Annotated in this window: 50 protein-coding genes and 1 pseudogene (1 of these 51 running past the window's edge); 32 read left to right on the top strand and 19 right to left on the bottom strand. The window is 73.4% G+C overall.

What is annotated here, in order from left to right:
- Positions 1-243 precede the first annotated feature (243 nt).
- Positions 244-3306, bottom strand: a complete 3063-nt coding sequence (locus tag OHS33_RS01565; protein WP_330328552.1) for an AAA family ATPase — start codon at positions 3304-3306, stop codon at positions 244-246.
- A 221-nt stretch (positions 3307-3527) separates the two neighbouring features.
- On the opposite strand from OHS33_RS01565, the gene OHS33_RS01560 reads away from it, so the two are divergent.
- The 3 genes from OHS33_RS01560 to OHS33_RS01550 all read left to right on the top strand — a co-directional run bounded on the left by OHS33_RS01560 (position 3528) and on the right by OHS33_RS01550 (position 8315).
- Positions 3528-4265: a hypothetical protein gene (locus OHS33_RS01560; protein ID WP_330328551.1), complete on the top strand. Its 738-nt coding sequence runs from the start codon at positions 3528-3530 to the stop codon at positions 4263-4265.
- A 197-nt stretch (positions 4266-4462) separates the two neighbouring features.
- On the top strand, positions 4463-6031 hold the full coding sequence (locus OHS33_RS01555; RefSeq protein WP_330328550.1) for an oleate hydratase: 1569 nt from the start codon (positions 4463-4465) through the stop codon (positions 6029-6031).
- A gap of 265 nt (positions 6032-6296) precedes the next feature.
- Positions 6297-8315: a peroxidase gene (locus tag OHS33_RS01550; protein ID WP_330328549.1), complete on the top strand. Its 2019-nt coding sequence runs from the start codon at positions 6297-6299 to the stop codon at positions 8313-8315.
- Between the two features lie 51 nt (positions 8316-8366).
- Here the strand turns inward: OHS33_RS01550 and OHS33_RS01545 are convergent, their stop codons facing one another.
- Positions 8367-8936: a helix-turn-helix domain-containing protein gene (locus OHS33_RS01545; RefSeq protein ID WP_330328548.1), complete on the bottom strand. Its 570-nt coding sequence runs from the start codon at positions 8934-8936 to the stop codon at positions 8367-8369.
- Positions 8937-9101: 165 nt separating this feature from the next.
- Between OHS33_RS01545 and OHS33_RS01540 the strand changes: the two genes are divergently transcribed.
- The 8 genes from OHS33_RS01540 to OHS33_RS01505 all read left to right on the top strand — a co-directional run bounded on the left by OHS33_RS01540 (position 9102) and on the right by OHS33_RS01505 (position 18311).
- Entirely contained in the window at positions 9102-10259 is a 1158-nt protein-coding gene (locus tag OHS33_RS01540) for an aryl-sulfate sulfotransferase (protein WP_443065400.1), read from the top strand.
- Complete coding sequence (locus OHS33_RS01535) at positions 10256-11629, top strand: uracil-xanthine permease family protein (RefSeq protein ID WP_330328546.1); 1374 nt, start codon at positions 10256-10258, stop codon at positions 11627-11629. The genes OHS33_RS01540 and OHS33_RS01535 overlap by 4 nt, the downstream gene beginning before the upstream one ends.
- Before the next feature lie 5 nt (positions 11630-11634).
- On the top strand, positions 11635-12051 hold the full coding sequence (locus OHS33_RS01530) for a VOC family protein (protein WP_330328545.1): 417 nt from the start codon (positions 11635-11637) through the stop codon (positions 12049-12051).
- Positions 12052-12180: 129 nt separating this feature from the next.
- Positions 12181-14571: an excinuclease ABC subunit UvrA gene (locus tag OHS33_RS01525; RefSeq protein ID WP_330328544.1), complete on the top strand. Its 2391-nt coding sequence runs from the start codon at positions 12181-12183 to the stop codon at positions 14569-14571.
- A 101-nt stretch (positions 14572-14672) separates the two neighbouring features.
- Complete coding sequence (locus tag OHS33_RS01520; RefSeq protein WP_330328543.1) at positions 14673-15326, top strand: hypothetical protein; 654 nt, start codon at positions 14673-14675, stop codon at positions 15324-15326.
- Between the two features lie 111 nt (positions 15327-15437).
- Positions 15438-15662: a ferredoxin gene (locus OHS33_RS01515; protein ID WP_330334857.1), complete on the top strand. Its 225-nt coding sequence runs from the start codon at positions 15438-15440 to the stop codon at positions 15660-15662.
- Entirely contained in the window at positions 15655-17046 is a 1392-nt protein-coding gene (locus OHS33_RS01510) for an NAD(P)/FAD-dependent oxidoreductase (protein WP_330328542.1), read from the top strand. The genes OHS33_RS01515 and OHS33_RS01510 overlap by 8 nt, the downstream gene beginning before the upstream one ends.
- A gap of 26 nt (positions 17047-17072) precedes the next feature.
- A complete protein-coding gene (locus OHS33_RS01505; RefSeq protein ID WP_330328541.1) occupies positions 17073-18311 on the top strand; it encodes a cytochrome P450 in 1239 nt (412 codons plus the stop codon).
- A gap of 51 nt (positions 18312-18362) precedes the next feature.
- On the opposite strand, the gene OHS33_RS01500 is transcribed toward OHS33_RS01505, so the two are convergent.
- On the bottom strand, positions 18363-19298 hold the full coding sequence (locus OHS33_RS01500) for an NAD-dependent epimerase/dehydratase family protein (protein WP_330328540.1): 936 nt from the start codon (positions 19296-19298) through the stop codon (positions 18363-18365).
- 54 nt (positions 19299-19352) lie between these two features.
- Entirely contained in the window at positions 19353-19946 is a 594-nt protein-coding gene (locus OHS33_RS01495) for a hypothetical protein (protein WP_330328539.1), read from the bottom strand.
- Positions 19947-20188: 242 nt separating this feature from the next.
- Between OHS33_RS01495 and OHS33_RS01490 the strand changes: the two genes are divergently transcribed.
- From OHS33_RS01490 to OHS33_RS01480, 3 genes are read left to right on the top strand one after another with little or no spacing between them, the layout of a single operon-like run.
- A complete protein-coding gene (locus OHS33_RS01490) occupies positions 20189-20857 on the top strand; it encodes a DedA family protein (protein WP_330328538.1) in 669 nt (222 codons plus the stop codon).
- On the top strand, positions 20857-21474 hold the full coding sequence (locus OHS33_RS01485; protein WP_330328537.1) for a phosphatase PAP2 family protein: 618 nt from the start codon (positions 20857-20859) through the stop codon (positions 21472-21474). Before OHS33_RS01490 ends, OHS33_RS01485 begins: the two co-directional genes overlap by 1 nt.
- Positions 21471-22136 carry a phosphatase PAP2 family protein gene (locus OHS33_RS01480; protein ID WP_330328536.1) on the top strand — a complete coding sequence of 222 codons (666 nt, stop codon included), beginning with the start codon at positions 21471-21473 and terminating at the stop codon, positions 22134-22136. The genes OHS33_RS01485 and OHS33_RS01480 overlap by 4 nt, the downstream gene beginning before the upstream one ends.
- Here OHS33_RS01480 and OHS33_RS01475 read toward each other — a convergent pair.
- The gene (locus OHS33_RS01475; protein ID WP_330328535.1) at positions 22123-22539 is read right to left on the bottom strand and encodes a hypothetical protein; all 417 of its coding nucleotides are present in this window, start codon (positions 22537-22539) and stop codon (positions 22123-22125) included. The two genes, OHS33_RS01480 and OHS33_RS01475, sit on opposite strands and share 14 nt — an antisense overlap.
- A gap of 86 nt (positions 22540-22625) precedes the next feature.
- Between OHS33_RS01475 and OHS33_RS01470 the strand changes: the two genes are divergently transcribed.
- From OHS33_RS01470 to OHS33_RS01450, 5 genes are all read left to right on the top strand, one after another.
- Positions 22626-23165: a hypothetical protein gene (locus OHS33_RS01470; protein WP_330328534.1), complete on the top strand. Its 540-nt coding sequence runs from the start codon at positions 22626-22628 to the stop codon at positions 23163-23165.
- A 114-nt stretch (positions 23166-23279) separates the two neighbouring features.
- Positions 23280-24587 (top strand): cytochrome P450, encoded by a 1308-nt coding sequence (locus tag OHS33_RS01465; protein WP_330328533.1) that lies wholly within the window; start codon positions 23280-23282, stop codon positions 24585-24587.
- A gap of 13 nt (positions 24588-24600) precedes the next feature.
- Complete coding sequence (locus OHS33_RS01460) at positions 24601-25719, top strand: type III polyketide synthase (protein WP_330328532.1); 1119 nt, start codon at positions 24601-24603, stop codon at positions 25717-25719.
- Positions 25720-25819: 100 nt separating this feature from the next.
- Complete coding sequence (locus OHS33_RS39770) at positions 25820-25990, top strand: hypothetical protein (protein ID WP_443065180.1); 171 nt, start codon at positions 25820-25822, stop codon at positions 25988-25990.
- Positions 25991-26078: 88 nt separating this feature from the next.
- Positions 26079-27083: a DUF4872 domain-containing protein gene (locus tag OHS33_RS01450; RefSeq protein ID WP_330328531.1), complete on the top strand. Its 1005-nt coding sequence runs from the start codon at positions 26079-26081 to the stop codon at positions 27081-27083.
- 33 nt (positions 27084-27116) lie between these two features.
- Here OHS33_RS01450 and OHS33_RS01445 read toward each other — a convergent pair whose 3' ends face one another.
- The 6 genes from OHS33_RS01445 to OHS33_RS01420 form a co-directional block, all read right to left on the bottom strand.
- Positions 27117-28382, bottom strand: a complete 1266-nt coding sequence (locus OHS33_RS01445) for a serine hydrolase domain-containing protein (protein ID WP_330328530.1) — start codon at positions 28380-28382, stop codon at positions 27117-27119.
- Between the two features lie 154 nt (positions 28383-28536).
- The gene (locus tag OHS33_RS01440; protein ID WP_330328529.1) at positions 28537-30627 is read right to left on the bottom strand and encodes a DUF11 domain-containing protein; all 2091 of its coding nucleotides are present in this window, start codon (positions 30625-30627) and stop codon (positions 28537-28539) included.
- A gap of 84 nt (positions 30628-30711) precedes the next feature.
- Entirely contained in the window at positions 30712-32871 is a 2160-nt protein-coding gene (locus OHS33_RS01435) for a DUF7507 domain-containing protein (RefSeq protein WP_330328528.1), read from the bottom strand.
- 63 nt (positions 32872-32934) lie between these two features.
- Positions 32935-34356, bottom strand: a complete 1422-nt coding sequence (locus OHS33_RS01430) for a DUF11 domain-containing protein (RefSeq protein WP_330328527.1) — start codon at positions 34354-34356, stop codon at positions 32935-32937.
- A 163-nt stretch (positions 34357-34519) separates the two neighbouring features.
- Positions 34520-35683 (bottom strand): agmatine deiminase family protein, encoded by a 1164-nt coding sequence (locus OHS33_RS01425; RefSeq protein WP_330328526.1) that lies wholly within the window; start codon positions 35681-35683, stop codon positions 34520-34522.
- A 228-nt stretch (positions 35684-35911) separates the two neighbouring features.
- Positions 35912-36541 carry a TetR/AcrR family transcriptional regulator gene (locus OHS33_RS01420; RefSeq protein WP_330328525.1) on the bottom strand — a complete coding sequence of 210 codons (630 nt, stop codon included), beginning with the start codon at positions 36539-36541 and terminating at the stop codon, positions 35912-35914.
- Between the two features lie 104 nt (positions 36542-36645).
- On the opposite strand from OHS33_RS01420, the gene OHS33_RS01415 reads away from it, so the two are divergent.
- Positions 36646-37359 (top strand): hypothetical protein, encoded by a 714-nt coding sequence (locus tag OHS33_RS01415; protein ID WP_330328524.1) that lies wholly within the window; start codon positions 36646-36648, stop codon positions 37357-37359.
- 68 nt (positions 37360-37427) lie between these two features.
- Here OHS33_RS01415 and OHS33_RS01410 read toward each other — a convergent pair whose 3' ends face one another.
- The gene (locus OHS33_RS01410; RefSeq protein WP_330328523.1) at positions 37428-37868 is read right to left on the bottom strand and encodes a MarR family winged helix-turn-helix transcriptional regulator; all 441 of its coding nucleotides are present in this window, start codon (positions 37866-37868) and stop codon (positions 37428-37430) included.
- 68 nt (positions 37869-37936) lie between these two features.
- Between OHS33_RS01410 and OHS33_RS01405 the strand changes: the two genes are divergently transcribed.
- Positions 37937-38311 carry a cupin domain-containing protein gene (locus tag OHS33_RS01405; RefSeq protein ID WP_330328522.1) on the top strand — a complete coding sequence of 125 codons (375 nt, stop codon included), beginning with the start codon at positions 37937-37939 and terminating at the stop codon, positions 38309-38311.
- A 4-nt stretch (positions 38312-38315) separates the two neighbouring features.
- On the opposite strand, the gene OHS33_RS01400 is transcribed toward OHS33_RS01405, so the two are convergent.
- A complete protein-coding gene (locus OHS33_RS01400; protein ID WP_330328521.1) occupies positions 38316-38741 on the bottom strand; it encodes a DUF3592 domain-containing protein in 426 nt (141 codons plus the stop codon).
- A 103-nt stretch (positions 38742-38844) separates the two neighbouring features.
- On the opposite strand from OHS33_RS01400, the gene OHS33_RS01395 reads away from it, so the two are divergent.
- Positions 38845-40080, top strand: a complete 1236-nt coding sequence (locus OHS33_RS01395; RefSeq protein WP_330328520.1) for a serine hydrolase domain-containing protein — start codon at positions 38845-38847, stop codon at positions 40078-40080.
- Positions 40081-40111: 31 nt separating this feature from the next.
- Here OHS33_RS01395 and OHS33_RS01390 read toward each other — a convergent pair whose 3' ends face one another.
- Positions 40112-41485, bottom strand: coding sequence for an erythromycin esterase family protein (locus tag OHS33_RS01390; protein ID WP_330328519.1), 1374 nt, complete (start codon positions 41483-41485; stop codon positions 40112-40114).
- A gap of 167 nt (positions 41486-41652) precedes the next feature.
- Positions 41653-42108, bottom strand: a complete 456-nt coding sequence (locus OHS33_RS01385) for a hypothetical protein (protein WP_330328518.1) — start codon at positions 42106-42108, stop codon at positions 41653-41655.
- Positions 42109-42360: 252 nt separating this feature from the next.
- On the opposite strand from OHS33_RS01385, the gene OHS33_RS01380 reads away from it, so the two are divergent.
- The 9 genes and pseudogenes from OHS33_RS01380 (at position 42361) to OHS33_RS01340 (ending at position 52860) form a co-directional block, all read left to right on the top strand.
- Positions 42361-45153: a hypothetical protein gene (locus tag OHS33_RS01380; RefSeq protein ID WP_330328517.1), complete on the top strand. Its 2793-nt coding sequence runs from the start codon at positions 42361-42363 to the stop codon at positions 45151-45153.
- 199 nt (positions 45154-45352) lie between these two features.
- The gene (locus tag OHS33_RS01375; RefSeq protein WP_330328516.1) at positions 45353-46663 is read left to right on the top strand and encodes an MFS transporter; all 1311 of its coding nucleotides are present in this window, start codon (positions 45353-45355) and stop codon (positions 46661-46663) included.
- A gap of 170 nt (positions 46664-46833) precedes the next feature.
- On the top strand, positions 46834-47904 hold the full coding sequence (locus OHS33_RS01370; RefSeq protein WP_330328515.1) for a hypothetical protein: 1071 nt from the start codon (positions 46834-46836) through the stop codon (positions 47902-47904).
- 138 nt (positions 47905-48042) lie between these two features.
- Complete coding sequence (locus tag OHS33_RS01365) at positions 48043-49218, top strand: hypothetical protein (RefSeq protein ID WP_330328514.1); 1176 nt, start codon at positions 48043-48045, stop codon at positions 49216-49218.
- Entirely contained in the window at positions 49215-49949 is a 735-nt protein-coding gene (locus OHS33_RS01360) for an HAD family hydrolase (protein ID WP_330328513.1), read from the top strand. The genes OHS33_RS01365 and OHS33_RS01360 overlap by 4 nt, the downstream gene beginning before the upstream one ends.
- Positions 49946-50950 (top strand): phosphotransferase family protein, encoded by a 1005-nt coding sequence (locus OHS33_RS01355; protein ID WP_330328512.1) that lies wholly within the window; start codon positions 49946-49948, stop codon positions 50948-50950. Before OHS33_RS01360 ends, OHS33_RS01355 begins: the two co-directional genes overlap by 4 nt.
- Positions 50950-51891, top strand: coding sequence for a GNAT family N-acetyltransferase (locus OHS33_RS01350; RefSeq protein WP_330328511.1), 942 nt, complete (start codon positions 50950-50952; stop codon positions 51889-51891). Before OHS33_RS01355 ends, OHS33_RS01350 begins: the two co-directional genes overlap by 1 nt.
- A gap of 142 nt (positions 51892-52033) precedes the next feature.
- A pseudogene (locus OHS33_RS01345) lies at positions 52034-52312 on the top strand (2-isopropylmalate synthase); the annotation flags it as partial.
- Positions 52222-52860: a hypothetical protein gene (locus tag OHS33_RS01340; protein WP_330328510.1), complete on the top strand. Its 639-nt coding sequence runs from the start codon at positions 52222-52224 to the stop codon at positions 52858-52860. The pseudogene OHS33_RS01345 and the gene OHS33_RS01340, both read left to right, overlap by 91 nt.
- A gap of 661 nt (positions 52861-53521) precedes the next feature.
- Here the strand turns inward: OHS33_RS01340 and OHS33_RS01335 are convergent.
- Complete coding sequence (locus tag OHS33_RS01335; RefSeq protein ID WP_330328509.1) at positions 53522-53854, bottom strand: hypothetical protein; 333 nt, start codon at positions 53852-53854, stop codon at positions 53522-53524.
- Between the two features lie 148 nt (positions 53855-54002).
- Here OHS33_RS01335 and OHS33_RS01330 point away from each other — a divergent pair, with 148 nt between their 5' ends.
- On the top strand, positions 54003-54539 hold the full coding sequence (locus tag OHS33_RS01330) for a hypothetical protein (RefSeq protein WP_330328508.1): 537 nt from the start codon (positions 54003-54005) through the stop codon (positions 54537-54539).
- A 115-nt stretch (positions 54540-54654) separates the two neighbouring features.
- Here the strand turns inward: OHS33_RS01330 and OHS33_RS01325 are convergent, their stop codons facing one another.
- From OHS33_RS01325 to OHS33_RS01315, 3 genes are all read right to left on the bottom strand, one after another.
- The gene (locus OHS33_RS01325) at positions 54655-55806 is read right to left on the bottom strand and encodes a PP2C family protein-serine/threonine phosphatase (protein WP_330328507.1); all 1152 of its coding nucleotides are present in this window, start codon (positions 55804-55806) and stop codon (positions 54655-54657) included.
- 9 nt (positions 55807-55815) lie between these two features.
- Positions 55816-56535, bottom strand: a complete 720-nt coding sequence (locus OHS33_RS01320; RefSeq protein WP_330328506.1) for an alpha/beta fold hydrolase — start codon at positions 56533-56535, stop codon at positions 55816-55818.
- A gap of 185 nt (positions 56536-56720) precedes the next feature.
- Positions 56721-56750, bottom strand: partial view of an ROK family transcriptional regulator gene (locus tag OHS33_RS01315; RefSeq protein ID WP_330328505.1) — the final stretch only. Its footprint extends 1158 nt past the window's final position; the window shows 30 of its 1188 coding nt (coding positions 1159-1188); the start codon falls outside the window, past its right edge — the gene reads right to left on this strand; it ends in the stop codon at positions 56721-56723.

Raw genomic sequence — 56750 nt, 5'->3', positions numbered from 1 at the left:
GCCGGCCGGAAGCCTGCGTACTGGTTGTACGTGGGCTTTCGGCCGGTGCGGCGAGAGCGCGTGCCGGGCGTCGCGACGCCGCGGAGATCCACCAGACACCCCCGAGATGCCTGGCACGTCCCCCTGGGTCAGGGGACGCAGCCGGAAGCCTGGCAGAAGTGACCTGGACATGCCATCAGGGGCAGGTAAAAGTGTTCCCTTCAATGCGGTGAAGTCACAGCGGAACAAAGGGTGTTGGCATCTTCATGCCGTGCTGCGGGCGGCGAGGGCGGCCAGGGCCGAGCGGCTGGCGACACCCGTCTTGCGGAAGATGTGCGAGAGGTGGGTGTCGACCGTGCGCGGGCTCAAGTAGAGCCGGGCCGCGATGGCCGGGGTGGTCAGACCCTCCGTCACCAGGGCCGCGATCTCCCGCTCGCGCGGGGTGAGCCCGGGGAGCGGGAGCCCGGGCCGGGGGAGTCCTGAGGCGGTCGGGGCCGGAGCGGCGGGAGCGGTGGCAGTGGTGGGCCGGGGGAGTTCCGGGAGGGCCGCGGGCGGCGCCGGAGGGAAGAGGTCCGCGAGGCCCGTCAGCAGCCGCGCGCCCCCGGCCTCGGCCAGCCGGCGGCCCCGCTCCCACGGGCCCACCGCCGCGCCGGGGTCACCGGCCCGCGCCGTCAGGGCCGAGCCGGTCAGCAGGGCCTGGGCCTCCCACAGGGTCGCACCCGAGCGCGCGGCCTCCTCGGCCGCCCGGGCGTACCGCTCCGCCGCCGCGGCCGGGTCGCCGCGGCCCGCCAGCAGCTGGCCCGCGCTGCGCAGGGCCGAGGCCCGCTGGGAGGGCAGCCCGAGGCGTTCCGCGTCCCGCCCGGCCAGGGCGGCCCACTCCTCGGCGGCGGCCAGGTCGCCGGTGGTGACCGCGGCGGTCACCAGGGCCTCCAGGAACAGGGGGCGCATCGACGGCTGGAGGCCCGCGAGCTCCGGCCCGCCGCCCGCCCGCAGCATCGCGGCCCGGGCCCGCCCCGGGTCACCGCAGTGCAGGGCGGCGTAGCTCATCACGCACCACACGAGCGAGGTCCACCAGCTGGTCCGCGGCCCGGCCAGGGCGACCGCCTCCTCGGCGACCGTGAGCGCGCCGCGGTCCTCCGGCGGCAGCGACGCGATCAGCACCTGGGCCTTGTTCGCCAGCACCAGCGCGAGGAGTTCGTCGCTGGCGATGCCGCGGGCGATGCTCTCCGCCTCGTCCGTCAGCTCCAGCGCGCTGCCGAGCCGACAGGTGTTCATGTGCACGATCGCCTTGCACAGCAGCAGGTGCGGCAGCAGGTGGAGGGGGCCGCTCCGGCGGGCGATGGCCAGTCCGCGCTCCGCGTGCCGCTCCGCGTCCTCGAACCGTTCCAGATAGAACTCGGCCCAGCTCAGCCGGGCCAACGCCTCGCACAGGTCCGCGAGTTCCCGGTCCGCCAGCGCGTCCACCCGGGCGGCGGCGCGGTCGGCGAACTCCAGGGCGGCGGCCACGTTCCCGCCGTACGCCTCCCCGAGCGCCGAGATCGCCAGCGCGCCCGCGGCGGCCGGGGCGTTGCCGAGCCGCTCCGCCAGGCCGAAGGTCCCCAGCACCGTGGTCCGCACCTCGGCATAGGGCAGGGCGTGCGGCGCGGACGAGCCGAGTTCGAGCCCGAGGGCGAGCGAGGCGGCCGGGGGCGGGGCGGGCCGCCGGTCCAGCTCGCGCCGCAGCAGCGAGACGGCGGCGCCGTAGTGCCCGAGGTGACGCTCCATCGATGCGCACAGGGTCACGGCGCTCGCGCGGACCGCGCCGTCCTCGTCGGCGGCCGCCCCCGCGATCACCTCGCGCAGCAGGTCGCGGCTCTCCCGCAGCTCGCCGCACACGCTCAGCGCCCGCGCCCGCCGCAGCACCAGGTCCAGGCGGCGCGCGGCGTGGGCCGGGGCGTCGGGCAGCACCCGCAGCACCACGTCCAGCCAATGGGCGCAGCTCGCCGGGGCCGTGGTCTCGGACTGCCCGGCCGCCTCCAGCAGGACGGCCGCCAGCTCCGGGTCCCACCCGGTCAGCGCCCGCTCGACGTGCGGCGCCCGGACCGCCGCCGAGGTGCCCGCCCGGGCCAGGGCCGCGGCCGCCCGCCGGTGCATCCCCGTGCGCCGCCGGTGCTCGGTGTGCTCGTGGACCACGGTCCGCAGCACCGGATGGCGCAGCGACCAGCCGCCGCCGGGCGCGGGGCGCAGCAGGTCCCGGTGGGCCAGTACGCCCAGGTCCCCGTCGAGCCGCCCGGCGTCGGGCGCCTCGGCGACAACCGCCAGCAGCGCGGGGGTGGCGCGGTCCCCGAGCACGGCGACGGCCTCCGCGGTACGGCGCTGCGCGGCGGTGAGCGGGGTCAGTTCGTCGAGCAGCAGCGCGGTGAGGTCACCGGCGGGCACCGCGGGGCCGGTCTGCCCCTGGAGCAGGGCCAGGAAATAGAGCGGGTTGCCCTCGCTCGCGGCGTACAGCCGGGCGGCCCGGGCGGGCGCCAGCTCCGGAGCGAGGTGCTCCACACAGGCCCGCTCGTCGAGGGGGCCGAGGTCCAGGCGCAGTACGGCGCCGGTGTCGACGCCCCGGGTCAGCGCGGCGGCGAGCGACGGAGAGGTCTGCCGGTCGCGCCGGGCCACGACGATGCGGACGGGGGCGCGCAGCGGGTGGCGCACGAGGTGGTCGAGCAGCTCCAGCGAGGCCGGGTCGGCCCAGTGGAGGTCGTCGAGGGCGATGAGCAGGCCGCGCCCGTTCCCGTGGCGCCCGCCGAGGGCGCCGAGCAGCCGGGCGGTCGCACGGTGCAGGGCGAACCGGTCGACGGGCGTCGCGGCGCGGTGATCCCCCGCGTCCCGCGTGTCGCCCGGGTCCTGTGCGTCCCCCGGGTCCCGTGCGTCCCCCGGGTCCCGCGCGTCCCGCCCGTTTCGGGCGGGGGAATCCGGGCCCTCCGGCTCCGCTCCCGGCCCGGCGGCCGCGGGCGGCCTCGGGGCGGGGGCCGGGGCCGCGGACACCCCGTACAGGACGGGTGCCACCGGCGCCGCCTCCGCCCCCACCGCGCGCAGCAGCTCCGGGTCCAGATCCGCGAAGGCGTCGGTGAACAGCCGGAAGGGGATGTGCCGTTCGTATTCGGTGGCCCGCCCGCGCAGCACGGCCAGGCCGCGCCCGCGGGCCCGCGCGCACACCGCGGTGAGCAGCCGGCTCTTGCCGATCCCGGCCGCGCCGACGAGGTCGACGACGGCCGGTGACCCGGCCCGCCCGTCGAGCACCCGCTCCAGCCGGTCGAGTTCGGCCCCCCGGCCGACCAATGGAGTTCCGTACGGCATGACCCCACCCCCCGGTGTCGGTTACCCGCATTGGGGGCCGGGGATACGTAGGCGGTTCTACGGATGCCGGGGCGCGGCAGCGGCTGCCAGCATCGGAGGAGCCGGGGCGGGGGCCGGGGGCCGGGGCGCGGGGGGCGTCCCGGCCGCACCCGAACGCCTTGCCCGAGCCCGAGCCCCTCACCCGAACCCTCACCCGAACCCATCCCTGACGAGGAGGCCGCATGCGCCGATTACGTGTGTCCGTCGTTCCGCTCCTGACCGCTCCGGTGCTCGCCCTCACCGCCTGCTCCGGCTCCGGCTCCGGCGCGGGCCTGGGCCTGGGGCCGGACCGTTCCGTCCCGCCCGCCTCCGCATCGCCGTCCGCCTCCGCTTCCGCCGTGCCATCGGCCGCCGCGCCGGTCCCGCCCGGTCCGGGCACCCTGCCCGTGCCCGTGCCCTCGGCCGCGCTGTCCCCGCGCTGCACGCCCACCGCCTCCCTGGACACGGCGGCCCTGGGCGCGTACATCAGGGGCCTGCGGGCCAGCGACCGCGCGCAGTCCTCGTACTCGGCGCTCTTCATGGTGGACACCGGGGTGTACCTGCGGCTGAAGGACGCCGTGCGCCCGTGCGAGCCGCTCCGGCTGAAACTCACCCACTTCCGGGTGCACATCGCCAAGGCCACGCCGGGTTCCACGACCGCGGCGGGCTTCTCCTTCACCTATGCGCCCATCGAAACCCTCACGGTCTCGGCCGGCCCGGGCGACGGCTTCGCCGAGGGCAGCAAGCCCCCGGCCACCGAGAAGTGCGGCGGCACGCTGTCCGTCGTCTACCTGGGCGAGGAGGTGACCGAACGGGAACTGCCCTCGCAGCTGCAGTTCCCGAAGACGGACTCCACCTTGGACTGGACGCTGGCCGACGTCTCCGCGGAGCGGGTGCTGGACGCGGTCTTCAAGCCGCCGCCCGAGGCGCGCTCCTGCTGACCGGAGGCGGCCGCGACGGCGGGGCCGCGGAGGCGGGGCCGGGGCGGCGCGCCGCGGGGGTGCGCGCCGCCCGGCCCGCCCCGGGCCCGTACCCAATGGCGCACCCGGGTTGCGAGGGGCCGCGGGGGCTGTTGGGTTGGCAGGGTGACCGCGCGGCCGACCGGGGCCGGCGCGGCCGAGGCGAGCGGAGACACGTCGTGGCCAAGGCCTATCTGGTGGGTGCGGGCATCGCTTCCCTGTCCGCCGCGGCACTGCTGATCAGGGAGGGCGGGTTCGCGGGCGGGGACATCACCCTCCTGGAGGCCCAGGACCGTACGGGCGGGAGCCTCGACGCGGCGGGCGATCCGGACACCGGCTACACCATGCGCGGCGGGCGGATGTTCGAGCTGCACTTCGCGTGCACCTACGACCTGCTGTCTTCCATCCCCTCGCTCGACGCGCCGGGCACCTCGGTCACCGAGGACACCTTCGCCTTCCACGAGGACTTCGCGTGGAACGACAAGGCCCGCCTGGTCGACGCCACCGGGCAGCCGGTCGACACCCGTTCGATGGGGTTCTCCGAGCGCGACCGGCTCGACCTGGTCGCCTGCGTGGCCACCCCCGAGTCGCGCCTCGACGGCAAGCGCATCTCCGACTGCTTCGCCCCGGAGTTCTTCACCACGAACTTCTGGTTCATGTGGTGCACGACCTTCGCCTTCGAACCGTGGCATTCGGCGATCGAGTTCCGGCGCTACCTCAACCGGTTCGTGCACCTCTTCAAGACCTTCGACACCATGTCGGGCATCTACCGGACCCGCTTCAACCAGTACGACTCGATCGTGCGCCCGCTCCAGGCATGGCTGCGGAGCAACGGCGTCCGGTTCCTCATGAACACCACCGTCACCGATGTCGAGCTGGCCGCCGGGGACGGCATCACCGCCACCGCCCTCGTCCTCACCCGCGACGGCGGCGCGGCCGAGCGGATCCCCCTCGCGCCCGAGGACCTCGTCTTCGTCACCAACGGGTCGATGACCGCGAACTCGACCCTCGGCACCACCGACACCCCCGCCGTCCTGGACACCTCCGCGCCCGACGCCTCGTGGCGGCTGTGGCAGACCCTCGCGGCCAAACGCCCCCACCTGGGCGACCCCTCGGTGTTCGACTCCTCCGTCGCGGACTCCACCTGGGGCTCCTTCACCGTGACCACCAAGGACCCCACGTTCTTCAAGGCCATGGAAGAGTTCTCCGGCAGCGAGGCGGGCAAGGGCGGACTGATCACCTTCAAGGACTCCGGCTGGCTGCTCACCATCGTCCTCAACCACCAGCCGCACTTCCACGAGCAGCCCGACGACACCTTCGTCTGGTGGGGCTACGCGCTGTTCCCGGACAAGAAGGGCGACCACGTCGGCAAGACGATGGCCGACTGCACGGGCCGCGAGATCCTCGCCGAGGTACTGGGCCACCTGCGCCTCGCGCAGAGCGAGCAGATCCTCGAATCGTCCGTCGTACGGCCCGCGCTGATGCCGTACATCACCAGCCAGTTCCTGGTCCGCAAGGCCGGTGACCGGCCGCGGGTCGTGCCCGCGGGCTCCACCAACCTGGCCTTCATCGGCCAGTACGCCGAGGTCCCCGACGACGTGGTGTTCACCGTCGAGTACTCGGTGCGCACCGCCTGGACCGCGGTCGCGGAGCTGCTGCACCTCGACCGGCGGCCCCCGCCCGTCCACAAGGGCGGCCACGACCCCAAGGTGCTGCTGGAGGCGCTCCACACCATGCACCGCCGCTGAGCGCGGGAGCGGCCCGCGCTCCCCGACCGGCCCCCCGGCCCCCGGCTCATCTGCCGGGGGCCGGTCGCGTGCCGTGCGCCGCTCGTGACCCGTGGGTCCGTGGCGCCCGTAGGCCGCCTGGCGGACCGTCACCCGACGCACCGTCACCCCATCGGTGTGCCTGCCTCGCGCGTCCCCCTCCGATCAGCCAGGGTGATGATCATCGGCCGCCCGGCCCGCCTCCCCGGCACCGGCGGTGCACCCCCTTCCCCGCCCGGAGGACACCTTGCAGAGCCCGCCCTCCCCGCACCACCCCACCCGCCGCAACGTCGTACGGGCCGGGGCCGGTGCCGCGGCCGTGCTCGCCGTCGGCGCCTGCCCCGCCCCGGCGAGCGCCGCGGCCCCCGGCACGGCCGCACCCGCCCCCGCCGCCCCGGCCACCCCCCGGGCCGCGGCGGCGCAGGCCCTGCCCCTGCGCACCGACGCCACCATCCAGGGCGATGTCCTCGCGGGCTTCCGCAAGGACCACGTCTGCCTGCTCCTCATCCACTTCCACGAGCCCGCGATGGCCCGCCGCTGGCTCGGCAAGCTCCTTCCCGAGCTGTCGACCACCGACAAGGTCACCCGGTTCAACCACGAGTTCAGCGCCGCGCGCAGGCTGCGGGGCGGCGTCGACCCGGCCACGATGTCCGTCCTGTGGACCGGCCTGAGCCTCACCCACCCCGGCCTGAGCGCCCTCGCCGGCAAGGACCCCTTCCCCGCCGTCCCGGCGGGCAGCACCGCCGAGGCCTTCGTCGAGGGCGCCGCCGCCCGCGCCGGGCAACTGGGCGACACCGGGGACAGCGCCCCCGACGGGTGGCTCTTCGGGGCGGCGGGTGCGGACGTGCACGCCGTCCTCACCCTGGCCGCCGACGACCCCAAGGGTCTGGCCGACGCCGTCGACCGGCACCGGAACTCCCTCGACCGTTCCATGGCCGAGGTGGTCTTCCGCCAGGACGGCGCCACCCTCCCCGGGGCACTGCGCGGACACGAGCACTTCGGGTTCCTCGACGCGATCAGCCAGCCCGGCGTACGCGGCTTCGACGCGCCCGACCCCGGGATCGGTACGGGCGTCCGGGGCAAGCCCGGTACCCGGCTGCTGCCGGCGGGTGAGTTCCTCGTCGGCCACGAACGCGTCGGCCACCGCCCCGCCGGACTGCCCGAGTGGGCCACCGGCGGCTCCTTCCACGTCGTACGCCGCCTCGCCCAGGACGTTCCCGGGTGGTGGGAGCAGGCGCAGGCGTGCCTGGCCGAGCTGAAGAAGTCCGGGGCGGCGCCCGCCGACGCGGGCCCGACCTGGCTCGCGGCCCGCATGGTCGGCCGCTGGCCCGGCGGCGCCCCGGTCGCCACCTGCCCCGCCGCCGAACGCGTACCGCGGCCCGGCGAGGACATCGACGGGATGCTCGACTTCCACGACGACCCGCAGGGCTGGACCACGCCCCTGTTCTCGCACATCCGCAAGAGCAACCCGCGCGCCGGACTCACCCCGGCCCCCGGGCGCCCGCCGCTGCCCGTCTCCGACCTGGACAACCGCCGCATCATCCGGCGCGGCATCCCCTTCGGCCCGCCCCACCCCGCCGCCGCCGGGCACGGCGGCGACGGTGGTTCCGGCGCCCGGGGCAACCCCCCGCACGACGCCGCGCGCGGGCTGCTCTTCATCAGCCACCAGGCCGACCTCGTCGAGCAGTTCGAGTTCATCGCGAAGCGCTGGATCAACAACGCGGACTTCCCGCCGGCCCGTCACCCGGTCCCCGGAGTCGACCCGGTGATCGGCGCCGGCTCGGCCGCGGCCTTCGAGTGCCCCTCGGACACCGGCAGCCGGGCCACCACCCTCTCCTTCGGCCGGTACGTCCGCACCGAGGGCACGGTGTACGCCTTCACCCCCTCGCTCCCCACCCTGCGCGCCCTGGCGGCGGGCAGGCTGGAGACGGCCATCGAGGTCCACCCCGGCACCGTGCTGCGGCCCGGGGACGTCCTGGACGCGGGCGCGGTCCGGCTGGGCCTGGAGACCGACGGAGACCTGGTCCTGCGCGACGGCGACGGCCGCGTCCTGTGGAAGGCGGGCACCGCCGGAGCGGGCGCCGAGGCGCGGTTCTCCGCCGACGGGGAACTGAGCGTCCACACCGAGGCCGGGGCGGTGAGCTGGTCCTCCAAGACCACCGGCCACCCGGGCGCCCGGCTGCTGGTCCGCCCGTCGGGCGACGCGGTCGTCCTCGACGGGGACCGGACGCTGTGGCGCGCGGCGGGGGAGGAGCGCAAGCACTGACACCCCCTGGCCGTGCCGTGACCGGAAGGGCTCACCGTGTCGCGGCGCGGCTCAGTCGGTGGGGGAGCGGTCCGAGACGGAGACCAGCAGGACGCGGGTGTCCGGACGCGTCGCGCGCCAGCGGTGGCGCACTCCTCCGGTGAGGTAGAGGGTGTCGCCCCGCCCGAGGCGGTAGGTGCGCCCCTCCGCCTCCACCTCGGCCTCGCCGTCCGCGACGTACATCAACTCGTCGCCCTGGTGCCGGAATTCGCGGTCGGCGTGCTGCGGGCCGGTGAACTCCAGGGCGTGCATCTGGTGGTGGCCCCGGACCAGGGGGCGGACCCCGGCGCCGGAGGCCAGGCCCGCGTCCTCCCGGGCGCGGACCACGTCGACGCCGCGGTCCGTGGCGTCGGCGGCGGCGAGGAGTTCGACGGCGGTGGTCCGCAGGCCGTCGGCGATGCGCTGGAGCGAGCGCATGCTGGGCCGGGCGCGCTCGTTCTCGATCTGGCTGAGGAAGGGCACGGAGAGGCCGCTGCGCTCCGCGACGGCGGCCAGGGTCAGGTCGAGGGCCCGCCGGCGGCGGCGTACGGCGGCGCCGAGCCCCGGGCTCGCCGCGTCGCCCGCGGCCGGTGTCTCCGTCATGATCACGTCCTCCCCGGGTCACCTTACGCGCGCCCGGGCGACGTTTCGTACGCCCGTCACACTGCCGACACACCACACCTCTACCTTCGAACTTGTTCGAGCTGATCAAAGAAAGTTTGAAGAGGGGTTGTCGTGTCTGAGGTGTCCGAGTTGCCCGAGTCTGCCGTGCCCGCTGTCGCTGTCGCTGTCGCTGTCGCTGTCGCTGTCGCCGTCGACCAGAACCAGCGCCGCCGCCGCGGCACCGGTCTCATCGCCCTCGATCCGGAAGCGGCCTTCGAGGGCCTCACCCTCTACGCCCCGCTGACCGGCGGCGGCGCGGTGTACCTGGTGAACCTGCGCGGCGAGTGCGTCCACACCTGGAAGCTGCCGTACCGCCCCGGCCGCCACGCGCGCATCCTCCCCGGCGGAGACCTCGCCTACAACGGGGTGCTGCCCGGCCAGGACGCCCTGTTCCCGATGTGGCACAAGTACCGGGGCGGCGTCCTCGGCGTCCACGCCCCCGACGGGACGGTGCTGCGCGAACACCGCGACCCGCTCCAGCACCACGACGCCCACCACCTGGACGACGGCGGGATCCTCTACACCGCCCTCGAACCCCTCACCGGCCCGGAGGCGGCCACCGTCCGGGGCGGCGTGCCCGGATCCGAGGCGAACGGCACCGTGTGGGCCGACACGATCAAGCAGGTCGACGCCGACGGGCGCGAGGTGTGGTCCTGGCGCGCCTCCGAACACCTGGACCGCGAGGCCTACCCGCTGCACCGCGACTACGCCCGCGAACACTGGCCGCTGATCAACTCCGTCACCCCGCTCGCCGACGGCAACGTCCTCGCCAGCCTGCGCAGCGTCTCCGCCGTCGTGGTCATCAGCCGGGAGACCGGCGAGGTCCTGTGGCGCACCGAACCGGGCACCGTGTCCCAGCAGCACCACCCCACCGAGCTGGCGGACGGCAATCTGCTGGTCTTCGACAACGGGGTGTTCCGCCCGGGACACGACGTCCCCTATTCGCGGGTGATCGAGATCGACCGCTCCACCGGGAAGATCGTCTGGGAGTACCACGACCCCGCCAAGGAATCCTTCTTCGCCCCCTTCATGGGCGCCGCGCAACGCCTCCCGAACGGGAACACGCTGATCACCGACTCCCCGGCCGGGCGCCTCTTCGAGGTCACCGCCGAGGGCCTGCTGGTCTGGGAGTACGTCGTCCCCCAGTTCGGCGGCTACGAGGAGGCCGAGGTCCGCGGCCTCTTCCCCGCCGAGCCGAACGCGGTCTTCCGCGCCTACCGCTACGCGGCCGCGGAGCTGCCCTGGCTGGAGAGCGGATCATGAGCACGCCACCCCCGCGGCCCGCGCTGCCCGCCCCCGCGGCGCCCCCCGCGCCGCCCGGTCCCGCCGACGAGCGGATACCCGTACGCCGCCTCGCCCCCCTCGCCGTCCAGCACGTCCTCGCCATGGCCGCCGCTCCCGTCTCCACCGTCTTCCTCACCGCGGGCGCCCTGCGGCTGACCGGCGCGCAGAGCGCCGCCCTGCTCAGCGCGGTGCTCGTGCTGTCCGGGGCCGGTTCCCTGCTCCAGTCCCTCGGCGTGTGGAAGTTCGGGGCGCGACTGCCCTTCGTCATGCTCCCCGGCGGCGCCGCGACCGCGCTGTTCCTCCAGACGGCCAAGGACCACGGTCCGGCCGTCGCCAGTGGATCGGTGCTCCTGGCCGCCGCGCTGCTCCTGGCGGTGGTCCCGCTGTACGCCCGGATCGTGCGCCTCTTCCCGCCGCTGGTCATGGGCGTCACCGTGCTGCTGATCGGGATCGCGATGGTCCGCGTCGCCGCACAGCTCATCGCGGGACCGGCCGGCACCCCGGCGCCGCGGGCCGTCGTACTGGCGGGCCTCACCGTGGCGGTGACCCTGGCCGCGTACCTGCTCCTGCGCGGCGTCTGGCGCCAGAGCGCCGTCCTCATCGGCATGGTCGCCGCGACCGTGATCGCGGCGGTGACGGGCCTCGGGACGTTCAGCCCGGCCGGGGGCGGCGGCTTCGCCGTCCCCCACCTCTTCCCTTACGGGACACCGCGGTTCGACCTCGTGGCGGCCCTGCCCCTGCTCCTCTTCAGCCTCACCACCCTCGCCGAGATCACCGGCCAGACCGTCCTCAACAGCGAGACGGTCGGACGCCCGGCCGATCCGGGCCGCGACGTCCCGAAGGTCGCCCGGGCCGACGCGCTGACCTCGCTCTTCGCCGGAGCGCTCGGTACGTCCTTGATGGTGACCAGCTCCGAGAACATCGGCATCAGCCGCCTGACCGGCGTCCGCAGCCGCCACGTCACCGCCGCGGCCGGGGCCCTGCTCATCGTCCTGGGCCTGCTCTCCCCGCTCTCCCGCGCGGTCGCGGGCCTGCCCCCGGCGGTGGTGGGCGGATCCGCGCTCGTCGTCTACGCGGTCATCGCCCTCATGGGCGTCCAGATGCTCGCCCGCGCCGGGCTGGGGGACAGCGGCCGGTCCATGGCCGCCGCCCTCGCCCTGGCCGTGGGCCTGCTCCCGCTCGTCGCCCCGAACCTCTACGGCGGCTTCCCGGCGTGGGTCCGTACCGTCCTCGGCTCCGGTGTGGTCGCGGGCACCCTCGCGGCCGTCGTGCTCCACGCCCTCTTCACGGTCCGCGCGGGATCGGTCAGGAATGGAGAAGCACCCCGGGACCCCCGGACCCTAGCGTGAAGCACATGGACATCAACCTTTCGCAGTGCTTCATCGCCGTCGACGACCACGACAAGGCGATCGCCTTCTACCGGGACGTGCTCGGGCTGGAGGTGCGCAACGACGTCGGGGCCCACGGGATGCGCTGGGTGACGGTCGGCGCGCCGTCGCAGCCCGACGTGGACATCGTCCTCGAACCGCCCCTCGCCAACCCGAACGCCTCCGCCGCCGACCAGGAGGCGATGGCGGGACTGCTGGCCAAGGGTCTGCTGCGCGGAGTCATCTTCCGGACCGACGACTGCGACGCCGTCTTCGAACGCGTCCGCGCCGCGGGCGGGGACGTGCTCCAGGAGCCGATCGACCAGCCGTGGGGCGTGCGCGACTGCGCCTTCCGCGACCCGGCCGGCAACATGCTGCGCTTCAGCCAGCCGCCGGCGAAGTGACCCCCGGCCCGTGAACCGGGCGCGACCCCGACGGGCGTCGCGCCCGTTCCGGGCGGCAGGGCGGATCAGGTAGACAGTGGTGGTGGACCGGTACCGCGGCCGCGCCGACGCAGCAGACATGGAGAGACGATGAGCAAGGCCACGAGGACCGACGCCCAGTCGCCCGCGCCGCACGGCGCCGACAGCCACGACCTGATCCGCGTGCACGGCGCGCGCGTGAACAACCTCAAGGACATCAGTGTCCAGATCCCGAAGCGCCGCCTGACGGTGTTCACCGGCGTCTCCGGCTCGGGCAAGAGCTCGCTGGTGTTCGGCACCATCGCCGCGGAATCGCAGCGGCTGATCAACGAGACCTACAGCGCCTTCGTCCAGGGCTTCATGACGACGATGGCCCGGCCCGAGGTCGACGTGCTCGACGGGCTGACCACCGCGATCATCGTCGACCAGCAGCGCATGGGCGCCGACCCCCGCTCCACGGTCGGCACCGCCACCGACGCCAACGCGATGCTGCGCATCCTCTTCAGCCGCCTCGGCACGCCGCACATCGGCCCGCCCGGCGCCTTCGCCTTCAACGTCCCCTCGGTCAAGGCCAGCGGCGCCATCACCGTCGAGCGCGGCGCCAGGAAGACGGTGAAGGCGACCTTCAGCCGCACGGGCGGCATGTGCACGCGCTGCGAGGGCCGCGGCGCGGTCACCGACATCGACCTCACCCAGCTCTATGACGCCTCCAAGTCGCTCGCCGAGGGCGCGTTCACCATCCCCGGCTGGAAGTCGGACAGCTTCTGGACCGTGCGGGTCTACGCCGAGTCGGGCCTCCTCGACCCGAACAAGCCGATCGCGAAGTTCACGAAGAAGGAGATGCAGGACTTCCTCTACCGGGAGCCCACCAAGGTGAAGGTCGAGGGCGTGAACCTCACCTACGAAGGGCTGATCCCCAAGATCCAGAAGTCGATGCTGTCCAAGGACCGCGAGGCGATGCAGCCGCACATCCGAGAGTTCGTGGACCGGGCGGTCACTTTCACCACCTGCCCCGAGTGCGACGGCACCCGGCTCAGCGAGGCGGCCCGGTCCTCCAAGATCAAGAAGATCAGCATCGCCGACGCCTGCGCGATGCAGATCAGCGACCTCGCCGCATGGGTCCGCGGCCTGGAGGAGCCCTCGGTGGCGCCCCTGCTCGCCACGCTGCGCCAGAGCCTCGACTCGTTCACCGAGATCGGGCTGGGCTACCTCTCGCTCGACCGGCCGTCGGGCACCCTCTCGGGCGGCGAGGCACAGCGCGTCAAGATGGTCCGCCACCTCGGCTCCCCGCTCACCGACGTCACCTACGTCTTCGACGAGCCCACCACGGGCCTGCACCCCCACGACATCCAGCGGATGAACGACCTGCTGCTGCGGCTGCGCGACAAGGGCAACACCGTGCTCGTCGTCGAGCACAAGCCGGAGACCATCGCGATCGCCGACCACGTCGTCGACCTCGGCCCCGGCGCCGGGGCGGGCGGCGGCGCGGTCTGCTTCGAGGGCACCGTCGAGGGCCTGCGGGCGGCCGGGACCATCACCGGCCGGCACTTCGACGACCGGGCCGCCGTCAAGGAGAGCGTGCGCAAGCCCACCGGGGCGCTGGAGATCCGCGGCGCGAACACGCACAACCTCCAGGGCGTCGACGTCGACATCCCGCTCGGGGTGCTGACCGTCGTCACCGGCGTGGCGGGCTCCGGCAAGAGTTCCCTGGTCCACGGCTCGATCCCGCCCGGCGCGGGCGTGGTCTCCGTCGACCAGGGCGCGATCCGCGGCTCGCGCCGCAGCAACCCGGCGACCTACACCGGACTGCTCGACCCGATCCGCAAGGCCTTCGCCAAGGCCAACGGCGTGAAACCGGCGTTGTTCAGCGCCAACTCCGAGGGCGCCTGCCCCGCCTGCAACGGCGCCGGGGTCATCTACACCGACCTGGCCATGATGGCCGGTGTCGCCAGCGTCTGCGAGGAGTGCGAGGGCAAGCGCTTCGACGCGTCCGTCCTCGACTACCACCTCGGCGGCCGGGACATCAGCGAGGTGCTCGCGATGTCGGTGACCGAAGCCGAGGAGTTCTTCGGCAGCGGCGAGGCGCGCACTCCGGCCGCGCACGCCGTCCTCGTCCGGCTCGCCGACGTCGGACTCGGCTACCTCAGCCTCGGCCAGCCGCTGACCACGCTGTCCGGCGGCGAGCGCCAGCGGCTCAAGCTCGCCACCCACATGGCGGAGAAGGGCGGGGTCTACGTCCTCGACGAACCGACCGCGGGCCTCCACCTCGCCGACGTCGAGCAGCTGCTCGGCCTGCTGGACCGGCTCGTGGACTCCGGCAAGTCCGTGATCGTCGTCGAGCACCACCAGGCCGTCATGGCGCACGCCGACTGGATCGTCGACCTCGGCCCGGGCGCCGGTCACGACGGCGGCCGGATCGTCTTCGAGGGCACCCCCGCAGACCTCGTCGCCGCCCGGTCCACCCTCACCGGCGAGCACCTGGCGGCCTACGTCGGCAGCTGACGGCGGGCCGCGCGGGCATCCGGCGGCCACCGCGGGCCCCGCGTCACCCGACTGGGGCGGCCCCGCTGGCGCCCCGGGGCCGCCCCCGGCTTGCTGGACGCATGAGACGAGGACACCCGGCGACACCCACGGAGCAGAGCCTGAGCACCCCGCGGATGGCAGGTCTGGCGGGGGTGCTCTTCGCCGTCCTGCTGGCGGGGGCGATCGTGCTCGCCCGGATCGCGCTCCCCGAAGGGGGCGGCGCCGCCCGGGTCACGGTCACCTCGGGCCAGCGGGACGCGGTGACCTCGGCGGTGGAACTCGTACCCTTCGCCGGGATCGCCTTCCTCTGGTTCATGGGGGCGCTGCGGGCGCACGCCGGGGACACCGAGGACCGGTTCGTCTCCACCGTCTTCCTCGGCAGCGGCCTGGTCTTCGTCGCCTGCCTCTTCGGCGCAGCCGCGGCCTCCGGCACGGTGCTCGACGCCGACCAGCCCCAGGAGTTCGGCCGCCACTTCGCGTACACCCTGCTCACCACCTACGCGATGCGCATGGCGGCCGTCTTCGTCCTCGCGACCTCGACGATCGGCCGCAGGCTCGGGGTCTTCCCGCGTCCGCTGGTCCTGGCCGGGTCCCTGACCGGACTCGTGCTGCTGGTCGTCGGCTCCTCGGTGCCGTGGTCCGAGCTGGTGTTCCCCGCCTGGGCCCTGCTCGTCAGCGTGTACCTCCTGAAGTCGCGCCTGGGGCGCCCGCACCCGGCCCCGCCCGCCCCCTGACCCGCGCCCCCCCGGCCTCACTCCGATGGCCGTCCCGGACGGGCCCCGCGCGGCCGTCGCCCGCAGGCTGGTCCGGGAAGCCGAGGGGGTCACCGAAAGGACCACACCTTGCTGAGGCTCGTCGTCGATCTCAACCGGTGCCAGGGATACGCGCAGTGCGCCTTCCTCGCCCCCGACGTCTTCGCTATGCACGGGGACGAGGGACTGCTCTACGACCCGCAGGCCGAGGCGGCCCAGCGCGAGCGCGTGGCCCAGGCCGCGGCCGCCTGTCCCGTGCAGGCCATCCTCGTGGACGAACTCGACCTGGCCGCCGCCGGGGAGGCACCCGATGCCTGACACCGCCCTGGAACAGCTCAAGCGCTCCGGCCGGATCGTGGTCGTCGGCGCTTCCCTGGCGGGCCTGCGCGCCGCCGAGACCATGCGGGAGAAGGGCTTCGCCGGTTCGTTGACCCTGATCGGCGACGAGCCGTACGAGCCCTACGACCGCCCGCCGCTCTCCAAGAGCGTCCTGCTGGGCCGGGCCGACGCGGACCGCACCCTGCTGCCCCGGCGCCGCGCCCTCGACGCCGAGTGGCGCCTGGGCGTACCGGCCGACGGCCTCGACATGGCGGCCCGTACGGTCCGGCTGGCCGACGGCGACACGGTGCCGTACGACCGCCTGCTGATCGCCACCGGGGTGCGCGCCCGGCCCTGGCCGAACGAGGCCGAGGGCGAACTCGACGGCGTCTTCACCCTGCGCACCCGCGACGACGGAGCGGCCCTGGCCCGGGCGCTGGCCGCAGGTCCGCGCCGGGTCCTGGTCATCGGCGCCGGATTCACCGGCTCCGAGATCGCCTCCGCCTGCCGCGAACGCGGGCTGGAGGTGACCGTCGCCGAACGCGGGGACGGCCCCCTGGTCGGCGCCCTCGGCGGGGTGATCGGCGCCGTCGCCGCCGAGCTGCAGCGCGAGCACGGCGTCGACCTGCGCACCGGGATCATGGTCACCGGGCTGGAGGGGGACGCGACCGGCCGCGTGCGGGCGGCGCACCTCTCCGACGGCACCACCCTGGAGTGCGACGTCGTGGTCGTCTCGCTGGGCGCCCAGCGCAACACCGAGTGGCTGACCGGTTCCGGGCTGGGGGCGGGCCCGCGCGGCATCGCCTGCGACGCGGGCTGCCGGGCCTTCGACATCCGCGGCATCGTCACCGACGACATCTATGTCGCGGGTGACGTGGCCCGTTCACCGCACGCGCTGTTCGGCTACCAGTTCCTGTCCCTGGAACACTGGGGCAACGCCGTCGCGCAGGCCGAGACCGCCGCCCACAACATGCTGAGCGAGAGCACCGAGCGCCGCCCGCACCTGTGGGTGCCCGCCTTCTGGTCCTCCCAGTTCGGGGTGAACATCAAATCCGTCGGCGTGCCCTCCATGGGCACCGAGATCATGATCGCCCAGGGCTCGCGCGCCGAACGCCGCTTCACCGGGGTCTACGGCTACCAGGGCCGGGTCATCGGAGCGGTCACCTTCGACAACTCGCGCTGGCTGCAGTTCTACGAGCAGCAGATCGAGGCCACCGCGCCCTTCCCGCTGCCGTTCACCACCGTCGACCGCCGCTCCGACGGCCACAAGCCCATGCCCGCGGACTTCCCCGACCCGTCCGTCCCCACGCACGGCCCGACCATCACCCTCAGCGGGTACTCGCCGGCCGACCGCCGGATCACCTTCACCCCCGCCGGGCACTGACCCGCACGCCCTCCGGAGGACCCGCAATGAACGACGGCATCCTGAGCCAGATCCTGGACTACGCGAACCGCGCGAACCCGTACCCGCTGTACGAGGAGCTGCGCAAGACCCCCGTCTTCCACGACGGGACCGGGCCGTACGTCATCAGCACCTACCACGACATCCAGAGCCTGCTGCACGACCCGCGGCTCAGCTCCGACTCCCGCAACCTGGCCGCCACGGCCGGGGACCCGCTGGCCGAGGGCGAGGGCGAGGAGGCCATGGCGCTGCCGCCGAGCTTCCTGAAACTGGACCCGCCGGAGCACGACCGGCTCCGCCGGATGACCAACCGGCCCTTCGGCCCGCCGCACTCCCCGCGCCGCGTCGACTCGATGCGCGGCGGCCTGAAGGACATTGTCACCGGGCTCATCGACAACCTGGGCGATCCCGGACGGATCGACCTGGTCGACCAGTTCGCCTACCCGTTCCCGGTCACGATGATCTGCCAGCTGCTCGGCGTGCCCCGCGAGGACGAGGCCCGCTTCCACGTCTGGGCCGACACCCTCGCCGCGAGCCTGGACCCCGATCCGGACGCCGACCCGGCGGAGCGGCAGCGGGCCACCCACGACTCCCGGATGGAACTCGGCATGTACCTCGCCGGGCTGATCGAGGAGCGGCGCAAGAACCCCGGCGACGACATGCTCTCCCAACTGGCCGTGGGACACGGCCCGGACGAGTCCATGTCGACGATGGAGCTGCTCAGCACGGCCGCCCTGCTGCTCATCGCCGGGCACGAGACGACGGTCAACCTGATCACGAACGGGATGCTGACGCTGCTGCGCAACCCGGACGTGCTGCGGCAGTTGCGCGAGGAACCCGCCCTGGCCGTCCCCCTCGTCGAGGAACTGCTGCGGTTCGAACCGCCGGTGCAGCTGCTGCCGCAGCGCACCCCGCTCGTCGACATCGAGGTCCGCGGGATCACCATCCCCAAGGGCTCCTCGATGTGGCTGATCCTGGCCTCCGGCAACCGGGACCCCGCCCGCTTCGAGGACGCGGACCGCTTCGACCCGCATCGCAAGGACATCCAGCACCTGGGCCTCGGCAGCGGCATCCACAGCTGCTTCGGCGCCCCGCTGGCCCGCCTGGAGGCGCAGCTCGCACTGAGCGAACTGGCCCGGCGCCTGGAGAACCCGCGGCTGCTGGAGGATCCGCCGCCCTACCGCCGGAACGCGGTCCTGCGCGGCCCCCGGCACCTGAGGATCACCTGCGACGGGATCCGCCCCTGAGACCCGCCACCGGCCGGGTCACGTCCCCGGTCGCTCACACCACCGGCCGGGTCACGCCCCCGCTCGCGCGCGCCACCACTGGACCGTCGCCTCGACCTGCTCGTCGAGGGGGGTGGCGCGCTGCGCGAACTCCGCCTCGTACGCCCGCGAGTCGACCACGAACGGCCGGTCGAACTGGTAGCGGATCTCCTTCAGTTCGCGGATCAGCGGGGAGAAGAGGCCGGCGACGCCGAGTACGGCGGGCGACAGCGCGCGCACCGCGACCGGCCCGGTGCCCGCGACGGCGGCGAGCCGGGCGACCATCTCCCGGGTGGAGAGCGCGGGCGCCGTCGGGACGTGCCAGGCGCGGCCCCAGGCCCGCTCCTCGCCCGCCACCTCGGCCAGGGCCCCGGCCACATCGGGGAGGTAGCTCCAGCTGTGCGGTGCGTCCGGATCCCCGAGCGCGGAGACCGGCTTGCCGCGCAGCACGCGGGGCACCACCCGCGCGGCCAGGTGCCCGCCGTCGGTCACGCCGGGCCCGAAGAAGTCCGAGGCCCGGACCTCGACCGCCTTGATCCGCCCCTGCTCGTGCAGGGCGCGCGCCCGCTCCCAGACGGCCGTGCGCACCCGCCCCTTGGGGCCGGTCGCCGCGAGCGGCAGCTCCTCCGTCAGGGGGCCGTCCACCGGACCGTAGCCGTAGAGGTTGCCCAGCAGGACCAGGACGGCGCCGGTCGCCTCGGCCGCCGCGCACAAGGAGGCGGCCAGCGGCGGCCACGCGCTCGCCCACTGGTGGTAGGGCGGCGCGGCGCAGCCGAAGACCGCGGCCGCGCCGCGCGCGGCCTCGGCCAGCCGCTCGCTGTCCGTCGCGTCCAGCGCGAGGTGCTCGATGCCGGGTTCGGGACTGCGGCCCGAGCGGGTGACGACCCGTACCGAATGGCCCCGCCCGGCCAGCAGCCGAGCGGTGGCGGCCCCGGCGGGCCCGAATCCTACGACGACGTAATGGCTCACGGACGCACAATAGTGCCCGTGCGCAGGCCACTTGACGGGGGCCCCGGACCGGTCTCAGGCCTCGTCGGCCCCGGTGCTGTCGGCGGCCGGGGCTTCGGCGCGGTGGACCAGCCGGTAGCCGAATCCGCGCTTGGTCCTGCGCCCTGCGCTCTGGCGCACCCGCGCCCGCCGCAGCGCCGCCTCGATGAGGCTGTTGACGGCGGGATTGCCGCGGCGCAGCCGGGTGAGCTGCTCGCGGGTGATCCCCGCCGCGTGCGCGGCGGTGCCGAGATGGGCGTCGCGGGCGAGGGAGCGCAGGAGGATGCCGAGGGCGAACCCGTTGAGCTGTCCGGGGTGTGCCACCCGCTCGGCGCCGGCCAGCGCGCCGGCCGCGGACAGGGCCGCATCGAAGGCCGGGTCCTGCCGCCAGTTGGCGAGGAGGGCTTCCGAGATGCCCGCGGCGGCGGCGCAGCCCGCGGGGCCGAGACCCATGGCGGCCGCGTGCAGGGCGTGGGCGCGGCGCACACCGGTCTCCGCGGTCAGGTCGGGCTGGCCGTGGACCGCGGTGATCAGGCCCTGGTCGACCTCGTCCATGCCGGTGAGCTGGTCGACCACGTGCTCCGCCCAGCCCGCGGGCCGGGCGGTCTCCTCCGGTACCGGGTTGTTCACGTTCCGCGTGCCTCCTGCCGGACCCTTCGGTCGTCGAACCCCATTGTGCGGGTGGGAGGGGTCCCCGTGCGGGTGGGAGGGCCCATCCGCACCGGGCCGTTACCCGTTCCTCATCCCCGCATCGTCTACAGTTCAGTAGACCGTCTACGCGATTGTAGTCGCCGGGTCTCACGCCCGGCTGCCCGCCGCCGCCCGGCCGGTGCCCGCCCGTCCGCCGCCCGATTCCCCTGAGAGGCCCGTCCATGGCCGCTTCCGCCGCGTCCGCGACCACCCTCGCGGTCAACCTGCTCGACGCGCATTCGCTCCTGGCCGCCTTCGGTGTGGTGGGCATCGCGGTGGTGATGTTCGCGGAGACCGGACTGCTGGTCGGCTTCTTCCTGCCGGGCGACTCGCTCCTCTTCACGGCCGGACTGCTGTGCGCCGGTTCGGCGGGCGACGCCACGACGCTGTCGCTCCCGCTGGTCCTGGCCGCCTCGGTGGCCGGCGCGCTGGCCGGGGCCCAGTGCGGCTACCTGATCGGCCGCCGCGCGGGCGGAGCCCTCCTCGGCCGCAGCCGGTCCAAGCGGCTGCACGAGGGCGCCGAGCGCGCCGAGGAACTGCTGGAGCGGTACGGGCACGCCAAGGCGATCGTGCTGGCCCGCTTCGTACCCGTGGTGCGTACGGTCCTCAACCCGCTCGCCGGGGCCCTGAACATCCCGGCCCGCGTCTTCACCCTGTGGCAGGTCGTCGGCGGCCTGGCCTGGACGGTGGGCCTGGTGCTCGCCGGATACGCGCTCGGCTCCTCCGTGCCCAACGTCGACCGCTACCTGCTGCCGCTCGTCGCCGTCATCGTCGCCGTGTCCCTCCTGCCCCTGGCGATCGAACTGCTCCGCTCCCGGCGGACCGGCAAGCAGCAGAACGGATCCGTTTGATGACCCCCGCGTACGCCCCCGCCTACGACGGCTCGACCGTCGACGGCCCCGCCTACGTCGAGGTGACCGGCCTCGCCCACGGCGCGCCCGGCTGGCTGGACACCCTCGTCTCGGCCTGGTCGGCCTACGGCCTCGCGTTCTTCGCCCTGCTGATGGCCGCGGCCTGGTGGCGGGCCCGGCGCGCGGGCACCCCCACGGTGGTCACCGCCCTCGCGGTCCCGCTGATCACCGTCCTCGCCTTCGGCGTCGACTCGCTGCTGAAACTCGTCGTGCGCGAGGACCGGCCCTGCCGGAGCCTGCACCTGCCGACGCTGGAAGCGTGCCCCGCTCCCGGTGACTGGTCCTTCCCCAGCAACCACGCCGCCCTCGCCGCCGCGGCCGCCGTCGCGCTCCTGTTCGTGTCGCGCAGGCTCGGCGCCGTGGCCCTGGCCGCGGCGGTCCTGATGGCCGCCTCCCGGGTGTGGGTGGGCGCGCACTACCCGCACGACGCGCTGGCCGGATGCCTGGTCGGCGCCGCGGTCGCCGCGGCCGCGGCCCGGGCCGTCCGGCGCCGCCAGGGCGCGCTGGCCGACCGGCTGAAGCGCGGCCCGCTGCGCCCGCTGCTGGCCACCGCGTGACCCGTACCGGCGCCGCCCGCCGCGCCGGGTGGTCGGCCGTGGCCTCGGCGGCGCTCTTCGCCCTGCTCACGGTGTGGGTCGTGCGCGCCCCGCAGCACCTGCTGCCCGCCGACGCGGGCCTGCACCGCTGGTCCGTGGGCCACCGCCCGGCCGTCGCCGCGGCGCTCGCCCGCGCGCTCACCGACACCGGAACCGGGTTGATCCCGTACGTCCTGCTCCTCGCGGCCGGGTGGTACGCGGGCCGCACCACCCGGCAGCGCGCGCTCACGGCCGTCGCGCTGCCGCTGTGCCTCGGCGCGGGCCAGGCCCTGCGCTACGGGGTCATGGCACTGGTCGCCCGCCCGCGGCCCCCGGCCGCCGACTGGGCCGCGCAGGCTTCGGGCTGGTCCTTCCCCTCGGGCCACACCGCCACCGCCGCGATGACCGCCGGGCTCCTGATCGCCGCACTGCTCCTGCGTGACGCGCGGCCGCCCCGCACCGCCGTCGTGCTCATCGCGCTCTGGGGAGCGGCGGTCGGCCTCACCCGGGTCTACCTCGGCGTCCACTGGTTCAGCGATGTGATCGGCGGCTGGCTCTTCGCCACGGCGTGGCTCGCGCTCCTCGCATGCGCGTACCTGCGCCGCACCGGCGCCCGGCCCCCGGCTCCGGTCAGGCCGGGGTGAAGATGTGTTCGGGGGCGTCGTCGAGGATGAACCCGTTGTCGAAGCGGACCCGGACCGTCGCGCGCAGCCGCTGCTCCTGGTAGGCGGTCCAGGCGGGTTCCAGGGAACCGACCTTCTCCTCCAGCTGCTGCCTGCTCGCCGGGGGCATCTCGTGGCCGTAGGAGTCGAGGAGCGAGGAGAGCCGGAGGTACTCGCCCGCCTCCGGGCTCTGTTCGTCGCGGGTGACCACGCGGTCCACGGTGCCCGGGGTGCCCGCCGCGAGGGACGGGGATCCGGCGACGGTGCCCGTCGGCGCCGAGGGGTCGGCCGAGGGGCCGGTCGAGGGGCCGTCTGCCACCGCGACCCATTCGGTGAGTCTGATGTCCGCCGCGAGCTGTACCCGCTGGCCTTCCTGGAGGGTCATGGGCCCATTATCCGCCGGGCCGGAGCGGCGTAAGACGGCGGGGCGGAGCGAGCGGAAGGGGTGCGGCCGACCGCTATAACGGGCGCATGATCTTCCACATCGCCGCACTGTCGCGCTGGCTCGACGCCCCCGAACGACCGTATGAACCGGCGACCTTGGCGACCGACGGCACCGTGCACTGCACGGCGGACGAGTTATCCGCCCTCGCCGCGGCGAGCCGCTTCCACCGGGCCGTGGCCGGACCGCTGGTCGCCCTGAGCGGCCTCGGGGAAGTGGGGCACGTCCCCGCGCCGCCCGGCACGGCGCCTCGCCGCGTTGTCGCAGCACCCGAGTACGTCCAGTACACGGGCACTGCTCCGCCTTGCGAGGCACCGCACCGGACGACGCGGAAACGCACCCCACTTCCCCGAGGCCGCTCCGTCCTCGACGAGGACCGGCTCGGCGCCCGGCTCGACTGGGTCCCGCCCGCCCCCGGCTCACCCCTGTCCGGCCGGCCGGGAACCCTGCTTTCCAGGGTGCGCGGCCCCCTGGACCGGGCCGCCGTGGTGGGGCTCCTCGACATCGTGCGCGACGGCGACGGCCGGGCCACCGCGCTCGTACCGCGCCCCGGGGCCACAGCGGAGTGAACCCACGGGCCGAGGCCCGTCACCCCTGCGGGTGATCGTTCGGATCACCGCACCATCGGTCCGGCCCCATGCGCCGCGGCCCGGACCCCGCCGCACCGACAAGGAATGCCCCGGATGACCCACGCCGACACCACACCCCCGGCCGCCCCCGCCGACCCGGCCGCCACCGCCCAAGCCGACCCGGCAACCGCCGCGGGCGCCGACCTCGCCGGGCCCGAGACCGTACGCACCTGCCCGTTCCGCCACGAGGTGGCCCTGGAGCCCGACCCCTTCATGACCCGGCTGCGCACGGAGGCGCCGATCACCCGCATCGCCATGCCCTACGGGGAGGGCGACTGCTGGCTGGTGACCCGGTACGCGGACGTCCGCACCGTCACCTCCGACCGCCGCTTCAGCCGCGCCGCGCTCGTCGGCAAGGACTTCCCGCGCATCACCCCGGCGCCCATCGCCCAGGACGAGGCGATCAACCTCATGGACCCGCCGGGCCTGAACCGCGTCCGCCGGCTAGTCATCGGCGCCTTCACCACCCCGCAGGTGGAGGCCCTGCGGCCGTGGGTCCAGGCGACCGTGGACACCCTGCTGGACGAGATGGCGGCGGCCGTGACCGCGAGCGGACGGGCGGACGTGGCCGGGCTCCTCGCCGACCGGATCCCGCTGATGACGATCTGTCAGCTGATGGACGTGCCCGAGGCGGACCGGCCGAAGCTGCGCCGCTGGGCCGGCGCCATGATGTCGATGCGGCCCGACGGAAAGGCCGCCGCAGTCGAGGCCAAGACGGCGCTGCGCGCGTACTTCGGTGAACTCTCCCTCGCCAGGCGCCGCAGCCCCGGCCCCGACCTGATCAGCGCACTGGCCACGGCGCGGCTCGGGGACGAGGTGCTGGAGGAGGGCGAACTCGCCGTGCTGACCATGCTGTTGGTGGTCACCGGGCACGACACCACCACCTACGACATCGGCAACATCGTCTACACCCTGCTCACCCACCCGGCCCAGCTGGGCCAGTTGCGCGCCCGCCCCGCGCTGCTCCCGCAGGCGCTGGAGGAACTGCTGCGGTTCATCCCCTTCCGCCAGGGCGTCGGCATCCCCCGGGTCGCCCTGGAGGACGTCGAACTCGACGGTGTACTGATCCGGGCCGGTGACACCGTCCAGGTCTCCTACCTGACGGCCAACCGGGACGAACTGGTCTACGAGCGGCCCGACGAACTCGACTTCGAACGGACCGAATCGGCGCCGCACATGGCCTTCGGCTACGGCAGCCACCACTGCCTGGGAGCGCACCTGGCCCGGATGGTCCTCCAGGTCTCCGTCGGCACACTGCTGGACCGCTTCCCCGGGCTCCGGCTCGCGGTGCCCGCCGCGGACGTGCGGTGGAACACCGAGTCGATCTGGCGCTTCCCCCTCGAACTGCCGGTCACCTGGTAAGGATTCCCACCCCATGGCCATTCTCTGCCGCCCCGCCGTCACCGTCCCCGAGCACGTCATCACCCTGGAGGAAACCCTCGGCCTGGCCCGGCGGCTGCACGCCGGACACCCTCGACTCGACCTGGCGTTACGGCTGATCGAGAACACCGGAGTGCTCACCCGGCACCTCGTGCAGCCCATCGAAGCCACGCTGGAGCACCCCGGATTCACCGCCCGCAACGCCGTCTACGCGGCCGAGGCGAAGGCCCGGGTGCCGGAGACCGTGCGCCGGGCGCTGGCCCACGCGGACCTCGGGCCCGAGGACATCGACATGATCGTCTACGTCTCCTGCACCGGCTTCATGATGCCCTCGCTCACGGCCTGGCTCATCAACACGATGGGCTTCCGGCCGCAGACCCGCCAGCTGCCGATCGCCCAGCTGGGCTGCGCCGCCGGGGGAGCGGCGGTGGGGCGCGCGCACGACTTCTGCCTCGCCTACCCCGAGGCGAACGTCCTGATCGTCGCGTGCGAATTCTGCTCCCTGTGCTACCAGCCCGCCGACCTGGACGTCGGGAACCTGCTTTCCAACGGCCTCTTCGGCGACGCGGTGGCCGCCGCCGTGGTGCGTGGGCAGGGCGGCCGGGGCGTGCTGCTGGAACACAACGGATCGCACCTGGTGCCGGACACCGAGGACTGGATCTCCTACGACGTGCGCGACACCGGATTCCACTTCATGCTCGACAAGCGGGTCCCCGGCACGATGGCCCAACTGGCCCCCGCGATGGACGCCATGGGCGCACGGCGGTCATGGGACGTGTCCCGGCTGGACTTTTACATCGTGCACGCGGGCGGGCCCCGGATCCTGGACGACCTGTGCGCGCACCTCGGGCTGCCGTCCGCGATGTTCCGCTACAGCCGGGCCACGCTCACCGAGCGCGGGAACATCGCCAGCGCCGTCGTCTTCGACGCGCTGGACCGCTTCTTCGAGGACGGCGGCGCCGCGCACGCGGCGCGCGGCCTGATCGCGGGCTTCGGGCCGGGCATCACGGCGGAGATCGCGCTGGGGCGCTGGCACGACGGCCGGGGCGAACCGCCGGTCGCGGCGCGGCGGGACCGGCCCACGCGCACGGCCGTCCCCGTCGGCGGCGCCTGACCACCGCCCCCCGAAGATCCTGCTCCTGCGCGGCCGGGCCGAACTGGACGTCGTCGAGGGCATCCCCGAGGAGTTCCTCCAGGCCAACGGCACCTACACGATGACCCCCGAGCAGCGCGTCGTGTGGGAGGCCGAGGTGCGCTCGCTCTACGACGGCATGGTCCGGATCGTGGTCACGCCGACCTGGGCGAAGCTGATCGACTTCGAGACGACCCTCCCGAGCGCGGTCGAGGAACTGGTCCGGGAGCGCGCAGCGCGCCAGCGCGCCTGAACCTCGGTCATGCGTTCGTCCTGCCGGGTTCCACGGGCCCCCGGACCCGTGGGTCGGGCCCGCCCCGGGACGCGGCTACGCTGATCGCATGACTGTGCTCGTGTACGAAGACTTCGCCACCGGACGCCATCGGGAAGCCTCCCTGATCCGGCACGCCCTGGGCAGCGCCCACGACGAGGAACTCGTCGCGGGCCTGGCCGGGGGCATCGGCTTCATGTACTTCGTCTTCGAGTACGAGGGCCGCACGCCCATCCCCACCATCGTGGCCCAGGCCCACCCCGAGCCCTGGGTACAGGTCGCGCTCGGCCGCCTGGGGGTCCCGTACGACGCCACCCGCGCGATGAAGCCCCGCTGGGGCCGGGTCCGGGCGGCGCTGGACGAGGGACAGCCCGCCTTCTGCGTCGTCGACCGCTCCTCCCTGCCCTGGCACGAGAGCGACCCGGCCGCCGAGATGACCGGCGCCGACCCGTACACCGTCGTCATCGCCGGGTACGACGGCGACGACCTGCTGATCGACGACGGCGCCGAGTCCCCGCACCGGATCGACCGCGAGGAGTTCGGAGCGGCCTGGACCGCGCACCGCAAGGGCCGCCACCAGCTGATCGTGCCCACCGGGCCGCCCGAGGGGGAGCCGGACGTGGCGGGCGCCATCGCCTCGACCGTCACCCACCTCACCGGGCCGGTCCTCGGCAATCACTTCGACGTGAACTTCGGCTTCACCGGGATGGAGAGGTTCGCCGCGCAGCTGCGCGACCGGACCACCGGGAAGGGCTGGGAGCGCCGGTTCGGCGGCTCCCCGGAGGCGTTCCGCGCGGGCACCGGGCGGCTGTACGCCTGCCTGGAAGAGGAGTGGACCGCCCCGGGCGCCACCCGGCCGCTGTACGCGGACTTCCTCGACCTCGTCGGGCACCCCGAGGCGGCCGGGCTCTTCCGGGAATCCGCCCGCCACTGGTCGGACCTGGCCGCGCTGGCCCGGGACGCCGACGCGGAGGCCGACGCCGAAGGGCGCGGCGCCCTCTTCGACGCGTGTGCGGAGCACGTGGACCGCTGCCTCGAACGGGAGGGCCAGGCGGTCAAGGCGCTGCAGAAGTAGCGCCCGTACTCGTCCCGCCCCTCGGCCTTCCCCTCAACCGGCCCTGGGGACCAGCGGTTCGTGGCGGGGGTACACGTGGGCGGGCGTCACGATCCGGGTGACGGCCTGCCCGAAGAGCGTGCTCGGCTCCTGGTTGTCGGTGCGCACGTCGGTGTTGAGCAGGATGACCATGGTCGCCTGCGCCTGCGGGAGGAAGACGGTCAGGCTCTCGTACCCGGGCAGTGAGCCGTTGTGGCCGATCCAGCCCTGGACGTTGAAGATGCCCAGCCCGTAACCGTCCCCCGAGATGTCCATCGGGGTGGTCTTCAGGCGCTCGGCCTGGGTCGCGGGCGTCAGCAGCGTCCCGGTGGCCAGGGTGCGGGCCCAGCTGCGCAGGTCCTGGAGGTCGGAGATCATCGAGCCCGCGGCCCAGGCCCAGGAGGGGTTCCAGTCGGTCGCGTCCTCGATCTTGCCCGAGGCCGTCTGGTCGGTGTAGCCGTGCGCGTGCGGATCCGGGAACTGCGTGCCCGTGGGGAAGAGCGTGTCGTGCAGTCCGGCGGGCTCCAGGACGTCCTGGGTGATGACGTCCTGGAGTGGACGGCCGGTCACCTTCTCCACCACCAGACCGAGCAGGATCAGGTTGGTGTTGGAGTACTGGAACTTCGCGTTCGGCGCGAACTGCACGGGGTGTTTGAAGGAGTAGTCGAGCAACTGCTGTGGTGCGAAGGCCTGCTGCGGATCGCCCTCGAAGGTCTTGATGAAGTCCGGGTCCAAGGTGTAGCTGAACAACCCGCTGCGCATGCCCGCGAGTTCGCGCAGGGTGATGCGGTCGCCGTTCGGCACGCCGGTGATGTACCTGCCGATGGGGTCGTCCAGGCCGGCCTTGCCCTGGTCGACGAGCTGGAGGAGGGCGGTGACCGTGAACGTCTTGGTCTCGCTGCCGAGGCGGACGCGGAGGTCGGTGGTCATGGGGTCGCCGGACACCTTGTCCGCCACGCCGAAGGTCTTCACGTAGCTGCCCTTGCCGGGGGCCCACAGCCCCACGGTCGCGCCCGGCACCTTCGTCTCGCGCATCACCTGGCGCACGGCGGCGTCCAGTTGCGCCGCGACGGCCGGGGTGAGCTGCGGGAAGGCCGCCCCGGTGCCCGGGGAGGGCGAGGCGGAGGGGGAGGGGGACACGGAGGCGGAGGTGGAGGCGGAGGGGGACGGTACCGGGGAGGTGGCCCCGTACGCGGAACCCACCGCCAGCGGGGTGATGAGCACGCCCGTCGCGACGGCAGCCGCGCAGGCCCGGCGCAGCCGGATGGGGGTTGGCTTCACCGCACGGTCTCCTGTCGTCCGAGGACCCCGAGGACCCGGGTACGAACCCAGCCCCACCACCGTAGGCCCGGGGCGGCGGAGCGGCCAACGCAGCGGCCGGCGGACTGGAGGGTCCGCCGGCCGTTCCGTGTGCGTCGGGGTTGTCGCTACGGGGTCAGGGGGTCGTCTTGCCGACCTCCAGGTCCGCGGTCGGGTCCTTGACCTTGCCACCGGGCGGCCCGGCGGCCGCGCTCGTGTTGTTCGCGGTGTTGGGGTCGTGGGTGAGGGAGTCGACGGTGGCGGTGTTGCGGATGTCGGAGCCGTCCCCGGTGTACTCCGGATCCAGCTTCACCTTGATCACCCAGGTCATGGAGGCTCCGGGTGCGAGGCTCGGCAGCGGGCCGCAGGTGACGGTCCGTCCGGAGGTGCACGTCGCGTCGCCCGAGACGAAGCTCAAAGCGGTCGGCAGCGTGTCGGAGACGGTGATCTGCTCGGCCTGCGAGGGGCCGTTGTTGGTCACGGTCAGCGCGTAGTCGAAGGTCTCGCCCGGGGCCACGGGGGCGGTCTGGACGGGCTTCTTGGTGATGGCGAGGTCCGCCGCGGGATCAGTGACGTGCCCGCCGGGCACGGTCGCGGTGCTCTTGTCGTTCCCGCTCGCGGGGTCGATGTTGTCGGCCGTCACCTGGGCGGTGTTCTTCAGGTCGCTGCCGTCTCCGCTGTACGCGGGATCCACCTTGACGGTGAGCAGGTACTCGACCGTTTCGCCGACCTTGAGCGGGCTGGTCCGCTTGCACGACACCAGGTGTCCGGCGACGGTGCATCCGGCGGGCGAGGACGTCACGTAGGAGAGGCCTTCGGGGAGGGCGTCGGAGAGCTTGACGTTGAAGGCGTCGGCCGACGGGCCGTTGTTGGTGACCCGGATCCGGTAGTCGAAGGTCTCGCCCGGCACCGGCGGCTTGGTGCCGACGGCCTCCTTGGTCACCGCCAGGTCGGCGGTCGGCTTGTTGACGGTACTGCCGGGCAGGCCCGCCGGGCTGCTCGTGTTGTTCTCCGGCTTGGGGTCCTTGGTCGTGGAGGTGGCGGTCGCCGTGTTGCGGATGTCGGATCCGTTGCCCGTGTATCCGCTGTCGAGGCGGACGGTGAACCGCCAGGTCTTGGACCCGGTGGGCTCCAGTACGGCCACCGGGCCGCAGCTGACCGTACCGTCGGTGACCGAGCAGCTGTCGGGGGAGGAGACGAAGGTGAGCTGCGCGGGCAGCTTGTCGGTGACCGTGGTGTTCACGGCCCGGGACGGACCGTCGTTGTGCGCGGTGACCACGTACTCGAAGGTCTGCCCGGGGGCGATCGGCGTGTCCGTGGCGGGCCGCTTCGTGGTCCAGACATCGGCCTGCGGCTCGGTGACCCCGCCCGGCGGGAGCACGGCGTGCGAGGTGTTGTCGGCGGGCTCCGGGTCCTTGGACGCGGAGGACGAGGTCGCGGTGTTGCGCAGGTCGCTGCCGTCACCGGCGTAGGCGGCGTCCAGCTTCACCTTGAAGGTCCACACGACCTCGGCGCCGGGGACCAGCCGGGCCAGCGGACCACAGGTGACGGTCCGCCCGGACACCGAGCACGGGTCCGCCGAGGACACGAAGGTCAGACCGTCGGGCAGGGTGTCGGTCACCTTGACGTTGCGCGCGTCGGAGGGACCCTTGTTGCTCGTGCGGATCTCGTACTCGTACTCCTGGCCCGGAATGGTCGGACCCGCGCCGAGCGGCGTCTTGACGGTGGCCAGGTCAGAGACCGGGTCGAACGGTCCCGGTGGCAGCACCGGAGCCGGCTTGTTGTTGGCGGGATCGGGATCGACGGCGTCCGACTTGCCGGTGGCGCTGTTGCCGAGATCGGAACCGTCGCCCTGGTAGGAGGGACTCAGCTTGGCCTGGAAGCTCCAGCTCTTGGTCTGGTTGGCGGCCAGCTGGGCCTCGGGCCCGCAGGTGACGGTCTGGCCGATGGCGGTGCAGCCGTCGGAGGAGCCCACGAAGGAGATCCCGGCCGGGAGCTTGTCCGTGGCGGTGACGTTACGGGCCACCGACGGGCCCTTGTTCTTCGCGGTCAGCGTGTAGGTGATCAGGTCACCGGGAGCCTTGGCACGCTGTGCCGTCACCTCGACCGTGTGCCCGCTGCCGGGCAGGGCGGCGGCCGCGGGGACCGGTCCGGTCCACAGGGCCGCGGCGCAGAGCAGTGGAGCCATGGCCCACACCGCCGACCGCCGGCCTGGTGTCGTCGTCATCGCGCATCGTTTCCGTTTCGTGCGGGAGGAAGGGAGAAAGGGAGAAAGGGGGGAGGAGGGGGAGCGGGAAAGGGAGGGGCCAGGTCAGCCTGCGACGGCCTGCTTCGAGAGCTCGATGTCGGCGCTCGGCGGGCGGACCTGCCCGCCGGGCACGCCGTCGGAGCCGCTGTTGTCGAGCGGGTTCGGATCGGCGGTGTCCGCGCGGGCGGTCGCGGTGTTCCGCAGGGCCGTGCCGTCACCGCTGTACGCCGGGTCGAGGCGCACGGTGAAGGTCCACGAGCGGGTTCCGCCCGGAGCCAGCACCGCCTCCGTGCCGCAGGTGACGTTCTGGCCGGCCGCGGAGCAGCCGCCGGGCGAGGAGACGAACGAGAGCGCCGTGGGCAGCGGGTCCGTGACGGAGACCTGCCGGGCCACGGACGGGCCCGAGTTGCGCACGGTCACCGTGTAGGTGAAGGTCTCGCCGGGCGCGACGGGGGAGCGGCTCTCGGCGGCCTTGACCAGCGAGAGGTCGGCCCGGGCGGCCGCCACTCCGCCGGGCGGCGGCGCGGGTGCGCTGGTGTTGTTCGCGGGCCGCGGGTCGGTGACGGCGTGCTGGATGCTCACGACGTTCCCGAGGTCCGAGCCGTCCCCGTCGTAGGCCGGGTCGAGTCGTACGCGCACGGTGAACGAGAAGCTGTCCCCCGCGTTGAGGCTGGAGCGGCTCAGGCACGTCAGCTGCTGTCCGAAGGAGGTGCACCGGTCGGAGGAGACGAACCGCAGCGGCCCGGGGAGCGTGTCGGAGAAGCGGACGGAGGTCGTGTGGGAGGGCCCCAGGTTGCGCGCTGTGATCTTGTAGTCGAACTCCTGGCCCGGGACGACCGGCCCCGCCCCGACGCCCTGCTTCTCCGCGACCACGTCGGCGAGCGCCGTCACCACCGTGTCGGGGGAGGTGGCGGTGTTGTCGGCCGTGTTGGTGTCCGTACGGTCCGCCGGGGCGGTCACCGTGGCCGTGTTGGACAGGGTCACGGGCTGCGCCGGGGCCGTACCGGTGATCGTGTAGGTGACCGTGCCGCCCCGCTTGAAGTCGGCCGTCGTGTCCAGGGCGTTCCCGGTGCCGGAGGCCGCGCCGCAGGTCCCGCCGGTCCCGGCCTTGCAGGTCCAGGTCACGTCGGTCAGGCCGGGCACGGTGTCGCGGACGGCGGCGCCGGTGACCTCGTTGGCCTGGCTGTTGGAGACGGTGAGGGTGTAGGTCACCGGTCCGCCACCGGCGGGCACGGTCGCCGGGGACCCCTTCTTCGTGATGGTCAGGTCGGCCGGTACGTTGATCTTGAGGTCGTCGATCTCGTGCGCGTTCGTCGCGCCGCCGGTGCTCCCGGAGAAGCCCACCTTGAGGGTGTCGGGCAGTTTCGGCTGGTCGGTGATGCCCGTGACGTCGAAGTCGGTGATGAGCTGGGTCAAGGCGGTCCCGGGGCCGCTGTCGGACCACACGGACAGGAGCATCTTCGTACCGCTGGGCAGCAGGGAGACGCGTACCGTGCGCTCTTTGTCGCGGCTGCCGGTCTCCACGGTCTTGTCCGGCCCGTCCGCGGCCGTGCCGAAGCGGTACCCCGTCGAGCCGTTGCCACCGCCGCGCACCACGATCCTGTTGGACTGGAAGCCCGGACCGCCGTTGCCGACCACGGCCGAGGAGAAGTTCCCGAACTCGTCCAGCCCGATGCCGAGGTAGGCGCCCGGTACGCCCGAGGTCGTACAGCGTGATGCGACCGGCCCCGAGCAGGCGTAGCCGAGGCTGCCGCCGGAAGGGCCGACCCCGTCGGTCGCCGTACCGTCGGTCAGGTAGAACGACAGGCCGTCACCCCGCTTGCCGTCGAAGGCGGTTCCTCCGTAGGTGGCGTACCGGAACTCGGCGATGAAGCCGAGGCTGGAGGGGAAGGCGTCCTTCATCTTCCAGGTACCGGCCTGGGTGGAGCTGGCCGGCGTCAGGCGCAGCCAGCCGCTCCCCGGATAGCTCGCGTTGCCGCTGATGGAGCCGAGGTTGGTGGAGCTGTCGAACGTCTCGTTGACCGGGAAGGCGAGCGCCCGGGGGCCGCGTCCGTCCGCGTGACCACGGTGCACGGCGGCCGGGGCCGCAGCCGGGGCCGGGGCCGGGGGTGCGTCCGTGGCCGTGGCCGAGGGCGCGAGCGGCAGCAGCAGGGCGGCCGCCGCGCACAGCACCGTTACGGCGGCCCGCCGCCCCCGGTCGTTCCAGCTCCTGGGCACTGTCATACCGGTGTGTTCCTCATCTGCTCGTCCGCTACGGATGGCGTGGATGGCGTGGTGCACCGGCGGTCATGCCCGCGACCGTGCGCGTACGCGGGCGGCCGTGCGCAGCGCCGCCCCACCGGCCACCAGCGAGGCCGAGGCCCACAGCAGCCACCCCGGGACCTTGGCACCGGAGTCGGCCAGGTCCCCGCGGCCGCCGTGGTGGTCGCCGTGCTGGTCGCCGCGGTGGTCCTCACGACCGTGCTGGTCCTCGCGGCCGTGGTCGCCGTGGTGGTCGCCGTGACCGTCGTCGCCGTCGTCGCCGTCACCACCGTCGTCACCGTCGTCGTCTCCGTTCCCGCCGTGGTGCTCCTCGCCCCCGGCGGGGAGCAGGCACAGCCGTCCGCCGTCCGGACCCGTCGTATCCGGTGCGTTGGAGTTGTCCGACAGGTCGGGATCGGAACTCGCGCTCGTGACGTGGGCGATGTTGTCGATGGGCGTGCACTTGCTCGCCGGGGGATGCGCGGCCCGGTCCTCGGTGGCGGCGCGCACCGTGATCCGGAACTCCGCCGTCTCCCCGGCGGCCAGCCGCTCGCGCGGCGGACACACCACCAGCCGGTCCTCGCCCGGCGCGATCACGCAGTCGTCGGGCGAGGAGAGCAGGGTCAGCGTGGACGGCAGCCTGTCGGTGACCGTGATCTGCCGCGCCGTCGCGGGGCCCTGGTTGTGCACCGAGATCAGGTACGTGAACTTCTCACCCGGCCTGACGTGCTTGCGCCCCTTCGCGAGCACCGCCGTCTTGCGGAGCGAGAGGTCGGCCGTGCGCGTGTTGGGCGGAATCTTCAGGCCCGCCAGGGAGGTCGAGTTGTTCTGGGAATCGGGGTCCGGCGTCGCCGCGTCGACGATCGCCTCGTTGACGATGTCCTCGCCGTCCCCGCGGTAGTCGGCCGCCAGCCGCACCGTGATCACCCACGCGTGGGACAGGCCCACCGGCAGTGTGGACAACGGCCCGCACACCACCGTCCTGCCGCTCGCGGTGCAGCCGTCGCGGGAGGACACGAACTCCAGCGAAGCGGGCAGCCGGTCGGTGACGCGGACCTGCCGGGCGGTGGACGGCCCGCGGTTGGTGACCGACACGATGTAGTCGAACGTTTCGCGCACCACGGAGGCGGAGTGCTCCCGCTGCTCCGGGGCACCGGAGACGGCGGGCCGCAGCACGCCCGACACCGCGAGATCGGCGCTCTCCGGCGCCTGCGCGTCCACGGGGGGACGTACGGGCGTACGCACCGCCGGGTCCGAGCCGCTCGGTACCGGTACCGGAGTCGCCGCGGCCGGAGTCGCCGCGGCCGGAGTCGCCGCGGCCGGGGCCGGCGCGGCGGGCGTCGACGGGGCGGGTTCCGCCGCGGCCGAAGGCGTCAGGGGCAGGCACCAGCAGGCCGCCACCGCGCAGAACGCGGTGAGGGCCCGCCCGTACGACCCGCCTGGCCGGTTCTGGGAGACACGTCGCATCGGGCGCCCTTCGGAGAATCCGGCTCCTCAGGGTGGAGCGGTGCGGTCAGCTATTCACACAAATAGGCATGATGAGGACCTCACGGTGATCGTTTATGGCTAATGGGTGATCAAGTTCAGCCCGTCGGCGGTAGGTGTGGGCCGTCGCGAATCCCCCGCTCGGTCAGGCGGCGGGTTTGCCGGGCTGGTCGTGGGTGGAGCAGTGGATGCCGCCGCCGCCGGAGGCGATCGTGTCGATGGAGACCGGGACGACGTCGCGCTTGGGGAAGTGGTCCTGGAGGATGCCGCGGGCGCGGTCGTCGGCTTTGGTGTCGCCGAACTTGGGCATGAAGACGGCGTCGTTGGCCACGTAGAAGTTCGCGTAGGTGGAGACGAAGTCGTCGCCCGCGCCCTTGATGCGGTTGAGGTCGGGCTGGGGGAGGTCGATGATCTCGAAGCGGCGGCCGTGGGCGTCGGTCGCCTTCGAGAGGACGGATTTGGCCTGGTCGGCGGAGCGGGACCAGGAGTCCGGCGGGGTGTCGGGGTGGGCGCGGTCCAGCAGGACGACGCCGGGGGCGGTGAAGCGTACGAGGCTGTCGACGTGGGCGTCGGTGATGTCCTGGCCGCGCACTCCGGCCAGCCAGACCACCTTCTGCACGCCCAGGGTGGCTTTGAGGTCCGCCTCGACCGCGTCCCGGTTCTTGCCGCGGTTGCGGTTGTCGTTGACGATCGAGCTCTCGGTGATCAGCAGGGTGCCCTCGCCGTCGGTCTCGATGGAGCCGCCCTCGGCGACGAGGGGGGCCTGGACGCGGGGGATGCCGTACTTCTGGAGCAGGGTGCGGCCGACCGCTCCGTCGTTCTTGTGTTCCTGTTTGTTGCCCCAGCCGTTGAAGTTGAAGTCGACGCCGATGAGCTTGCCGCCCTGCTCGACGAAGACCGGTACGGTGTCGCGCGCCCACAGGTCGTCCACGGCCAGCGGGATGACCTCGACCCGGGCGCCGCAGGCCCGCTGGGCCGCGTCCACCTGGTCCGGCCGGGCCATCATCACCACCGCCTCGTAGTCCCCGACGGCCCGCGCGATCCGTGCGATGTCCTCGCGCACGTAACTCAGGTCCTCCTTCCAGACGGAGCTGAGTGCGGGCCAGGCCATGAAGGTGCGGGTGTGGCTCTCCCACTCGGCGCCCAGGCGGCGCCCGCCACCCGCCGCCGCGGTCGGGGAGGGCGCGGCAACGGCTCCGGCCCGCGCTCCGGAGGCGGAGGGGCCGCAGGCCGAGGCGCCCGCGACGACGGCGCCGATTCCGGCGAGGGTGCGAAGGGCGGTCCGGCGGGTGGGGGGCGGAAAGGGCACGGAGGACTCCGATCGTGGGCCGGCCGCGGGGTGCGTGCGGCCGGGGCGGGCGCGCGGGATGGGGCGTAGGGCCACAAACCGGGCTCTACGGACCAGAGTGCGCGCTCGGCACGGCGACGGCCGCTCGGTACGGAGAGCGGAGCGGCCACGTGCCGCCACTGTCCCACTGACTGAACATTCAGTCAAACCGCGTGCGGGCCGCCGCCGCGGTCATCGCCGGCCTGCCGCTCACGGCGGGGTGAGGAGGGTTCCGAGGCCCGCGCACAGGAGCCGCACGCTGCGGACGTACTTCTCGTCCTCGCCGACGGCCGAGGCGGCGGCGACGGTCATCGGGAACCGCTCGTGCAGCGCGGCGGCCTCCTCGGGGCCGATGGCCACGGCGGGTGGCGCGCTCTGCTCCTGCAGGACGAATCCGGTGACGTGGCCGAGCAGGGCGTCCGCGCCGATGCCGCCGTCCACCGCGGGCACGCCCGCCTCGTGCAGGGTTTCCAGCAGCCGCTCCATCAGGGCCAGCGCCCCGGTGCTGAGCACCTTGGGGCTGTCGGCGAGCATCACCGCCCCGCCGGGGTGGCGCCGGATGGTCCGGCGCAGGGCGACGAGCTGGGCCTCGACGCGTTCCTGCCAGGGGGCCCCGGGTTCCAGCGCGGCGAGGGCCGCGGTGCCCGCCTCGTACGCCTGCCGGGCGACCCGGTCCGCCATCAGCTGGACCAGGGCGTCCTTGCCGGGCACGTGGTAGTAGAGGCTCCCGGCCTGGGCGTCGAGCCGCTGTGCCACCTTGCGCATGGACAGGCCGTGGTAGCCCGATTCGGCGAAGACCGCCATTCCCGCGTCGATGATCCGTTCCGTCGTCAGCTTCATGGGGCGAGTCTAACGCGGTTTTCTAACACTGTTTGAATTTGCCCGTGTGTCGGGCTACTCTCGTCCCCGAGACAAGCGACGGGGATCGAAGGGGGGTGGTGACGATGGGCGCACTGGTGTTCAGCGTGACCACGGCGGCACTGATGGTTCTGATGTTCAAGGGGGCGCTGGCCCTGCTCGGCGAGGGCACCCTGCGGGGACGGCGCACCCCCTGGGCGGCGGTGGGGCTGACCGCCCTCGTCGTCGCCGGACTGGTGACGCAGCTGACCTGGTCGGGTGCGATGGACACCTTCGACAGTGACCCCGCCCGGTCGGGCTGGTGGCGGATCGTCACCTCGGTCTTCATGCAGAACGGCGGCCCGGCCGGCGACGCGTGGAACATCGCCACCATCGCCGTCATCGCCGCGCTCGCGGAGTGGTTCTGGGGCGGCCCCCTCATGCTGGGCCTGTTCACCGCCGGAATCCTGCTGCCGACGTACGTCGACATGCTGTTCGGCCAGAGCGACCGCAGCACCGACCCGCGCAACTTCGCGGGCAGCTCCGGGGCGACCTACTTCCTCGCCGCGACCCTCGCCGCGCCCCTGCTCCTGCGCGCCCTGCGGGCCGGGCGGAGCGGGGTCAACGCGAAGGAGGCGCTGCTCGCCCTCGGTGCGCCCGTCCTGGGCCTGACGCTGTGGTTCGCCCAGTCCAACGGCCACGGCCTGGTGGCCGCGTACGGCTTCGCCCTCGGCGCCCTGACCTGCCTCCTGCCCCGCCGGTCCGCCGCCCCCGGCACCGCCCCGGCGCGCACGCCGGACGCGGAATCGGTGCCGCGCTGACTCGTTGACTCGCTGACATGTTGCGCGGCCGATCCTGATGGCCGCCCCCCGGGTCCGGTCCACCCCGCTCACCAGGCGGGGCGGACCGGGCCCGGCGGTGTGATGCGGGTCAGGTCGGCGACGAGCGCGCCGAAGCGCGCCTCGCCCAGGGTTTCCCGCCACGGCGCGACGGCGGCCCGGGCCGCCCCGTCGGCGGCGCGCGTGGCGGCCCAGCCGGTCCCGGTCAGCCCCAGGAGGCGGGCGCGGGCGTCGCGCGGGTGCGGATGCCGCTCCACGTACCCCTTGCGGACCAGCTCTTCGACCAGCTGGGCGGCGGCCTGCTTGGTCACGCCCAGGTGTTCGGCCAGATCGGCCGTGGTGGCGTCGCCGTGGGAAATGCGGGCGAAGGCGAAGCCGTGAGCTGGTCGCAGGTCCTCGAACCCCTGGTGGATCACACGGGTGTGGATCTCCTGTACCAGCTGTCCGGAGAGGGCCAGTACGAGTGCGGAGAAGGCGAGGGCGTCATCCATGACCTTGACTATAACTCGTCAAGCTGCTTGTCTATGTGGACAAGCTACTTGTCTACATGGAGGCTGGCATGCCGTTCATCCGCAGTGACGAGGCCGTGGTGCACGAGATCCACGGTGGCCGGTTCGTTTCCTACGTCCGCACGGACACCGGCAGCCGCGACCTCGCCGCCTGGCGCGTCGAGATCCCGGCCGCGATGGTGGCTCCGGCCCACACGATCAGCGCCGAGGAGACCTTCTACGTCCTCTCCGGCCGCCTCCGGCTCACCATCGACGGTGACAGCGCCGAACTCGGCGCCGGTGACGCGGCGGTGGCGCCGGCCGGCTCCACGCTCGGGGTCGCCAACACCACCGACGAGCCCGCCCACATGTGGGTCACCACCCGCGCCGGGCTCACCGCGAAACTGGCCGACGGCGCCACCATCACACCGCCCTGGGCCCAGTAGCCGCTCAGGGGGTCAGTAGCCGGACGAGCAGTGCGGTCAGGGTGCCGGACGTGAGCAGGGCGCCCAGGACGGTGAACAGCCGGTCGACGGCGGGGGTGTCCCAGCCCTGGATCGCGAACCGCCGGGGGTCCTCCGGGTCGTAGCGCACCAGGACGGAGGACCCCACGCGGGCACGGGATCCGACGGAACCCCGCCCGAAGCGGGACGCGTACTCGCACGCCCGCCCGTCCGGGGTCGTCCAGGCCGCGACCGGGTAATGGAACGTGGCCCCCTCGTCGTCCCGCCGGGCATCGTGACGGACGATCCAGGCCCGGGCGGTGACTCCGTCGCGCCGCAACGCGCCGGCGCGGCGGAGTCCGTACACGCCGAAGCAGAGGAAGAGCGCGCCGATCGTCAGCGGGATGAGCGAGAAGAGCCATTCACGTTCCATGGGGGGTCCGACGCGCGCGTGGGGGTGTTGGTTGCGGACGGGGCGGCCGTGGTGTCCACCGTCACGCCGCGCGGAGTGCGCGGGGCCTGCCCATACTGAGGGGATGAGGCGTACTCGTACGGTCATGCTGTGCATCGCCGGCGTGCTGGGCGCAACCCTCCCAGCCGGTGCGTTCGTCAGTCCGGCGTCGGCGTCGCCATCGCCATCGGCGGCGGCCGCTCCTTCAGCTGAAGCCTGCGTCAGCTCGCCCGGCCCCGCCCAGGGCGATGCCCGGAAGGTCCTCGCCATCGCCCGGCAGGCGCAGCGGGAGTTCGGCCTGAACTCGGTGATCCTGAAGGTCTCCTCCGGTGACCGGGACGTGCTCACCACGGCCCTCGGGGAATCGATGACCGGCGTCCCGGCCGATCCGTCGATGCACTTCCGGACGGGTTCCGTGGCCATCGTCTACATGGGCGACGTACTGCTGCAGCTCGTCGAGCAGGGCAAGGCCTCGCTCGACGACCCGGTGGCCCGCTGGCTGCCGGACCTGCCGCACGGCTCGGAGATAACCCTGCGGATGCTCGCCGATTCCACCTCCGGCCTGCACGACTACGTCACGGACCCCACCTTCCTCAAGGAACTCGAAGCCGCACCCTTCCGCGCGTGGACTCCGGCCCAGGTCACGGGCCTCGTAACGGGCAAACCGCTGCTGTACGAGCCGGGGACCAACTGGAGCTACTCGCACGCCAACTTCGCACTCCTCGGCGCCGCGTTGGAGAAGATCAGCGGACTCCCGCTGGACCGGCTGCTGTCGGAGCGCGTGATGAAACCGCTCGGGCTGACCGAGACCACCAACCAGAGCACCCCGCAGATCCCGGAACCCGTCCAGCACGCCTTCACCTCCGAACGCGGCACCTACGAGGAATCCACCTTCTGGAACCCGTCGTGGACCACCGCTCCCGGCGCCGTCCTCGTCCAGAACATCTGCGACCTCGACCGGTCCGCGCGGGGCATCGGGACCGGGAAGCTGCTGTCCGCGCAGTCCTTCAAGACCCAGCTCGACCCGGGCACCATCGGCCTCGGCCACGCGACGTCCACCTGCCCGGCCACCGTCTGCCAGCTGACCAACACGGCGGCCCACCACTTCGGGCTGGGACTGATCGTCGTCAACGGCTGGATCCTGACGAACCCGTCCTTCTCCGGCTACGCGGCCATCCAGGCCTATCTCCCGGCGCAGAAGCTGGCGATCTCCGTCAGCGTGACGCAGGGCCCCAAGAGCCCCCAGGGCAACTCGGCCCAGACCATCGCCGAACGCATCTCCGACGCGCTCGCCCCCGGACACCCGCTCAAGATGCGCTGACGGCCGCGGCTTTCTCCCGGGATGGTGGTGGTCAGAGCTTGGTGGCTTCGTGGACCTGGTCGAGGTGGATGAGGACGTCGTAGGCCCGGCCGATCGCGAGCGTGGGCATCGGGTCGTTCGTGTACGTCGAGCCGGCATCGTGGACCGGGCGGGCCGTGTCGAGCCAGCTACGGCCCGCCGCCCCCAGCGTGCGCAGGTCGAGGTAGTAGTCGCGGTGGCGGACCCGGCCGAGGGTGTACTCCTGCATGTCGGGGGTGGCCGCCGGGACGGTGACCTTGCTCCAGGTGCCGTCGAAGGAGGTCGACGTGAGGAACGACCCGCGGCCGAAGGTGAATCCGATGGCGGCGTAACCGCGGCCGAGCGCGTTGCGCAGGAAGACGCCCTGCGTGGTCGGGTACATCACCGGGTCCGTGGACAGGTACCCCACGTGGCCGTTGTGGGCGGACAGCAGCATCTTGTGGCCGGTGCGGCGGTGCCACCACGTGGTGTTGTCGGCCATGACCCGGTCCCGCAGGTGTTCCGCGGCGGACACCGACTGCGGATCGGACAGGTCGAGGGAGGCGAAGGCGAAGGTCTGGGCGATGTTGCGGGCGTGCTGGGCGGCCCAGGCGCAGGCGTCGTCACCGGCGTTCTCGTGCGCCGTGACCAGATCGAGAGCCTGCTGGGCGGTGGCGGCTTTGGCCCGGCGGTCGGCGACCGGGGTACGCAGGTAGGCGAAGGCGTCGTCGAGGGGGCGCAGGCCCGCGTACAGCCCTTCGAGGCGCGCGACGTCCTGCGGGTGGCTCGTGCGGGCGTGGGACAGGACCCGCTCGAAGGCGGCGTCGCCGAGCCGGGGCGCTCCGATGTCGTTGCCCATGAAGTGGACCTTGCGGCCGGGGTGCCGGTCGTTGTACCAGCGCATCCAGGCGATGAGACTGACGAACTCCTCGCGCTCCCAGGGGGATCCGGCCAGTGTCTCCCCGGCGATCCGCCGGGCGTCACCCGCGCCGCCCTGGAGGTACTCGTCGATGCGCAGACCCGCCGTCCAGCTCATCTCCAGGGCGAAGGTGGTGAAGCCCTGTTCCTCGACGAGGTGGCGGAAGACGCGTTCCTTCATGGCGAAGAACTCGTGCGAGCCGTGGGTGGCCTCGCCCAGCCCGACCACCTGGGCGTCGCCGATCATGGCGCTCAGTGCCCGCAAGTCGGTGGTGCGGCCGCCGGGTTCCGTCGACCGCAGGGGCTGGGCGGCGCGCTCCAGGGCCCGGATCGCGGCGGCCTGCCCGCCGTCCGCGGCCGTCGCCGGGCCGGTGGCGGTTCCGGTGCCGGTCGCGGCGGCGGCCGCCGGGGCGAGCAGGGCGGTGGCCGCGAGCCCGGCCGTCGCCGCGAGCAGCCCCCGTCGGCCGATCGTCTGCTGGTACGCGCTCATGGGGGTCGCTCCTCGGTCCGGTGTTCCACTGGGCAGTGAAACGATCATGGCCCGGGGCGGCGGTGCCGCGCGCTGGGGTTCTCCTCCGACATTACGGGGGATAACCCCCGGCCCGGCTCGGGCGCCCGCCCCCGGTTCCGCTTTCCCCCCGGCTCGGCGACCCGTGCTCAGCAGGCGATGGTGACCTCGTGGACCACCGGCTGGGCGGGCCGGGGGTACGAGGCCGCGGCGAAGGTGGCGCGTACGGTCGAGCCGCACGGGACGGTGCTCGCCGGACCGCGCAGCTGGAGGGTCGAGGCGGTGAAGATGACCTGGCTGGTCCGGGTGCTGAGCGCGACGCCGCCGACGACCTCCGTGGACAGGGTCGTGATCAGCTCCTTCGGGTCGGGCCACGGGCCGCCCGGGGAGGGCGGGCCGGCCAGGCCGACCGTGCCGTAGAACTCGACGGTCGTACCGGTGACTTCGGCGCACACGCGCGTGTTCAGGCCGGCCTGGAGGCCCGAGTACCCGCACGAGGTCACGGTCTCGGTGCTGCCGGTCGGCAGGGCGGCGGCGCCGGCGGGGGTGATCGTGGAAACGGCCAGGACGGCGGTACCCGCCACGAGCAGGGCCAAGCGGTTCATCGGGTTCTCCTTGGTGTGGGCACCGTCCGAGGCTCATCCACGGGCAGTGCTTATGTCATGTGATATTTCACATTGCATTTGAACGAAGGTTGATCGCGAGCTGAACTCCCCCCGGCCACCCCGTGACGAATGGAAGGGGTGGTGCGCGGGGTGGTGTCAACTCCCTTCCCGGGCGCGGCAACCGATCATGCGCCGGAACGTCTACCGGGTACCCAGGTCGACAACCAACGATGAGAAGAGAACGCAGTGAGAATGGTTCTACGTGCGCTGACCGCGGCCCTCGCGGCCGTGGCACTGACGGCGGTCGTACCAGGACCGGCGCTCGCGCGGCCGACCGCCGACTCCATATCCGACACCCGCACCGGAGCCCCGGGGGAGCGGCTGCCGCAGGGGTGGCGCATCGAGGGCGGGGCCCTGGTCTGGAGATCGCCCGAACCCGTGGGCATGGGCGGCGCCCTGGTCGAATTCCGTTCGGGGAAGCGGCCGTTGGGCGTCCCTGAGGCATCCCCCGACCAGCGCACCTTCCGGCTCCGCCTCGACGGGGCGCGGATCGGACCGCCGGGTGACCTCCAAGTGGTCGCCGGTTCACGGCGGTTGGACGCGCCGGGGACCGATGAGGCGACGGGGCGGGCGCCGGGGCAGCAGCGCTCCCTCACCGCGGACGGGCCGCCGGACCCGCTCCCCGCCAACCCGGTCGACCCCGGCGTCCCGGGGACGTACCGCACCAGCAGCGGTGAGTACCTCCTGGAGCCGGTGCGGCTGCCGGGCTATCCCGAGCCCGTGGAGATGCGCGCCACCGTCGTCGGTCCGACGGACGCGCCGGGCAAACGACCGCTGGCGCTCTTCCTCCACGGCCGCAACGCCACCTGCTACGAGCCCGGCAGGAACAGCGCGGGCATGCAGTGGCCGTGCAAGCCCGGATCCAAGGAACTGCCCAGCTACCGCGGCCATCTGCACGACCAGACGCTCCTGGCCTCCCAGGGCTATGTGACCGTCTCGATCTCCGCGAACGGTGTCAGTGCACAGGACGGCCGCACGGCCGACTCCGGGGCGCAGGCCCGTTCCTCCCTGATCCGTCAGCACCTCGCCCGCTGGGCACAGTGGAGCACGAACCCGGGGCAGGCCCCCGAGGCCGTGCGCGCGATGCGGTCCGCGGACCTGACGAGGGTGCTGCTGGTCGGCCACTCCCGGGGCGGGGAGGGCGTCAACCGCGCGGCCCTCGACAGCATGTCCCCGCCGCCCCCCGCCGAGGACGGCTACCGGGGACCGGTCGGCTGGCAGATCCGCGGCACCGTCATGATCGGCCCCACCCTCTTCGGCCAGAACCCCGTGCCGGACGTTCCCTCGATGACCATCCTGCCCGGCTGTGACGGCGACGTGAACAACCTCCAGGGCCAGCTCTACCTCGACGGCACCCGGGGCATCGGCCAGGGCGCGGCGCTCCACAGCGCGGTGTACATGGTCGGCGCCAACCACAACTTCTTCAACACGCAGTGGACCCCGGGCCAGTCCGAGGGCCCGGCCGCCGACGACTTCCGGGACGGCGCCACCCCGGATCCGGTCTGCTCGACCCGGTCCGCGACCCGGCTGACCGCCGCGCAGCAGCAGAAGGCGGGCAGCACGTACATCGCCGCCGCCGCGCGGCTCTTCCTCGCGGGCGACGACCGGGTCCGCCCGCTGCTCGACGGCTCGGGCCGCCGCGCGCCGTCGGCGGACCCCGCCCGTGTACTGACCCACGCCCTCGGCGGCAACCGCACCCCGGCGATCCTGCCCGACGCCCCGCTCGCGGTGACCAACGGGCGGGTGTGCCGGCAGGTGACGACGGACAGCGCCCAGGCCTGTATGACGGACGCCGACACCGGACAGTCGCCGCACTTCGCTCCCTGGGCGGTCACCGACGGCGAGCCGGACCGCAACGCCGTCACGGCCCGCTGGTCCGCACCGGGCACCCCGGTCCGGCTGACGCCGGAGCGCGCCTTCTCGCTGGCGGGCTCCGACGCGCTCGCGCTGCGGGTGATCGTGCCGCCGAACACCCGGGGCACCCTGCTGGACGTCGCGCTCACCGACACCTCCGGCAAGAGGGTGACGCTCGGTCAGGTCACCGTCGACGGCCTCCCCGGCTCCGCCTCGACGGCGTCACACTGGGCGCGCGAGGTCCGCGTCCCGCTGACGGCCGCCCTGCCCGCCGGAGTCGACCTGAAGCGGACGCGGTCGCTCGAACTCACCCCGCGCAGCGGCTCCGGCGCGCTCTGGCTGATGGACGCCTGGGGCTGGCGCCCCGGTACCCCGGCGGTCCACCCGGTCGCGCTCCCGCGCGTCGACATCGGCCGGCTGACGGTCCAGGAGGGCGACTCCGGCACCCGCACGTACCGCGTCCCCGTCCAGGTCACCGGCCAGGGCACGGGCGTGATCAAGCTCGCGGTCCGCGACCCGCAGACCCACCGGTCCACGGTCCGCACCGTCACGGTGGGAGCCGGTGGCTCCGAGGAGGTGTCGATCACGGTCCAGGGCAACTCCCGCTACGACCTCGACCGCAACCACGAGGTCGCGGCCAAGGCCGTGCGCGGCGCGGTGGTCGGCAGCGCCTCCGGGGGCGTCCTGGTCAAGAACGACGACCCGATGCCCACGGTCTCCGTACGAGCGGTCGCCGACACGGTCACCGAGGGGCAGAAGCTCGTCTGGAAGGTGGAACTCTCCCAGCCCGCCGACACCGACATCGACACCCCGTTCGTCATCGTTCCGGTGGGCGCGGGCCCGGAACTGTCCACGAAGGACGTCGACAAGGACTGGCTCTCCGGCCTCGGCGAGGCCGCCGACCCGGAACGCCCCCTGTCCGAGAACGGTTCGTACCTCTGGATCCAGATCCGCAAGGGCCAGACGAGCACCGAGGTGTCCGTACCCACGATCACCGACACGGTGACCGAGCCGGAGGAAACCCTGCGGATGCAGGTGAAGATCTACCAGGAGGAGGGCGAGTGGCCGAACGGCCCGCTCCTCACGGGCCGGGTCACGGACGGACCCGTCAGCGGGGGAACAGCTGGGTGACGGATTGCTTTTGGACAGCCGGTGCGGGATTCGGCCAGAAGTCCGGCCGTCCCGTCCCGGGGCCGAGTACACCCCCTTGACGTCTCAGCTGGTGGACGCTTAGCCTCATGATCGCTTAGCGATATCATTTGCGGGTTCGACCCGCACGGGGGAATGTGGTAACAGTGTTCACAACGCAGGCAGTTGCTCTTGATTTCCGATGTCCGGGTTTGCGGTCCGAAAGCTCGACATCGTGTCGGTGACCAGCTTAGAGAAACCGAATCCGAAGTTAACACCCCTCTTCAAAGCCCCGGTATTCCGGCGCTTCTTCATCAGCCGGGCCATTTCCCTCATCGGTGACGCGGTCGTGCCGACCGCCCTGGCCCTCAGCCTCGTGGCGCGCGAGGCCTCCGCCGTCTGGCTCGGCGCCATGATGGCCGCGGCGATCCTGCCCAAGGTCCTCCTGCTGGCGCTCGGCGGAGTGGCCGCCGACCGGCTGCCCAAACGGCCCCTGATGGCCGCCTCCTCGATCGTGTGCGGGCTCACCCAGATCGGTACGGCCGCCGTCTTCATGGCCGGCCTGTCCCTGTGGTGGGCGCTCGCCTGCCAGGCCGTCTTCGGCATGTCGATGGCCATCGGATACCCGGCGACCTTCGGGTACCTGCCGCACTGCGTCGAGCCCGCGGACCTCGGCGCCGCCAACGCCCTGGTCGGCGCCTGGACCGGGGCCGCCTCCCTGCTGGGGCCCACCGTGGCCGCGGTGAGCGCGGCGCTCGGGCCGCCCTCCGCCGCGCTCGCCGCGGACGGGGCGTCCTTCCTGGTCAGCGCCGCACTCCTGGCAGGCCTGCCGCGCGGGGAGGCCGGCGGGCCGCCCCAGCCCGCGGGGGCCGGGCTGCGCGAGGGCTGGCAGGCGCTGCGCGGCCTGCCGTGGCTGCTGCGGATGACCGTGGTCGACAGCCTCATCCTGCTCCTGGTCGCCGCACCCTTCATGGTGCTCGGGCCGGGCATCGTGCAGCACCTCAGCCCCAACGGGTGGGCCCTGCTGATGGTCTCCTTCGCCCTGGGCGAGCTGCTCGGCAGCCTCGCTTGCGGCCGTCTGCGGCTGCGCCGCCCGATCCTGACCGCCGCACTCGGACTGCTGGCGATGGGCCTGCCGCCCCTGCTGCTCGCCGCGGGCGCCGGGGTCCCGGCCCTGTGCGCCGCGCAGTTCCTCGCGGGCGCGGGCATCGCCGCCTACGGCGTGCTCGTCAACACCGCCATCCAGCAGACCGTCCCCGCCGACCGGCTCTCGCGGGTCGGGGCGATCTCCTCGATCGGCTCCTTCGCCTTCCTGCCGCTCGGATACGTGCTGGCCCCGCTGCTCGCAGGCGTCGTCGGCCCCGAGCCGCTGCTGTGGATCGCCGCCGTCTGGACGCTCGCCTCCGTCGGCGCACTGGTTTCGGACCGTGCCCTGCGTGAATTCGGTCCTCGTTCCCCGGCCGAAACCGTGCGGTCGGGGAACGAAGAGCGAGAATCCGGAGAAGAATCCTGATGCCGGTCACCCGCTATTCCAGTGTGGCCGATTGGGCCCGGGACATGTCGCCGGGATTACCGGCACCGGAAATCGAGAGGACCATCGCGTGGCTGACCGCCGAAGAAGGAAGGATCAGCCGGGAACAGTACGTCCTCGCTTCCGCACCGGCTGATTCCACAATTCCCGGCGTGCCGTCGGCCGGAGGCGGGACAGGAGCGCAATGCGCGACCTGTTATGTAATTCCGCACGATTGCCCGCATACCACCTACGCCACCCGGTCCGTCCTCCTCGGTTCCCCGCTGCGGGACCTCCTGGACCGGCTGCCGGACGCCGCGGAAGCGGACCGTCTGCGGGAGGCGGCGGCAGACCTCGGGCGGCGCCTGCCCGCCGAGGGCACCGACACCCTCGCCGTGGTCTCGCCCGGATCGACGCGGCCGGGTGTGACCCCGGGCGCGGGCGGGTCCGGTCCGCTGGCCGAGCTTGCCGAGCTGGCCGAGCTGGTCTCCGGCGCCGAGCGGATCGCGGCCGAACAGGGCCTCCCCGTCGTGGAGTTCGGCAACGTACGCGAAGAACCCGCATGGGCTCCGCTGCACCGGATCCTGCGCGAGCGGGGGTACGTACCGGTGACCACCGGAGCCGATGCGGTCCTCGACGCGCCCGCCGAGGGGCTCGACGCCTACTTCGACGGCTTCCGCTCCCACCGGCGCAAGGTGCTCCGCAAGGAGCGCGCCCGGTTCCTGGACCGCAACCCCCGCGTCGAGGTGCTGGGCGCGGACGGCCTGACCCCCGACCTGGTGGAACTCCAGCTCGACCGCTACCGGCGCTACGGGCACGAGGCCGACGCCGACGCGGTCCGCGACCGGTTCCGGCGTGCCGCCTCGATCCCGGGACTGCGCGTCCTGCGGGCCGACGGCGAAGGCGGCCCGCTCGGGTTCGTCGCCTTCTACGAGGACCTTCCACACCGGCGCCTCGTCCCCCGCCTCGGCGCGTTCAGCACCGACGACCGGGGCAGCTACTTCAACCTGGCCTACTACGAACTCATCGCCCACGCGGCACGGGGCGGAGGATTCCGCATCCACTACGGGGAGTCGACCTACGGCGCCAAGACGGCCCGGGGGTGCCGGCTGACCCGGCTCGTGACCTACTTCCGTGCGGCCGACCCCCACCTGCACCACGCCCTCGGCGCGGCCGCGGCCCTCCGCTCGGACCTCGAAGAGCGGGAAATCGCCGCCGCCGAGGGCACGTACCCCGCTTCCTGACCGGAGCCCACGACGGCGCCCCGTCCCCCACGGCGCGCCGCGACCTCCACCGCACCGGGCCCGATCCGGCCACCCGGTGCGCACACCGCCGTGTCCGGGCCGGGTCCGCATGCCCGCCCATCGAAGAGAGAGACCACCATGACCGCACCCGGTACCAGGACGTCCCTCGTCGGCATGGAGGTCTTCCGTGCCGCCGCCGACGTGCGTCACCTGCACTGCGTGGACGTCGCCGGTGAGACGCACCCGCTCTCGCCCGTCTCCAGTGGCTTCGTCACCATCCGCCCCCGTGGATTCAAGGAGGACATGACCACGGCCCTCGGCGCACTCGGCTGGGGCCGGCCCGTGGCGTTCGTCGAAGACGCCTGCGGGTTAGCCGAGTTCGCCGCGGCGGCCACCGAGTCGGAATACCTCCCCGCCGCGAAGGACGGTACCGAGCCGGTCGCCTTCGTCGTGCCCACCTTGTTCCGCAGCCGCCGGGCCGGATCGATCGAACGGCGGCTGACGAAACGACGCGGAGCCGCCGCACCGGACCCGCACCCGCTGGCCGCCGCACCGGTGAACGCCGGACCACTGGATGCCGGACACCCTTCGACGCCCCAGTGCGTCCGCGCGGTGGGGGTGGGGCCGTGGACCCCCGCCGGGGGAGAGGCCGCCCTCGGATCCCTGGACACCGGCTGTCCCGTGGTCATGACCGACTGGACGTACCGCCACACCTTCACCCGGACCCCGGGCCACGAACGGTTCCCGGCGCACGTACTCCCGTACCGCTACGGCGACTTCGACCAGAACATCGACCAGGTGGACGAGGCGCTCAGCGCACTGCACGCCGCCGGCCACGACCGCGTGGGCCTGCTCGTCGAGGGCAACCCCGACACCTACGACGTCCTGGACGGCCTCCCGCTCACCGGCCGCGAGATCCACGTGACACCCGGCGTCCCCATCGGCCTCCTCGCCGCCGCGCGGACCGGCCGGTACTTCCGGGAGGACCCCTTCGCCCGGTCCTTCGCCTACCTCTCGGGGCTCCACGGCCGCCACAGCCTGCCGCCCCAGCAGTTCCTCGGCGAGCTCACCAGCTACCTGTCCGCGGGCATCACCTGCGTCCTGGTGGAGATGCACAAGGGCGACGTCGACCTCGCCCTCGAAGCCGTCCGGCTCTGCGGCCAGGAGAAGTCCGCCGTGCTGATGAGCAACCACTTCTCCAGCGAGGAGGAGACCGTGTTCCTCCACGGCACCCCGGAGGGGCTGCGCCAAGGACTCCCCGCCGACCGCGGGGGCCTGTCCACCCTGCTCATCGCCGACGGAGGCCTGCAATGACCCGCACCCCCCTGCCCGCCGTACTGCCCGCCGTACTGTTCGACGCAGCCGACACCCTGCTCGAACTCGCCCCCGCCTTCCCCGAACTGCTCTCCGTCTCCTGGCTCGGCGCCGAGGGAGCCCCCTCGGCGCAGGACGTCCGCGAGGCACTGTGGGCCATCGGCGCGGAGGGCCACTGGCCCGACGACGAGGCCGACCCGGACGCCCGGCTGACCATGTGGACCGCGTTCTTCCAGGACGCCCTGCGCCGCGCGGGCGGCGCCGACTCCCACCCGGCCGCCCTGCGCGCGGCCCGCCATGCCCTGGACCCCGCGAACTACCGCCTGTATTCCGACGTCCTGCCCTGCCTCGACGCGCTCCGGGCCGCCGGCCACCAACTCGCCCTGGTGTCCAACTTCGACGGATGGCTGCGCGAGATCCTCACGGCGCACCGGCTCACCGACCGCTTCGACGAGATCGTCATCAGCAGCGAGGTCGGCCACGAGAAGCCGCACCCCGAGATCTTCGCCCTGACCTGCCGCAGGCTCCAACGGCCCCCGGAGGAATGCGTGTTCATCGGGGACTCGCTCGTCGTCGACATCGACGGCGCCCGGGAGGCCGGCATGCACCCCCTCCTCATCGACCGCTACGCCCGCTTTCCCGACCACCCCGGCCCCCGGATCACCTCGCTGGAGACGCTCGTGGACCTCGTGGCCCAACTGCCGCTCGCCGTACCGGAGAACGCACGATGACGCACCACCCGACCCACATCGACGACACCCCACTCGACGCCACCCCCCTCGACACGGCCGTCGACACCGATGCCGTGGCCCGCTCCGTCGTGGCCGCGCACGGGCTGGTACCGCACGGACCGGCCGGTGAAGGCGTGGACTTCGTGGTCCACCGCGTCGGCCGCCCGGGACTCGCCGACGCGGTGCTGCGCATCCCCCGCCACCGGCTGTACCGCTCCCCGTACGGCGACGTCGACAGCGCGGACCTGATCCGCCAGGAGCACGCGATAGCCGCCCACCTCGGCCCGCTCGGGCTGCCCGTGGCGACGCCGCTCCAGCGCATCCAGCAGCCGGATGGCCTCCTCGTCTCCCTCGCCGCGCACGTCGAACACGACGACGACCCCCTCGACGGCCGCGACGTGGGCCGCTTCCTCGCCGCGCTGCACGCCATCACGCCCCCGGAGATACCGCTCGCCTACCAGTCACCGGGCAATTTCACCGCCTTCTTCGTCCAACGGCTCGGCGACCGCCACGCCAACCTGCTGCGTGCGGCGCCGTCCCTGCCGCCGCTGCCCGCACCCGACCGCATCGCCGCGACCCTGGAAGCCGTGCGCACCCCGCACCGGCTGCTCCACCTCGACGTCCGGCGGCAGAACCTGCTGAGCCGCCGGGGCCGGCTCGCGGCGGTCGTCGACTGGTCCAACGCCCTCATCGGGCCGCCCCTGATGGAACTCGCACGGGTGGCCGAATATGCCCTGCTCCCCGACAACGGGATCGACGCGAACGCCATCCTGGCCGGATACGCGGAGCCGGGCGCCGCGCCACCCCACGGAGGCGCATCCGACGGAGCCGTACCCGACCTGGATTCCCCGGCCGCCCTGCTGTACCGCCTGGACACCGCCGTCATGCTCGCGCTGGTCTTCCACAGCGTGGCCCCGGACGCCCGGCGCGCCCAGGTCCTGACCGCACGCGCGGAGCACTTGCTCGGGCTCCTGCACGACCGAGAGGAGCGGCGGCACTGATGGACATCGTCGACCGCTACGGACTCACCGTCGCCGAACTCACCACCGGCGAGGCCCTCGACGCGTGCGGACCCTGGCGCGGGCCGGACGTCGACCTGCTGCGCGTGGTCGATCCACCGCCCCACGCCCGGGCCGCCCTCACGGCCGCCGGGTTCGCCGTGAAGCCCGGCTGGGTCAACTGGGTCGCTCCGCTCAGGGATTCCGAGGCCGCCTTCCTCGGCGCGCTCGGAGCCACCGAGCGGCGCAAGGTGCGCCGGGGCCTGGACCTCGCGGCCTCGGCCGGACTGCGCGTGCGGATGCGGCCGGAGCTGGAGGAGGGCCCGCTCGAAGAGTTCCTGGGCGTGTACGAGACGCAGGTCGCGGGCATGCGCAACGGCGTGAACCTGGCCCGGGGCGAGCAGCGGACGCTCCTGGAGCGGTCCGCCTCCCACCTCGGCGTCTACGCCTACGAGGCCGGCCGCATGGTGGGCGGGTGCGTCTGCTGGGTCCGGACGGAGGACTCGCTCCTGCAACTGCGCTACGTGGCCACCGCGGCCGTCGACCAGCGCGGCGCCCTGACCCGCGCCCTGTACATGGCGGCGTTCCAGGCCGGGCGGGAGCTGGGCTGCGCCCGCATGTCCCTCGGCAACGACACCTCCCTGTACGGGCACGTCACTTCCCCCGGTCTCTACGGGTTCAAGAAGCGGCTCGGCTTCGCACCGGTGCCCTCGGGGAGCGTCGACCCCGGTGCGGGCGGCGACGAGGCGGACCGCTTCGTGTCCCTGCGCGCCCTGACCGATCCCGCACTCCTGCTGACGTACGGCACCGAGTCCGCCGACTCCGTCGGGGGCGGCCCGCCGAGGCTCGGGCTGCACGTCCTCGCCTCACGGGCGGACGTGGACGTGGCGCCGTACCGCGCGGACTTCCTCAGCGGGGTCACGGTGACCGTGGTCCGGGACTGACAGCCGCCGATCCGCGCCCGCGCCCTCGCCCACACTCCACGTGAGAAGGTCTTCACGCAGCGTGGCGCACAAGTGCCGTACGGGCGCGGAGGTGTGACGGAGTGTCCGCAGCGGACGTGGTGCGCGATTCGGCCGGGGCACCGTGGAGGACGTACGGCTCGCGCTGAACGCGGTGCGCGGCGCGGCGCACGCGCGGGTGATGGTGATCGTGGCCGCTTCGGAGGCCACCGCCGACGCCCTGGTGCACAGCAGCGCCCGCCGGGCCCTGGAGCAGGGACTGGCCGTGGTCAAGGAGGCGGTGCAGCGGGCGGACGGCGTCGCGGTGGACGTGTGTCTGGTGGACGCGCCCCGCGCCGATCACGGCCTGGTGGCCGAATACGCCGGGTCGATGACGGCCCAGGGCGCGGGTACGGTCGTACTCGCCGACACCGTCGGAGACCTGCTGCCCGAGCGGACGCGGGCCCTGTTCCGGCGCGTCGCCGCGGGGGCGGGCCCGACACCGTCCTGGTCTCGCACCTGCACAACGACCTCGGTCTGGTCCTGGCCAACACCCTGGCGGCGCTGGAGAGCGGGGTGCGCGTGGCGGCCTGCTCCTGGCTGGGCATGGCCGAGCGCAGCGGCATGGTGGCCACCGAGCAGCTGCTGTTCCTGCTCGGCCACGACCCGGACAAGGCCGCGCAGGTCCTCGGGCGCGACGCCGAGCCGTGGTGGACCGCGCCCGACCTGACCCGGCTGCCGGGGATCGCGCGGATGGTGTCGGCGGAGACCGGGGTTCCGCTGACGGTCACCACCCCCGTCGTGGGCACCGGAGTCGCCACGATCTCCACGGCCACCCCCTTCACCCGCCCGCGGACCTTCCAGCCCTACGACCCCGAGCTCCACCTCGGCCTGGCCCCGACCGTGGTACTCACCCACCTGGCCAGCCGTCGCGTGCTCCGGGCGGTCGCCGAACGGCTAGGGGGTGTCTGATGGATCTCCGCGGCGTCGCGACGCCCGGCACGCTCCCCCCAAGCTCTCGGCTTCGCTCGAGCAGGGAGGTACCCCCTTCGCCGCACCGGCCGGAAGCCCACGTACAACCAGTACGCGGACTTCCGGCCGGCACGACGACACCACCTGGGACGACCTCGCCCCGGCACTCGACCTCGCGCCGACGGCCCTGCGGAGCGCCCTGACCCTGCTGCGCACCGAACTCGTCACCCTGCTGGCACCCGTGCGCACCGACGTCCCGCACCCCGCCTGGGCCGCCCCCGCCCTGCGCGACGGCCACCTGTTGCTCTTCGGCGTCCGCTGGCACCCCCTGGCCGCGCTGCTGGAGCGGTTCCCCCGCCTGTATGTCAGCAGCGCCAACCGCACCGGCAGGGCGCCCGCCGCCACCGCCGCGGAGGCGGCGGCCATGTTCGGGCCCGGCACTCCGGTCACCGACGGCGACCCCCTGCGGGAGCCGGGCACGGCCCACGCCGCGACCACCATGCTGCGGATCTCCCGCAACGGCGACCTGGCCCACGTCCGCGCCGGTGTCCAGGACCGGGCCCACGGCGCCGACCCGGCCGTCTACCTGGACCGGCTGCGCGACCGCGGCCCGACGCAGCGCGGTAGCGAACCATCGCCGAGCGGCGCGCCGCAGTCGCGGTTACGCCTGCTCGGTTCCGGGGGAGGGGACCGCGGGCGGCAGGGACGCCTCCCGGAGGGCCGCGATCGCGTGGAGCGTGCCGCCCGTACGCCCGGCGAGCAGCCCCCGCGGCGTGCGGACGGTCCACAGGCTCTCGGAATCCGGCTCGGCCAGGCCGACGGGGAAGGGGCGGGTGATGTCCGTGACGTCCTGGATGACGACCGCCCCGCCGGACCGCGCGGCGCTGTATCTGCGGCCCATGCACTTGACGACCCAGGGGCTCGGACCGATCTCGCCGAGTCCCGGGGCGCTGCCACCCTGTTCGGGCTTGGCGCCGGGAACCAGACCCAGCATTGCGCCTCCATTACACACCGTGCCTGTACTGCTCCCCATGGTAGCCACAAGGGAACCGCTGTCACCTCCCGGGCGACGCATCGAACGAGCGGGCGCTGGGTACGCATGGGCACCACGAAACACCTCGCCGCCCCAATGGAGGAATCGCGTGTCATCGGACTACGACCCCCAGCACGCTCCCGCCGGCGATGTGGGCGCGGCGCTCATGATGATCGACTCGCGCCTCAAGGCCATCCACGACGGCAAGGCCGGAGTGGACCCCGAACAGCAGCTCCTGATCGAGCAGTTCGCCGCGTCACTGGGACCCAAGGGCGCCAATGACGTGCTGGACGGGGCGTGCACGCTCGTCTACATGTTCACCACGTGGCTGCGGAAGGCGCACGAGGAGCACGGCAAGGACGTGATCGAGTACGTCGTGCCCCACCTGGTGGCCTCGCTGCGGATGATGCCGAAGAGCGTCCGGCCCGAAGCCATCCCCACGATGGCGGGCCTGGTGATCGCCGCGGGCACCGGGCTGAGCCCCAGCCTGTGGCGCAGGCAGTACGGCGAGTGGACCGAGGAGGAGATGAACCCGCTGGAAGCCACGGCCTTCCTGCTCGCGGAGCACATCAACCGCATCGCCGACAACCCCGACTTCGCCACCCGCCTAGTCACGGACGCCCTGTCCAGGGCGGACGGACGCTGAGCCCCGGCCTCAGCCCGTGACGGTGTACCCGAGCGGACCGCCGGGGCCGGTCCGGGCCGAGGAGGACGACGTGCGCGGATGACGTGCGCGGATGACGTGCGTGGATGACCCGTGCTCACCGGCCGGTGACCGGCCGGGGGCGCAGCCGGGCGGCGACGACCGCGACGTCGTCCTCGGCGTGCCGCGCGTCGAGTCCGTCGCACACCGCGTCCACCACGTCCGCGAGCCCCGCGCGGGCGCCCACGCGCAGGGCCGTGAGCCTGGCCAGTGAGGTGTCGATGTCTTCGCCGCGGCGCTCCACCAGGCCATCCGTGTAGAGCAACAGGATCTGCTCGGCGCTGATCGGCCTGGTCAGTGCCTCGTAGCCGCCGATGCCCGTACCGAGCGGCGGGCCGACGGGGACGTCCAGCAGCTCGCCGCCGCCGTCGTGGGTGAACAGGGCGGGCGGCAGGTGGCCGGCGCTGGCGTAGACGGCCACACCGCGGGCGGGATCGACCCGGACGAGCAGACAGGTCGCCGGCCGACGCGCCTCGTCCGCAGCGGACAGCGCGTCCATCTGGCGCAGCACGCGGTGCGGGGCCAGATCGGTGGCGGCGATCTCGCGCAGGACGGCGCGGTAGGCGTTCATGTCGACGGCGGCATCCAGGCCGTGTCCCATCACGTCACCCACCACGAGCAGGGTGCGGCCGAAGTGCAGTCGCACCGCTTCGAACCAGTCGCCGCCGACCAGCGCGCGGCCTCCGAGGGGCAGGTAGCGACTGGCGATCTCCAGATTGGGATGCGGCCGGCCGGGTTCGGTCACCAGGGCCCGTTGGAGATCGACCGCGGTCTTCTCCGTGGCCGCCAGCAGCCGGGCATGGCCGATGTGGAGGCCCGCGAGCCGCGCCGCGAAGCGCATCGTCGCCAGCTCGTGATCGTCGAAGGCGGGGTGCGTACGGGCGGCCAGCAGCCTTCCGTGGATCTCGCCGGAGCCGGTCGTCAGGGGCACCGACACCAGGTACGCGGGCGCCCGCGCCACGGAGGCGGATTCCGGCACGGGTCCGGCCAGCAGGTCCGCCGCGCCCGCCACCGCGACACGCTCGTGCCCGGCGCCCCGGCCGGTCAGCTCCACCGCCGCGGCGTCACACAGCGTACGGACGAGGAAGGCGGCGAGCTCCCGGCAGGTCTCCCGCTCGTCGGAGGACGTACCGATGCGCTCAAGCGCCTCTTCCGTGGCGCGCAGCCGCGCCTCCAGCCCGCCCTGCTCGGACTTGTCCCGCTCGGACACCGTGCCCCGTCACCCCATCGCCGTCGGCCCGTCGACCTCGGCCCAGTACTCCTCCAGCCTATCGGCGACTTCGGCCGGTTGGCTGAGCGCCATCAGGTGCCCGCCCGGCATCTCCTGCGGGACGATGCCCAGGCGCTCCCGTGCCACCCGGCGTTGGAAGGCGACGGGGAACAGCCGGTCGTCCCGCCCGATCAGCACGCGGGTCGGCACCGCCGGCCAGGCGGGGAGCGTCCACGGGGAGGCGAACACCGCGTCGGACTCGGGGCGTTCGTGGGCCGCGGCCTCCTCCACGAGTTCCCGCGGGAGGTCGTGCAGGAAGTACGTCGCCGCGTCGAACTCCGCCCCGGCCCGCCGCCCCTCCCGGGTGTCGTTCTCCCGCATGTCCCGGGCCTGGCCGGTGTTCTCCCACCACTGGCCCGGAGTCTCGCCCGGGCCCGGGATCATCGGATTGACGAGTACGAGCAGTGCGGCCGGAAGGCGGGCGCACGCCAGGGAGGCGGTGAAGGCGCCCAGGGACTGGCCGGCCACGACCAGACCGGTGCGGCGGTCGGGGCCGGCCGCCTCGACGACCAGCCGCGTGTACTCGGGCAGAGCCGCGCTCTCGTCGTCCCCGGGCAGGTCCACCGAGACCACGTCCCGGCCCCGCCGACGGAGGTCCGCCGCCACCCGGTGCCAGTACCAGGCCTCTCCGCCCGCACCGGGCACCAGCACGTAGGCCGGGTCGGTCATGAACCGCCCTCCTCTGCTCCGTCGCCCTCACCAGCGCGAGCGCAGGCCGCTACGGCGCGTGGCGACCGACTCCAGGATGCCCGCACACCCGGCACCCGCGCATGTCGTACGCCGGGCGGGATGCGCCGTCGGCCCCTGACCGGCCCCTGACCGGTGACCGGCCGCCCGGCCGTCCAGGGGGTCGGCTACGAGCGGCTTTCGAAGGTGAGGTCGCG

This window comes from Streptomyces sp. NBC_00536 (assembly GCF_036346295.1).
Classification (GTDB): domain Bacteria; phylum Actinomycetota; class Actinomycetes; order Streptomycetales; family Streptomycetaceae; genus Streptomyces.
The sequence above is the reverse complement of the archived record's forward strand: the minus strand, read 5'-3'. Positions and strand labels throughout refer to the sequence as shown.

Bases quoted from the DNA above. Each gene is read 5' to 3' on its own strand.
- OHS33_RS01565 (WP_330328552.1), bottom strand. From the start codon at position 3,306: ATGCCGTACGGAACTCCATTGGTCGGCCGGGGGGCCGAACTCGACCGG.
- OHS33_RS01560 (WP_330328551.1), top strand. From the start codon at position 3,528: ATGCGCCGATTACGTGTGTCCGTCGTTCCGCTCCTGACCGCTCCGGTG.
- OHS33_RS01545 (WP_330328548.1), bottom strand. From the start codon at position 8,936: ATGACGGAGACACCGGCCGCGGGCGACGCGGCGAGCCCGGGGCTCGGC.
- OHS33_RS01535 (WP_330328546.1), top strand. From the start codon at position 10,256: ATGAGCACGCCACCCCCGCGGCCCGCGCTGCCCGCCCCCGCGGCGCCC.
- OHS33_RS01530 (WP_330328545.1), top strand. From the start codon at position 11,635: ATGGACATCAACCTTTCGCAGTGCTTCATCGCCGTCGACGACCACGAC.
- OHS33_RS01525 (WP_330328544.1), top strand. From the start codon at position 12,181: ATGAGCAAGGCCACGAGGACCGACGCCCAGTCGCCCGCGCCGCACGGC.
- OHS33_RS01520 (WP_330328543.1), top strand. From the start codon at position 14,673: ATGAGACGAGGACACCCGGCGACACCCACGGAGCAGAGCCTGAGCACC.
- OHS33_RS01510 (WP_330328542.1), top strand. From the start codon at position 15,655: ATGCCTGACACCGCCCTGGAACAGCTCAAGCGCTCCGGCCGGATCGTG.
- OHS33_RS01505 (WP_330328541.1), top strand. From the start codon at position 17,073: ATGAACGACGGCATCCTGAGCCAGATCCTGGACTACGCGAACCGCGCG.
- OHS33_RS01490 (WP_330328538.1), top strand. From the start codon at position 20,189: ATGGCCGCTTCCGCCGCGTCCGCGACCACCCTCGCGGTCAACCTGCTC.
- OHS33_RS01485 (WP_330328537.1), top strand. From the start codon at position 20,857: ATGACCCCCGCGTACGCCCCCGCCTACGACGGCTCGACCGTCGACGGC.
- OHS33_RS01475 (WP_330328535.1), bottom strand. From the start codon at position 22,539: ATGACCCTCCAGGAAGGCCAGCGGGTACAGCTCGCGGCGGACATCAGA.
- OHS33_RS01470 (WP_330328534.1), top strand. From the start codon at position 22,626: ATGATCTTCCACATCGCCGCACTGTCGCGCTGGCTCGACGCCCCCGAA.
- OHS33_RS01465 (WP_330328533.1), top strand. From the start codon at position 23,280: ATGACCCACGCCGACACCACACCCCCGGCCGCCCCCGCCGACCCGGCC.
- OHS33_RS01460 (WP_330328532.1), top strand. From the start codon at position 24,601: ATGGCCATTCTCTGCCGCCCCGCCGTCACCGTCCCCGAGCACGTCATC.
- OHS33_RS39770 (WP_443065180.1), top strand. From the start codon at position 25,820: ATGACCCCCGAGCAGCGCGTCGTGTGGGAGGCCGAGGTGCGCTCGCTC.
- OHS33_RS01450 (WP_330328531.1), top strand. From the start codon at position 26,079: ATGACTGTGCTCGTGTACGAAGACTTCGCCACCGGACGCCATCGGGAA.
- OHS33_RS01440 (WP_330328529.1), bottom strand. From the start codon at position 30,627: ATGACGACGACACCAGGCCGGCGGTCGGCGGTGTGGGCCATGGCTCCA.
- OHS33_RS01435 (WP_330328528.1), bottom strand. From the start codon at position 32,871: ATGACAGTGCCCAGGAGCTGGAACGACCGGGGGCGGCGGGCCGCCGTA.
- OHS33_RS01430 (WP_330328527.1), bottom strand. From the start codon at position 34,356: ATGCGACGTGTCTCCCAGAACCGGCCAGGCGGGTCGTACGGGCGGGCC.
- OHS33_RS01420 (WP_330328525.1), bottom strand. From the start codon at position 36,541: ATGAAGCTGACGACGGAACGGATCATCGACGCGGGAATGGCGGTCTTC.
- OHS33_RS01415 (WP_330328524.1), top strand. From the start codon at position 36,646: ATGGGCGCACTGGTGTTCAGCGTGACCACGGCGGCACTGATGGTTCTG.
- OHS33_RS01410 (WP_330328523.1), bottom strand. From the start codon at position 37,868: ATGGATGACGCCCTCGCCTTCTCCGCACTCGTACTGGCCCTCTCCGGA.
- OHS33_RS01405 (WP_330328522.1), top strand. From the start codon at position 37,937: ATGCCGTTCATCCGCAGTGACGAGGCCGTGGTGCACGAGATCCACGGT.
- OHS33_RS01400 (WP_330328521.1), bottom strand. From the start codon at position 38,741: ATGGAACGTGAATGGCTCTTCTCGCTCATCCCGCTGACGATCGGCGCG.
- OHS33_RS01395 (WP_330328520.1), top strand. From the start codon at position 38,845: ATGAGGCGTACTCGTACGGTCATGCTGTGCATCGCCGGCGTGCTGGGC.
- OHS33_RS01390 (WP_330328519.1), bottom strand. From the start codon at position 41,485: ATGAGCGCGTACCAGCAGACGATCGGCCGACGGGGGCTGCTCGCGGCG.
- OHS33_RS01385 (WP_330328518.1), bottom strand. From the start codon at position 42,108: ATGAACCGCTTGGCCCTGCTCGTGGCGGGTACCGCCGTCCTGGCCGTT.
- OHS33_RS01380 (WP_330328517.1), top strand. From the start codon at position 42,361: ATGGTTCTACGTGCGCTGACCGCGGCCCTCGCGGCCGTGGCACTGACG.
- OHS33_RS01375 (WP_330328516.1), top strand. From the start codon at position 45,353: ATGTCCGGGTTTGCGGTCCGAAAGCTCGACATCGTGTCGGTGACCAGC.
- OHS33_RS01365 (WP_330328514.1), top strand. From the start codon at position 48,043: ATGACCGCACCCGGTACCAGGACGTCCCTCGTCGGCATGGAGGTCTTC.
- OHS33_RS01360 (WP_330328513.1), top strand. From the start codon at position 49,215: ATGACCCGCACCCCCCTGCCCGCCGTACTGCCCGCCGTACTGTTCGAC.
- OHS33_RS01355 (WP_330328512.1), top strand. From the start codon at position 49,946: ATGACGCACCACCCGACCCACATCGACGACACCCCACTCGACGCCACC.
- OHS33_RS01350 (WP_330328511.1), top strand. From the start codon at position 50,950: ATGGACATCGTCGACCGCTACGGACTCACCGTCGCCGAACTCACCACC.
- OHS33_RS01335 (WP_330328509.1), bottom strand. From the start codon at position 53,854: ATGCTGGGTCTGGTTCCCGGCGCCAAGCCCGAACAGGGTGGCAGCGCC.
- OHS33_RS01320 (WP_330328506.1), bottom strand. From the start codon at position 56,535: ATGACCGACCCGGCCTACGTGCTGGTGCCCGGTGCGGGCGGAGAGGCC.